Source organism: Amycolatopsis sp. cmx-11-51, assembly GCF_047608665.1.
GTDB lineage: Bacteria > Actinomycetota > Actinomycetes > Mycobacteriales > Pseudonocardiaceae > Amycolatopsis.
This window is the reverse complement of record NZ_JADNQO010000006.1, coordinates 173,015-229,232: the sequence shown is the minus strand read 5'-3', so window position 1 is coordinate 229,232 and position 56,218 is coordinate 173,015. Positions and strand designations below refer to the sequence as shown.

52 protein-coding genes, 1 tRNA gene and 3 pseudogenes (2 of these 56 cut by a window edge) are annotated in these 56,218 nt (G+C 69.1%); 29 read left to right on the top strand and 27 right to left on the bottom strand.

Translation table 11 applies throughout. The features are described from left to right. Positions 1-1,522, top strand: partial view of an MMPL family transporter gene (locus ACM6LU_RS22810; RefSeq protein WP_414939763.1) — the 3' portion only. The gene continues 659 nt to the left of window position 1, outside the view; 1,522 of the gene's 2,181 nt are visible here — the last part of the coding sequence; the start codon falls outside the window, past its left edge; the stop codon is at positions 1,520-1,522. Beyond that, complete coding sequence (locus ACM6LU_RS22805; protein WP_414939762.1) at positions 1,515-2,237, top strand: class I SAM-dependent methyltransferase; 723 nt, start codon at positions 1,515-1,517, stop codon at positions 2,235-2,237. The genes ACM6LU_RS22810 and ACM6LU_RS22805 overlap by 8 nt, the downstream gene beginning before the upstream one ends. Here the strand turns inward: ACM6LU_RS22805 and ACM6LU_RS22800 are convergent. Together ACM6LU_RS22800 and ACM6LU_RS22795 are read right to left on the bottom strand one after the other, a co-directional pair. Next, the gene (locus ACM6LU_RS22800; protein ID WP_414939761.1) at positions 2,234-3,607 is read right to left on the bottom strand and encodes a UTP--glucose-1-phosphate uridylyltransferase; all 1,374 of its coding nucleotides are present in this window, start codon (positions 3,605-3,607) and stop codon (positions 2,234-2,236) included. The genes ACM6LU_RS22805 and ACM6LU_RS22800 overlap by 4 nt on opposite strands. A 31-nt stretch (positions 3,608-3,638) precedes the next feature. Continuing rightward, entirely contained in the window at positions 3,639-4,211 is a 573-nt protein-coding gene (locus tag ACM6LU_RS22795) for a 5-formyltetrahydrofolate cyclo-ligase (RefSeq protein WP_414939903.1), read from the bottom strand. A gap of 218 nt (positions 4,212-4,429) precedes the next feature. Here ACM6LU_RS22795 and glp point away from each other — a divergent pair, with 218 nt between their 5' ends. The 5 genes from glp (at position 4,430) to ACM6LU_RS22770 (ending at position 7,980) form a co-directional block, all read left to right on the top strand. Further along, positions 4,430-5,701: a gephyrin-like molybdotransferase Glp gene (gene glp, locus ACM6LU_RS22790; protein ID WP_005155621.1), complete on the top strand. Its 1,272-nt coding sequence runs from the start codon at positions 4,430-4,432 to the stop codon at positions 5,699-5,701. Continuing rightward, the gene (locus ACM6LU_RS22785; RefSeq protein WP_414939760.1) at positions 5,701-6,372 is read left to right on the top strand and encodes a GNAT family N-acetyltransferase; all 672 of its coding nucleotides are present in this window, start codon (positions 5,701-5,703) and stop codon (positions 6,370-6,372) included. The genes glp and ACM6LU_RS22785 overlap by 1 nt, the downstream gene beginning before the upstream one ends. 161 nt (positions 6,373-6,533) lie before the next feature. After that, positions 6,534-7,334: a gephyrin-like molybdotransferase receptor GlpR gene (gene glpR, locus ACM6LU_RS22780; RefSeq protein WP_414939759.1), complete on the top strand. Its 801-nt coding sequence runs from the start codon at positions 6,534-6,536 to the stop codon at positions 7,332-7,334. A 71-nt stretch (positions 7,335-7,405) separates the two neighbouring features. Then, positions 7,406-7,478: transfer RNA gene (locus ACM6LU_RS22775), tRNA-Ala, on the top strand. 211 nt (positions 7,479-7,689) lie between these two features. Beyond that, complete coding sequence (locus ACM6LU_RS22770) at positions 7,690-7,980, top strand: hypothetical protein (RefSeq protein ID WP_414939758.1); 291 nt, start codon at positions 7,690-7,692, stop codon at positions 7,978-7,980. Between the two features lie 183 nt (positions 7,981-8,163). Here the strand turns inward: ACM6LU_RS22770 and ACM6LU_RS22765 are convergent. From ACM6LU_RS22765 to ACM6LU_RS22735, 7 genes and pseudogenes are all read right to left on the bottom strand, one after another. After that, positions 8,164-9,258: pseudogene (locus ACM6LU_RS22765) on the bottom strand (recombinase family protein); the annotation flags it as partial. 911 nt (positions 9,259-10,169) lie between these two features. Next, the gene (locus tag ACM6LU_RS22760) at positions 10,170-10,910 is read right to left on the bottom strand and encodes a recombinase family protein (protein WP_414939757.1); all 741 of its coding nucleotides are present in this window, start codon (positions 10,908-10,910) and stop codon (positions 10,170-10,172) included. A gap of 315 nt (positions 10,911-11,225) precedes the next feature. Further along, a complete protein-coding gene (locus ACM6LU_RS22755; RefSeq protein WP_414939756.1) occupies positions 11,226-11,825 on the bottom strand; it encodes a hypothetical protein in 600 nt (199 codons plus the stop codon). Then, positions 11,780-12,145, bottom strand: a complete 366-nt coding sequence (locus ACM6LU_RS22750; RefSeq protein ID WP_414939755.1) for a hypothetical protein — start codon at positions 12,143-12,145, stop codon at positions 11,780-11,782. The genes ACM6LU_RS22755 and ACM6LU_RS22750 overlap by 46 nt, the downstream gene beginning before the upstream one ends. Continuing rightward, positions 12,142-13,614 carry a DNA cytosine methyltransferase gene (locus tag ACM6LU_RS22745; protein WP_414939754.1) on the bottom strand — a complete coding sequence of 491 codons (1,473 nt, stop codon included), beginning with the start codon at positions 13,612-13,614 and terminating at the stop codon, positions 12,142-12,144. Before ACM6LU_RS22745 ends, ACM6LU_RS22750 begins: the two co-directional genes overlap by 4 nt. Then, a pseudogene (locus tag ACM6LU_RS22740) lies at positions 13,611-14,808 on the bottom strand (TRM11 family SAM-dependent methyltransferase). The gene ACM6LU_RS22745 and the pseudogene ACM6LU_RS22740 overlap by 4 nt, the downstream one beginning before the upstream one ends. Continuing rightward, a complete protein-coding gene (locus ACM6LU_RS22735) occupies positions 14,805-15,881 on the bottom strand; it encodes a hypothetical protein (RefSeq protein ID WP_414939753.1) in 1,077 nt (358 codons plus the stop codon). The pseudogene ACM6LU_RS22740 and the gene ACM6LU_RS22735 overlap by 4 nt, the downstream one beginning before the upstream one ends. 550 nt (positions 15,882-16,431) lie before the next feature. Here ACM6LU_RS22735 and ACM6LU_RS22730 point away from each other — a divergent pair. The 8 genes from ACM6LU_RS22730 to ACM6LU_RS22695 all read left to right on the top strand — a co-directional run bounded on the left by ACM6LU_RS22730 (position 16,432) and on the right by ACM6LU_RS22695 (position 28,299). Further along, on the top strand, positions 16,432-17,487 hold the full coding sequence (locus tag ACM6LU_RS22730) for a hypothetical protein (protein WP_414939752.1): 1,056 nt from the start codon (positions 16,432-16,434) through the stop codon (positions 17,485-17,487). A gap of 155 nt (positions 17,488-17,642) precedes the next feature. Beyond that, the gene (locus ACM6LU_RS22725; protein ID WP_378375863.1) at positions 17,643-18,005 is read left to right on the top strand and encodes a pilin; all 363 of its coding nucleotides are present in this window, start codon (positions 17,643-17,645) and stop codon (positions 18,003-18,005) included. 3 nt (positions 18,006-18,008) lie between these two features. After that, on the top strand, positions 18,009-20,264 hold the full coding sequence (locus ACM6LU_RS22720; protein ID WP_414939751.1) for a hypothetical protein: 2,256 nt from the start codon (positions 18,009-18,011) through the stop codon (positions 20,262-20,264). Further along, on the top strand, positions 20,261-21,532 hold the full coding sequence (locus ACM6LU_RS22715; RefSeq protein WP_414939750.1) for a PrgI family protein: 1,272 nt from the start codon (positions 20,261-20,263) through the stop codon (positions 21,530-21,532). The genes ACM6LU_RS22720 and ACM6LU_RS22715 overlap by 4 nt, the downstream gene beginning before the upstream one ends. Then, positions 21,532-23,484: a VirB4 family type IV secretion system protein gene (locus ACM6LU_RS22710; protein WP_414939749.1), complete on the top strand. Its 1,953-nt coding sequence runs from the start codon at positions 21,532-21,534 to the stop codon at positions 23,482-23,484. Before ACM6LU_RS22715 ends, ACM6LU_RS22710 begins: the two co-directional genes overlap by 1 nt. A gap of 56 nt (positions 23,485-23,540) precedes the next feature. Further along, positions 23,541-26,180 carry a helicase HerA domain-containing protein gene (locus ACM6LU_RS22705; RefSeq protein WP_414939748.1) on the top strand — a complete coding sequence of 880 codons (2,640 nt, stop codon included), beginning with the start codon at positions 23,541-23,543 and terminating at the stop codon, positions 26,178-26,180. 69 nt (positions 26,181-26,249) lie between these two features. Continuing rightward, positions 26,250-27,320 carry a replication-relaxation family protein gene (locus tag ACM6LU_RS22700; RefSeq protein ID WP_414939747.1) on the top strand — a complete coding sequence of 357 codons (1,071 nt, stop codon included), beginning with the start codon at positions 26,250-26,252 and terminating at the stop codon, positions 27,318-27,320. A 7-nt stretch (positions 27,321-27,327) separates the two neighbouring features. Next, a complete protein-coding gene (locus ACM6LU_RS22695; RefSeq protein ID WP_414939746.1) occupies positions 27,328-28,299 on the top strand; it encodes an NlpC/P60 family protein in 972 nt (323 codons plus the stop codon). On the opposite strand, the gene ACM6LU_RS22690 is transcribed toward ACM6LU_RS22695, so the two are convergent. The 3 genes from ACM6LU_RS22690 to ACM6LU_RS22680 all read right to left on the bottom strand — a co-directional run bounded on the left by ACM6LU_RS22690 (position 28,268) and on the right by ACM6LU_RS22680 (position 30,971). Then, entirely contained in the window at positions 28,268-28,705 is a 438-nt protein-coding gene (locus ACM6LU_RS22690; protein WP_414939745.1) for a hypothetical protein, read from the bottom strand. The genes ACM6LU_RS22695 and ACM6LU_RS22690 overlap by 32 nt on opposite strands. 57 nt (positions 28,706-28,762) lie before the next feature. After that, positions 28,763-29,854 (bottom strand): hypothetical protein, encoded by a 1,092-nt coding sequence (locus tag ACM6LU_RS22685; RefSeq protein ID WP_414939744.1) that lies wholly within the window; start codon positions 29,852-29,854, stop codon positions 28,763-28,765. A 232-nt stretch (positions 29,855-30,086) separates the two neighbouring features. Beyond that, complete coding sequence (locus tag ACM6LU_RS22680) at positions 30,087-30,971, bottom strand: hypothetical protein (protein WP_414939743.1); 885 nt, start codon at positions 30,969-30,971, stop codon at positions 30,087-30,089. 319 nt (positions 30,972-31,290) lie between these two features. On the opposite strand from ACM6LU_RS22680, the gene ACM6LU_RS22675 reads away from it, so the two are divergent. Further along, positions 31,291-32,208: a MarR family transcriptional regulator gene (locus tag ACM6LU_RS22675; RefSeq protein WP_414939742.1), complete on the top strand. Its 918-nt coding sequence runs from the start codon at positions 31,291-31,293 to the stop codon at positions 32,206-32,208. A gap of 78 nt (positions 32,209-32,286) precedes the next feature. On the opposite strand, the gene ACM6LU_RS22670 is transcribed toward ACM6LU_RS22675, so the two are convergent. The 15 genes and pseudogenes from ACM6LU_RS22670 to ACM6LU_RS22600 all read right to left on the bottom strand — a co-directional run bounded on the left by ACM6LU_RS22670 (position 32,287) and on the right by ACM6LU_RS22600 (position 41,096). Next, positions 32,287-32,751 carry a hypothetical protein gene (locus ACM6LU_RS22670; RefSeq protein ID WP_414939741.1) on the bottom strand — a complete coding sequence of 155 codons (465 nt, stop codon included), beginning with the start codon at positions 32,749-32,751 and terminating at the stop codon, positions 32,287-32,289. After that, entirely contained in the window at positions 32,729-32,941 is a 213-nt protein-coding gene (locus tag ACM6LU_RS22665) for a hypothetical protein (protein WP_414939740.1), read from the bottom strand. The genes ACM6LU_RS22670 and ACM6LU_RS22665 overlap by 23 nt, the downstream gene beginning before the upstream one ends. Positions 32,942-32,965: 24 nt before the next feature. Then, entirely contained in the window at positions 32,966-33,823 is an 858-nt protein-coding gene (locus ACM6LU_RS22660) for a hypothetical protein (protein ID WP_414939739.1), read from the bottom strand. A 38-nt stretch (positions 33,824-33,861) separates the two neighbouring features. Continuing rightward, a complete protein-coding gene (locus ACM6LU_RS22655; RefSeq protein WP_414939738.1) occupies positions 33,862-34,200 on the bottom strand; it encodes a hypothetical protein in 339 nt (112 codons plus the stop codon). Beyond that, complete coding sequence (locus ACM6LU_RS22650; protein WP_414939737.1) at positions 34,197-34,514, bottom strand: hypothetical protein; 318 nt, start codon at positions 34,512-34,514, stop codon at positions 34,197-34,199. The genes ACM6LU_RS22655 and ACM6LU_RS22650 overlap by 4 nt, the downstream gene beginning before the upstream one ends. A gap of 48 nt (positions 34,515-34,562) precedes the next feature. After that, positions 34,563-34,901: a hypothetical protein gene (locus ACM6LU_RS22645; protein WP_378375887.1), complete on the bottom strand. Its 339-nt coding sequence runs from the start codon at positions 34,899-34,901 to the stop codon at positions 34,563-34,565. Between the two features lie 3 nt (positions 34,902-34,904). After that, a complete protein-coding gene (locus tag ACM6LU_RS22640) occupies positions 34,905-35,249 on the bottom strand; it encodes a hypothetical protein (protein ID WP_414939736.1) in 345 nt (114 codons plus the stop codon). A 28-nt stretch (positions 35,250-35,277) separates the two neighbouring features. After that, complete coding sequence (locus tag ACM6LU_RS22635; RefSeq protein WP_414939735.1) at positions 35,278-35,856, bottom strand: hypothetical protein; 579 nt, start codon at positions 35,854-35,856, stop codon at positions 35,278-35,280. Between the two features lie 36 nt (positions 35,857-35,892). Further along, positions 35,893-36,711, bottom strand: a complete 819-nt coding sequence (locus ACM6LU_RS22630; protein WP_414939734.1) for a hypothetical protein — start codon at positions 36,709-36,711, stop codon at positions 35,893-35,895. Next, positions 36,711-37,265, bottom strand: a complete 555-nt coding sequence (locus ACM6LU_RS22625; protein WP_414939733.1) for a hypothetical protein — start codon at positions 37,263-37,265, stop codon at positions 36,711-36,713. The genes ACM6LU_RS22630 and ACM6LU_RS22625 overlap by 1 nt, the downstream gene beginning before the upstream one ends. Next, complete coding sequence (locus ACM6LU_RS22620; RefSeq protein WP_378375896.1) at positions 37,265-37,519, bottom strand: hypothetical protein; 255 nt, start codon at positions 37,517-37,519, stop codon at positions 37,265-37,267. Before ACM6LU_RS22620 ends, ACM6LU_RS22625 begins: the two co-directional genes overlap by 1 nt. 73 nt (positions 37,520-37,592) lie before the next feature. Continuing rightward, positions 37,593-37,820 (bottom strand): hypothetical protein, encoded by a 228-nt coding sequence (locus ACM6LU_RS22615; RefSeq protein ID WP_414939731.1) that lies wholly within the window; start codon positions 37,818-37,820, stop codon positions 37,593-37,595. Positions 37,821-37,872: 52 nt separating this feature from the next. Beyond that, positions 37,873-39,631, bottom strand: a pseudogene (locus tag ACM6LU_RS22610) (hypothetical protein). A gap of 43 nt (positions 39,632-39,674) precedes the next feature. Next, positions 39,675-40,874, bottom strand: a complete 1,200-nt coding sequence (locus tag ACM6LU_RS22605; RefSeq protein ID WP_414939730.1) for an AAA family ATPase — start codon at positions 40,872-40,874, stop codon at positions 39,675-39,677. 42 nt (positions 40,875-40,916) lie between these two features. Further along, positions 40,917-41,096, bottom strand: a complete 180-nt coding sequence (locus ACM6LU_RS22600) for a hypothetical protein (RefSeq protein ID WP_378375902.1) — start codon at positions 41,094-41,096, stop codon at positions 40,917-40,919. 9 nt (positions 41,097-41,105) lie between these two features. On the opposite strand from ACM6LU_RS22600, the gene ACM6LU_RS22595 reads away from it, so the two are divergent. From ACM6LU_RS22595 to ACM6LU_RS22535, 13 genes are all read left to right on the top strand, one after another. Then, complete coding sequence (locus ACM6LU_RS22595; RefSeq protein ID WP_414939902.1) at positions 41,106-41,591, top strand: formylglycine-generating enzyme family protein; 486 nt, start codon at positions 41,106-41,108, stop codon at positions 41,589-41,591. After that, positions 41,588-42,076 (top strand): DUF6884 domain-containing protein, encoded by a 489-nt coding sequence (locus ACM6LU_RS22590; protein ID WP_414939728.1) that lies wholly within the window; start codon positions 41,588-41,590, stop codon positions 42,074-42,076. The genes ACM6LU_RS22595 and ACM6LU_RS22590 overlap by 4 nt, the downstream gene beginning before the upstream one ends. Then, a complete protein-coding gene (locus ACM6LU_RS22585; RefSeq protein WP_414939727.1) occupies positions 42,073-43,107 on the top strand; it encodes a glycosyltransferase in 1,035 nt (344 codons plus the stop codon). The genes ACM6LU_RS22590 and ACM6LU_RS22585 overlap by 4 nt, the downstream gene beginning before the upstream one ends. Before the next feature lie 76 nt (positions 43,108-43,183). Continuing rightward, a complete protein-coding gene (locus ACM6LU_RS22580; protein ID WP_414939726.1) occupies positions 43,184-43,498 on the top strand; it encodes a hypothetical protein in 315 nt (104 codons plus the stop codon). After that, the gene (locus ACM6LU_RS22575; RefSeq protein ID WP_414939725.1) at positions 43,495-44,106 is read left to right on the top strand and encodes a radical SAM protein; all 612 of its coding nucleotides are present in this window, start codon (positions 43,495-43,497) and stop codon (positions 44,104-44,106) included. Before ACM6LU_RS22580 ends, ACM6LU_RS22575 begins: the two co-directional genes overlap by 4 nt. Before the next feature lie 42 nt (positions 44,107-44,148). Further along, a complete protein-coding gene (locus ACM6LU_RS22570; protein ID WP_414939724.1) occupies positions 44,149-44,463 on the top strand; it encodes a hypothetical protein in 315 nt (104 codons plus the stop codon). Positions 44,464-44,530: 67 nt separating this feature from the next. After that, a complete protein-coding gene (locus ACM6LU_RS22565; RefSeq protein WP_414939723.1) occupies positions 44,531-45,025 on the top strand; it encodes a helix-turn-helix domain-containing protein in 495 nt (164 codons plus the stop codon). Positions 45,026-45,127: 102 nt separating this feature from the next. Next, on the top strand, positions 45,128-45,646 hold the full coding sequence (locus tag ACM6LU_RS22560; RefSeq protein ID WP_414939722.1) for a phosphoribosyltransferase: 519 nt from the start codon (positions 45,128-45,130) through the stop codon (positions 45,644-45,646). Further along, positions 45,639-46,760 carry a glycosyltransferase family 4 protein gene (locus ACM6LU_RS22555; RefSeq protein WP_414939721.1) on the top strand — a complete coding sequence of 374 codons (1,122 nt, stop codon included), beginning with the start codon at positions 45,639-45,641 and terminating at the stop codon, positions 46,758-46,760. Before ACM6LU_RS22560 ends, ACM6LU_RS22555 begins: the two co-directional genes overlap by 8 nt. Then, on the top strand, positions 46,760-47,617 hold the full coding sequence (locus ACM6LU_RS22550; RefSeq protein WP_414939720.1) for a 5'-3' exonuclease: 858 nt from the start codon (positions 46,760-46,762) through the stop codon (positions 47,615-47,617). Before ACM6LU_RS22555 ends, ACM6LU_RS22550 begins: the two co-directional genes overlap by 1 nt. Positions 47,618-47,658: 41 nt before the next feature. Next, a complete protein-coding gene (locus tag ACM6LU_RS22545; RefSeq protein WP_414939719.1) occupies positions 47,659-48,246 on the top strand; it encodes a PIG-L deacetylase family protein in 588 nt (195 codons plus the stop codon). Positions 48,247-48,898: 652 nt separating this feature from the next. Continuing rightward, positions 48,899-53,482: an FkbM family methyltransferase gene (locus ACM6LU_RS22540; protein ID WP_414939718.1), complete on the top strand. Its 4,584-nt coding sequence runs from the start codon at positions 48,899-48,901 to the stop codon at positions 53,480-53,482. A gap of 116 nt (positions 53,483-53,598) precedes the next feature. Then, a protein-coding gene (locus ACM6LU_RS22535) for an amino acid adenylation domain-containing protein (protein WP_414939717.1) crosses the window boundary here: on the top strand, positions 53,599-56,218 show its 5' portion. The gene runs 1,502 nt beyond the window's last position; the window shows 2,620 of its 4,122 coding nt (coding positions 1-2,620); the start codon lies at positions 53,599-53,601; its stop codon lies beyond the right edge, outside the window.

The following is a 56,218-nucleotide window of genomic DNA, read 5'->3' as shown; positions in this document are numbered from 1 at the left end:
GTTCGGGTTCCTCTCCGTCGTCGACGACTTCACCCCGATCAACAGCGCGACGACGGTGATCACCCTGCTCATCGGGATGGCCGTCGGCGTCGACTATTCGCTGTTCTTCCTCCGGCGGCAACGAGAAGAACGCGCGCGAGGCCATTCCGTCGACGACGCCATCCGGATCTCGGCGAAGACGTCCGGGCAGGTCGTGGTCGTCTCCGGCGTCACGGTCGTCCTGTGCGTGAGCGGGCTGGTGCTCACCGGACTAGACAACTTCACCGGGCTCGCGATCAGCACGGCGTTCGTGGTCGGCTTGGCCGTGCTCGGCTCGGTCACCGTGCTGCCCGCGCTGCTCTCACTGCTGGGAGACAAGGTCGACCGCGGCAGGATTCCCTGGTTGGGCAAACGGCGCACCGCCGCGGAGAACTCGCGGTTCTGGTCCGCGACGGCCCGCGCGGTCACCCGGCGGCCCGCGCTGTGGGGCGGGCTCGCGACCGCGTCGCTGATCCTGCTCACGCTGCCCGCGCTCGGCATGCGCCTGCAGGATCCGACGCCGGCGGAGAGCCTGCCGCGGTCGATGGCGACGATCGACGCCGCCGTCCGCACCCAGCAAGTCTTCCCCGGGGTCGTCTATCCCGCGACGGTGGTACTGACGGCCGAGAACGGCGGCCCGGTGGACAGCCCGGCCCTGCGGTCCGCGATCACGGATCTCGAACGCCGGATCGGCGAGACCGGTGGGGTGCTCAACAAACCGATCGCCGTCGCCGACGTCGGCGAAGCGGTGGTCGTCCGGGTTCCGTTGTCCGGGTCGGGGCGCGACCCGGAAGCCGACGCCGCGCTGGCGAAACTGCGCACCGAGGTGCTTCCCGCGACGATCGGCGAGGTCGACGGCGTCGAGTTCGCGGTTTCGGGCCGCACGGCGAACGCCCGCGACTTCGCCGACCGGGTGATCGAGGGGATGCCACTGGTCTTCGGTTTCGTGCTGCTGGCCGCGTTCTTGTTGCTGCTGCTGGCCTTCCGGTCCTTGGCGGTGTCACTCGTGTCGATCGTGCTCAACCTGCTGTCGATCGGCGCGGCCTACGGCGTGCTCACCTGGATCTTCCAGGACGGCCATTTCGCCTCCCCGCTGGGATTCACGCCCTACGGCGGTGTGGTCGGCTGGCTGCCGATGTTCATGTTCGTCCTGCTGTTCGGGCTGAGCATGGACTACCACATCTTCATCCTCAGCCGGATCCGCGAACACCGGGGCGACGGCGTCGTGGCCGCGATCGTCCGCGGCACCGGCACGAGCGCGGGGGTGGTCAGCAGCGCGGCGGTGATCATGGTCGGCGTGTTCAGCGTCTTCATCACGCTGAGCGCGATCGAGTACAAGATGATGGGTGTCGGGATGGCGGTCGCCGTGCTGATCGACGTCACGCTGGTCCGCGGGGTGTTGCTGCCCGCTTTCCTGGCGCTGCTGGGAGAACGGGCCTGGCGGCCCCACCGTAAATCCGTGGCCCCCGAGCGTGTCCCGGAACTATCGTCGCCGAATGCCTGACGCGCTCTTCGCCCACGCCCGGCTCGCACCGATTTACGACGCCTTCGACGGCGCTCGCGACGACCTGGACCACTACCTCGCCATCATCGGCGAACTCGGGGCGAAGAGAGTGCTCGACGTCGGCTGCGGCACCGGCTGCCTGGCCGTTCTCCTCGCCGGACGCGGGATCGAGGTCGTGGGGGTCGATCCCGCCGAGGCGTCGCTGGAGGTCGCGAAGGCCAAGGACCCGGAAGGGAAGATCACCTGGATCCATGGTGACGCGAAAGCGGTGGGTGAGGCGGGCGCCGATCTCGCGGTGATGACCGGGAACGTGGCCCAGGTCTTCCTGACCGACGGCGAATGGAGCCGGACTCTCGAAGGTGTCCACACCGCGCTGGCGCCGGGTGGGCATCTGGTCTTCGAGATCCGGCGCCCTGATCGCCGCGCCTGGGAGGACTGGGCGGCCGACACCGCGCACGACACCATCGACGTCCCAGGTGTCGGCGAGGTCGAGCAGTGGCGCGAGGTCACCGAGGTGGACCTCCCGTTCGTCTCGTTCCGGTACAGCTACCGGTTCGAAGACGGCGAGGTCGTCACCTCGGATTCGAAACTGTGGTTCCGCGAGCGCGAAGACCTGGAGTCTTTGCTGGCGGAACACGGCTTCCGCGTCCTGGACGTCCGGGACGCCCCCGACCGTCCAGGACGCGAGTACGTGTTCATCGCCCAGCGGGCCTAGAGGTTTTCGCCGTCCGGAACGGTTTTCGGACCGGTGATCTTCACGTCGCCCCGGACGACGACGTTCTTCCCGAAAGTGACGTCGCCGTCCACCTCGAGGCTCGTGCACTCCTTGAGCGAAGGGGCGTCGGGGATGCGCGCGTCGAAGTCCGGCAGGAGTTTGTAGAACTCCTTGCTCAGCGACACGACCGGCGGGGTGGTGGTGAACTCGGGGATCATCTCCCCGCCGTCGTCGAGCACGTACGCGTCGGAGCGGACGACGAGCAGGTCGTCGGTGGTCTTGACCGGGGCGAACCGGGTCCGCGGGATCTCGATGGCCCGCGCGCCCTCGAGTGAACCGATCGCCGCGCCCATCGCCGTTTCGAGCTGGATCACCGGCGTGCTGGCCGAATCGGCCGGGTCGACGGTCTTCCGGTTCACGATCAGCGGCAGTTCCGGCGCGGCCGGGTCGGCGTCCTGCAAGGCCTTCAGGCGTTCGAGGTCGAACCAGATGTTGTTGGTGTTGAAGAAGCGCCATTTCGCGACATCGCCGAACGAGTCGTCACCGTCGGGCACCTGCGCGGACTCGCGCAGGACGATCCGGCCGTCGCGTCGCGCGAGGTGCCCGCCCTTGCGGTCGGCCGCGGTGCCGAGCACGGTCTCCATCGCGAACGGGATGTCCTCGCCTCCGAGCCACGCGGCGATCCGGGCGTCCGGGAGCGCGCCGAGATTGTCGGCGTTGGACACGAAACACCAGCGGATGCCTTGCGCCAGCAGCAGATCGAGCATCCCGCTCACCGCGAGCGCGATGTAGATGTCGCCGTGCCCCGGCGGGCACCATTCGAGCTCCGGGTTCGCGGGCCACTCGGCGGGCTTCCCGTCGGCGGTGATCTTCGGTTCGCGCCCCTGCAGGAAGTCGGCCGGGATGACGTCGTCGGCGAGATCGGGATACTTCTTGAGCGACTCCAGCGACGACTCGCGGGTGCCCGCCGAATTCATCAGGATCAGCGGAAGGCGCGCGTTGTACTTCTTGCGGGTGGAGAGCACCTGCATCGCGATGACGTCGAGGAACGTCTTCCCCGGTTTGATTTCCAGCAGCGATTTCGGCCCGGTGAGCCCCATGCTCGTGCCGAGACCGCCGTTGAGCTTAAGAACGGCGGTGCGGTCCAGGACCCGGCGCGCTTCTTCGGCGTCCGGCTCGGGCAGCTCCACCAGCCTGCTGATGTCACCGAGAGGTTCGAGTTCGTTCCCCGGCAATTCACCGGCGCCGGGTTCGGACAGCTGCTCGAGCCGCCGTCGCAGGGCCGCCAGTTCCATGGCGTGCGCTCCCGCGGAACGCATTTTCGCCAGCGTCTCGGCGTAACGATCGGACAGGTGCGCGTCAGAGCTCATTGTGCCCTTTCTGAACCACTGCGTCGGGGCGTCAGTGTATTACCGGCCGCGGGGCCACGCCCTGGTCCGGGGTCAGCACACCGGTCATCCGGACGTCGTGCGGTTCCGCGGGCAGGGCGCGGACGAGTTCGGCGTCCCGGACGACGGCGATCAGCGCGGCGTCCGGCGCGGCGAAGGAGAGTGACCGGTCGTAATATCCGGCACCCCGACCGAGCCGGACGCCTTCGTCGTCGACGGCGAGCGCGGGGATCAGCACCAGGTCGGCGGTCCCCAGCGTGTCGGGACCGAGCCGACGGCCCGTCGGTTCGAGCAGCCCGCGCAGCCGTCCCGGCCCAAGCGTCGAGGGGCCTTCGTAACCGGCCCAGCCGAGCGGCCCCGGCTCGTCGGGCACGATCGGCAGCAGGACACGTTTGCCCTGGTCGAGAAGTTGATCAAGGAGCAGCGTCGAGCCCGGTTCGGTCCCGAACGGCACGTACGCGCAGACGACCGCACCCGGCAGCGGGGCGGCCGCGGCGGCCAGCGACACCGCCTCCCGAGCCCGATCCTCCGACACCTGTGAACGCCGTTCGGCGGTTATCCGGGAACGCCACTCCGCTTTGCTCAGGTGTTCATTGCCGGGCTTGCCCACGTGGTCAGGTTAGGCTTCACGCCTATGACAGGCGCAGCGACCACCCCGGCGGCACGGACGACGAGGAGCTTGCCCGATCGGGCGATTTCCCTGACTTCGGGCCGCATCACCCCTGGTAACGGTGGTGAACTTCAGTTCACCGACGGGCCTTCATCGCGTGCCTGGTCGAACGAACGGATCGAGATCCCCCAGTCATGACGGAGCCCATCGCCGAAGCGGCCGAGACCGAAGACGCGGGACAGTTCCGTTCCGTCGAGGATCAGATCGCGCTGACCCTGGACGCCGCGGTACGCCCGCGCCCGGTCCGGGTCGCCATCTCCGAGGCCCAAGGCCTCCTGTGCGCCGAAGAGGTCGTCGCCGAGCACGCGCTGCCCGGTTTCGACCAGGCCGCCGTCGACGGTTACGCGGTACGAAGCGTCGACGTCCGCACCGCCGGCCAGGAGCCGGTGCAGTTGCCGGTGGTCGGCGAGATCGCCGCCGGTTCACGCCAGCCGCGGCGGCTACAGCCGGGCCAGGCCGTGCGGGTCGACACCGGCGCGCCGCTGCCCACGCTCGCCGACGCCGTCGTCCCGACCGCCTACACCGACGGCCACCAGGCCAAGGTCACCGTGCACAAGTCGGTGCCGTCCGCCGGTTACGTGCGCCGGACCGGCGAGGACGTGCAGATCGGCGACGTCGCCGTCCGCAAGGGCGACACCATCGGCTCGGCGCAGGTCGGCCTGCTAGCCGCCGTCGGCCGGGCGAAGGTGCTGGTGTACCCGCGGCCGCGGGTTTCGATCGTGTCCGTCGGCGACGAACTGGTCGACATCGACCGCACCCCGTCGGTCGGGCAGGTCTACGACGTCAACTCCTACGCGCTGTCCGCGGCCGCGCGGGACGCGGGCGCCGAGGTGAGCCGCGTCGGCATCGTCCCCGGCGATCCGAAACGGCTGCGCGAAATCGTCGAAGGCCGTCTGCTGATGTCGGAGATCGTCGTCGTCGCGGGCGGTGCCGGCGGAAGCGCGGGCGACGAGGTGCACGCGGCGCTGTCCGACCTCGGTCATATCGACATGACCCGCGTCGCCATGCACCCCGGTTCGGTGCAGGGCTTCGGCAGGCTCGGCCCCGATTCGGTGCCGACGTTCCTGATCCCAGGCAACCCGATGAGCGCGCTCGTCGTGTTCGAGGTCCTGGTCCGCCCGCTCATCCGCGCCGCGCGCGGCACCCGCAACCCGCACCGCCGGATCGTCGGCGCGCGGCTGCTCTCCCCGATCACCTCGACCAAGGGGCGCAAAGGCTTCCTGCGCGGGCAACTGCTGCGCGACGAGGGCAACGGCGAGTACCTGGTGCAGCCGCTCGGCACCTCCGGCGCGCACCTGCTCGCGTCGCTGGCCGAGGCGAACTGCCTGATCAACATCGACGAAGACCTCACCGAGGTCGCCGCGGGCGAGCAGGTCAAGGTGACCTTCCTGGCCCAGCGGGCGTAATGGGCGCACCGATCTCCGGCGTCGCGTATCCGATCGAGAGCAGGCACCCTGGCTGGCCCGCGAAACTCGGGCCGCTCCGGGTGCCAGCCGGAATCCTCGCCGTGCGGCCGGTCAGGCTGCGGGACGCCGGCGAGTGGAGCCGCGTCCGGCTGCGGGACCGCGAACACCTCGAGATGTGGGAACCGACCGGTATCGGACCGTGGCCGGATCGCAACGCGTTCTGGTCGTGGCCGTCGCAATGGATGGCTTTGCGGGGCTTGGCCCGGCGCGGACAGTGTCTTCCGTTCACCATCACGGTGGATGGACGCTTCGCCGGACAGATCACTGTGGGTAATGTCATCCGGGCGTCGCTCCGGTCGGCCTGGATCGGTTACTGGGTGTCATCGGACATCGTCCGCGGCGGCGTCGCGACCGGCGCCGTCGCACTTGTCACCGACCATGTCTTCGATTTCGGCGGCCTGCACCGGCTCGAGGCGACCGTCCGCCCCGAAAACACCCCCAGCCTGCGGGTTCTCGGCAAGGTGGGCTACCGGCAAGAGGGTCTTTTCGAGCGCTACCTCGACGTCGCGGGCGGCTGGCGGGACCACTTCTGCTACGCCGTCACCAAGGAAGAGACCGGTGACGGACTGGTGTCCCGGCTCGTCGCGAAAGGCCTCGCCGAGCGCGTTTGAGCCCATCACCGGGTCGTTCCAGTGACCGCGTTACCACAAACTGTGAGATTCACCTAATTTGGTGATGCATTTTCCGTGATCGAAACCGGCGAGTCTGCGCGGCGTGTGTGACTGTTGTGGCTAGCGTGACTACAGCAGTGGATCGGGGGAGGTGACGGGAGATGCCCAGTTCGGTGATCATCGTCGCGCTCGCAGCGGCATGGCTCGTCGTTCTCGTGCCCATGGTCGCTCGCAAGCGCCAGCAGGTCGCGCGGACGACGGACTCGGCCCTGGCGGCGCGAGTCGTGCGGAGCGGGAGCACACGCCACGAGGGACCGGAGGAGTTCGCCATGGCGGAGAACACGGAACCATCGGTAGAAGACGACCTGGCCGAACTCGAGGCGGAACTCGACGCCGACCTCGAAGACGAGGAACGGGAAGCCGAACCGCTTCCCCAGCCCTCGCGCGGGCCGCAAACCGAAAAAGAACGCCAAGGCGCGGGCTACCGGCCAGGCCGAGGCGGATTCGACCCCGAGGCGGCCGACATCGCCGCACGCGCCAAGTACGCGTTCCGGCAGCGGATCGTCATCTCGCTCCTGGTACTCGTGGTCACCACGGCGGCCGTCGCCGGCTTCCTGACCCCGATGATCTGGTGGGCCAACGGTATCGTCGACGCCGTCCTCATCGGCTACCTCGCGTACCTGCGCCGCCAGGTCCGCATCGAGGACGACATCCGGCAGCGCCGCCTCGCCCGCTACAACAACACTCGCGGCCCACGCCAACCGCCGATCGCCGACGACGAACCGCACGACAACATCGAGGTCGTCGCCACCGAACGCCCGGAAGTCGTGGAACGCAAGCCGTCCCCGATGTCCCGCCTCCGGCGCCAAGCCGTCGTCGTCGACCTCGACGACGAGGACCCGGCCTTCCACGAGCTCGACGAGCCCGGGACCAGGCCATTCCGCCGGGCCTCCGGAGAGTGACCCCCCTCGTTTGGGGCTCCATGAGCCACTGATACGCTCATGGAGCCCCAAACGAGGGGCACGTTTCACCAGGGGCTGTAGCGCAGTTGGTAGCGCGTCTCGTTCGCATCGAGAAGGTCAGGGGTTCGATTCCCCTCAGCTCCACCCTAGGGGTATTACTAGAACACGGGGCCGAAACAACGCCACGTAGTAGGACCTGAAGACTGTTGGTAGCCACGGGGCCACCTCCCTTTTGGGAGGCGGCCCTTTTGGCATTTCGGGGCAGGGCGTCGGTTCGTGGCTCTGGCACGGTCACGTCAGTGGTCCGCCAGTCGCTCTGGACGGCGTGCAGGTGTGCGAAGGGCTCCCGGAGGCTGTGGTCGGCGATCTGGTCGTCATCGACGTAGATGCAGTAAAAGATCGCTTGGTTGAGCATGCGGCGTTGCTGTTCGTCGCATCGGCGGTAGAGCTCTTGAGGGTTCTCCAGCAAGGTGAGCGCGGCTTCGATGAGCCCGGCGCTGTCCGAGAGGTTCTCGGTCGTGGTTGTGAGGCGTTCGCCGAGGCGTCGTCGCTGGCGGGCGATCTCGCGGAGCTTGGTCTTGATCTTGTCCTGCCCGATGGTGGAGTCGGCCGCCAGTTCGATGAGGTTCTCTTCGCGGGTGTCTAGCGCCTTCATCTCCGTGGTGAGCTGCTTGTGGAGCAGTCGCTCGGAGGCTTCTTGCTCGTCGATGGCGCGGGCGACCTCGGCACGGACGGTAGCGATAAACTGGGTGCTGAAGCGGATCGTCGCGTAGTGGTTTTCCACGGCGTCTTCAACGAGGGCGACGTTGATGTGCGGAGCTTCGCAGGTGCCGTTCTGCTTGTTGCGGCAGAAGAAGTAGGTGTATGCGCTGCCACGGGAATTGACGGTGTGCTGGACGATCATCCGCTGGGTGATGCCCGCTCGCTTGCAGCGTGCGCAGAACAGCGAACCTTTGAGGTAGTGGGGGTGCTCGCGGCGGCGTTCTCCTGCTGTGGAGCGGGATTCGAGGAGATCCTGGACGCGGTCGAAGAGGTCCTCGTCGATGAGTGGCTCGTGGCGGCCTTGGACCTCCTCGTCGTCGACCTCCACGTACCCGAGGTAGTAGCGGTCCCGCAACATCATCGAGAGCTTGTTGATCGACACCTGCTTGGCGGGATGACGGCCGGTGGGCCGGGTGCGCAGTCCGCGATCGTAGAGCTCGTCGGACAGGTCTTCCAACGAGTAGTCGCCGGTGATGTAGAGCTCGAAAGCAAGCTGGACAAAGGGTGCACGCTCGGGGTCGACGGCGATGGTGCGGATCTCGCGGCCGTCGAACCGGTCGCGGACGTTGAGGTAGCCCAGCGGGGCGCGGCCGATCGTGCCGCCGTTCTTGGCTTTCTGCTTCATTTTGTACGCGATGTCGGCACCCGACTCCCGCGACTGGTACTCATTGAAGGTGGCCAGGATGCCGTGCATAAGCTGGCCGACAGGTGAGTCGTCGATCGATTCGGTGGCCGACACGAGGGTGACGCCGCGTTTGCGGAGATCAGCCATGACGATGGCGTCGTCGAGCCGGTTCCGCGCCATCCGGGAGAGCTTGTAGACGATGATGTAGTCGACGTCGCCAGCGTTCCGCACTCGCGTGAGCATCCGCTGGAACTCGACTCGCTTCGACATCTCGGTCGCCGTGCGACCAGGCTCGACGTATTCATCAATGATCGTCAAGCCGAGTTGCTCGGCCTTGCCCCGGCACTTGACGCGCTGGGCGGGTATCGAAATGCCTTCAGGATCGTAGTCGTTCTTGACCTGGCCAGCCGATGACACCCGAAGATAGATCACTGCCCGACTGCCCGGCTCCACCGCCTCGGTGACCGTCGATAGGACGACCGGAAGAGCGTCATCCCCTAGCAGTTCGTCGAAGAGATCTTCGTACGCGCTGGTCATCGCACACTCGTCTCGGTCGCCGAGTGCGCGGGCTCGATGAACACGTCAACGAGGTGCAGGCCGAGCTGTTCGATAAGGCGTTGGCACGCCGCGCGCTGCGCGTCTAGGGATGCAGTCGTGACCGGGATGTCTGACGCCACGCGCCGATAGGTGGCGACCCGAAGCTTCGGCTCCGCCGCGGTGGAGGCTGCCGGTAGCGCCGTGGGGAAAACACCCTTGCACGAGTTGTCGGAAGGTTCTGCGTTCGCGCCCGTCATCCCACGCTCTTCCCGTCTAGTTCGGAATGAGAGATCGCCACAAAATGGCTACCACCCGAAAGTTGGAATCTCCGTTTGTTCAATTCAAAATATTACCTCGATATGCCGCGATTCTTTACGCCGCTTCGGTATGGTCGATTCGTTGCCCTTCTGGCGCGACGATTGATTCTCGTGCGCTGAACGAGTCACTTGCGGGCACCTCTTCGTCTTGCGTTGCTGTTGTTGCGAGACTCACGATGACTTTTGCGAGCTTGCGAATGTCTGGCGGATCGTGGCGAATTCCTCGGATCGCAACACGCCGAGTATTGGCGGGGTGGCCTTTTCTCTGCCTTCTCTTTCTCTGCGGAGTCACAGGTCACCCCGAACCGGAACTGGCTGCCACATCGTCGGCCGGGCGCCCTCGTTGTCCGCTGGGCCGCTGAAGGCTCCGGGCGGAGCCACCTCCGGTCGGTTGCGACCGCGTTGGCGAGCCGCCGGTTCGTGGTGACGAGTGGTCAGCCTGGAGCCTGTGTGCCGGGGCTGGCCGGACCACCCGGAACGCCAGCTGTACTGGCTGAACGGGGTAGCCCTCCCGCCGAAGTTCGTCGTTGACTTCCCGCTGCAGTGCGGTGATGGCTTCGATCGTCAGCCCGTCTGGGTAGTGGTTCGCGGCCATCACGCGGCCCGCCGTTGGTCGGGCGGCAGCGCCTTCGCGGAGAGGTCGTTGGCCCCGGCCGAGGCTGGGACACCCCACGAGCGTCGGTCGGCGACGGCGAACTCCTCGGCGGTCACCAGCGGTGGGTGCACCCACACCTCCGACCAGACCCAGTCAGCTCGTGGAGTCGGTTTTCCGTGCTGGGTGCGCCCCCAGACCTGGCGGCCGAGGTACTTCGGGTTGCGCAGGATCGCCCGCACAATCGCCACCGTCCACACACCGGGCTCGCCCGTCTCGGGGTCCAACGGCGCGGGGTAGCGGGACGCGGCGAGTCGGCGACGGATCTCCGTGGTGGACAAGCGATCCTCGCCCCTCCACACGAAAATCATCCGCACCGTGGACGCTTCGACCGGTTCGATCAGCAGCCGGGTACGCCAGCGCGGTTGTCGGCCCACCGGGGTGACTCGGACCCGCCGGGCGCGATAGCCGTAAGGCACGTCCCCGGTGTTGAAACCGGCGCGCACCAACTCCTCGGACACGGTGCGAGCCGCAGCGAGATTCGTGCCGTGGTAGTCGCGCAAAACGTGTTGCCGCACCTGCCACGACGGCGTTGCCTCACCTTTGTCCGGGTCCGTCGCCGAACCGAACAGTCGGGCGCCCATCGCCGTGAGGCGTTGCCCGAAGGTCTGGTGGCCGGCGGTCGCGGCCCAACGCGGAATGCGGTCGCCGGACTCATCCTGCGCGGTGGTGTTCGAAGGCATGGCGGTTCTCCAATTCCGTGAAAGGGCTATGCGGCGGCTGAGTTCTGCGCGCGAGCGGCCGTCCGGCCTCCGGCCTGGCGCGGGCGCGGCGAGCCAGGGCGGGTGCGTCCGGTTCTCTGGCCGCGTGCTCGCGGCTCCTTGCCGCGCGCGGAAGTCGCCCGCGGTCGGGCTGGCGGCCGGGTTCTTCGACGCGCAAGGAGGTCAGAAGCCGGGTGTGCCAAGCCAGCGCGAAGCGCAGGCAGTTGGCGGCCGACACCGCCAGACCTGACCAGAGGAGTCCGTGCCCTGCCTCCGCGCGCGAGCGCGGCAGCCCTGTCATGCCGCACGCTCCTCGGTGACCGGGGTGCCAGACCGGCACGACCAAGGCGAACAGCCGTCGGGGTCGTCCTCCTCCACCGCCTTGGTAGAGACCAGCCGCAGGTGCCGCTTTCCCGGAGCGGGCGGGTCGAGGTCGACTTCGTCGAGCGGCCGACAGGACCGGTGTAGGAAGTACTGCCCGCGCAATTGCTGGCCTTGAGTCGTGGCGTGCGGGTAACCGTCGCGGATGGCCTTGTCGAACTCGACCGCCTCGGCCCAGCCGTCGGAGTCGTTGTCGCGCAGCCAGCGCCAGCCCGCGTTGCCGTGGAACGGACACCCGACGCAGGCGCTTTTCACCGTCTCGCCGAACCCGCGCTCGGCGAGATAGTCGGCGCACCGCGTGCGGTCCCAGCCGAGGTCGATCAGCGGGAACACGTTGCGCAGGTACTTGACGCCGGAGTCCTTGGCGCGGGTGAACTCGTCGGTGCTGATGCCGATGGCCTGCTCGACGTACACCCCGCGCGGCACACGGCGCGGATGCGGGTAGCCGAGCAGTTCGCGCGCCGCCTTCTTCAGCGGCGAAATTTTGTACTCGCTAGTGCATTGCCTGCGCGCCAAGCCACGGCTGCCGTCTGGATTGAGAACGTGCAGTGGCATCGACACGAACCGGTGGGCCGGATCGAGGCGTCGTCGCGGATGTTGCCCGCCGACACCGTGCGCACCGGAATGCCGAACGTCTCCGCGTGCGCACGCAGCCGGGCGAGGTTCGCGTACACCGCGCGTGGTTCCCAGCCGGTGTCGGCGAACAGCGCGACATCGAAGCGCGGAATCACGCCCTCGCAGGCCAGCAAAAGTACGGCGCTGCTCTGGACCCCGGCGCCCAGCGAGAGGCATCGCAAGACCGGACCGGCGTCGTGAGCAGAGGCTGAATTGGTCATGCCGCCTTCGCCTCCTCTGCGTATCCGGAGGGCTCGGTCGAACCTGCGCCGAGGAGTGCGGCGAGGTCGGCGAGCAGCAAGCCGACGGCATACGTGGCCTGCTGCGGGACGACACCGTTGCCCAACGCACGAAGCTGCGCGGTGCGCGGCAGCGGGAGACCCGTCACCCAGCCCGGCTCGAGACCTTGGAGCCATTCGACGAAGGCAGGGGCCAGCACGGGACGCCCGTGGACGCCCGGTTGCGTGGGGAATGGTGCGGGTCGCCCGAGCACCTGTTCCCAGCGCCGCACGGCCGACGCGTAGTCGCCCCAGTCCACCTCGGGTTGCACCGGTGCCGACGAGGCGAGATCCGGGTCGGCGACGGCTACGAGATGCCGCCGCCCGCGTCCGGGACGAGCAGGCGCATCACCGCCGACGGCAACATCAGGTCGCCCTTCGACCCGCGCTGCGCCGGGCAGCCCTTCGTCCCGTCGGTCGCCCGAGGCGTCGGCAGGAACGCCTCGGGGTCGACCAACGGAAGCACCTGCTGCGACAACGGCGGTCGAAACCCCACCCCCGCCCGGCGCCCCGCCGTGCCCGTGTCGGATGCCCTCGGCGTCGGCAGCAGCCGCGCCTGGTCGGGTAGCGACGGACCACCACCCTGCGTCCGGTGAGTGCAGTTCTTCGCGTCCGAGGCGGTCGGTGTCGGCAGCAGCCGCAACTGGTCCAACAGCGACGGGCCGCCCTGTCTGCTGGACGCTGAGATGCCGTTGGAGGAACCGTCGTGCGCGGTCGGGGTCGGCAGCATCTCCGCCTCCGTACTCGGCGGCACCGGCTCGGGGCCAGGCGCACAGGAACACCCGCTCGCGGCGGTGTGCCGCGCCGACGTCGGCGGCGCGGACACTACGCCAGAGCGCGTCATATCCTGCTTCGGCCAGGTCGCCGAGTACACGGTGGAGACCTCCGCCTTTCCAGCGAAGCGCGGCGACGTTCTCCACGACGAGCAGCGCGGGTCGTAGTAGGCGAACGCCCGCCACGATGTCGGTCCACAGGCCACTGCGTGCTCCGTTCTCGATGCCCGCGCGCCGCCTGGCGGCGGAGATGTCTTGGCAGGGGAACCCGGCGGTGAGCACATCGACTGGCTCCACCGTGGTCCAGTCGATGGCGCGCACGTCGCCGAGGTTGGGCACGCCCGGCAGCCGGGTGGCGAGGATCTGAGCGATGTGCGGGTCGGGGTCGGCGCACCAGGCGATGCGTCCGCCGCCGAGCGCGGCAAGTACGCCGAGGTCCAGTCCGAGGTAGCCCGTGCACACCGACCCGACGACCGGTCCGGTGCTCGCGGCGATCGACATGCCCTGCGCCGCTTCGTCCGGCACGGTCGGCGAAGTGGCCGCCCGCACCGCCCCCGCCGCCGTCGTGGTGACGGCGACGAGGACGGGGGCGGAGTCGCGCCCCGACCGGGCTCGGGTGCGGCGAGGCCGGGTGGTCATGCCGCCCAGCTATCCGGCACACCCGACTCGCCGCTCGGGTTCTGGGCGTGCCGCGTTCGGCCGGTGAGGAAACGTCGGGAATCCTGACGGTCCGTCGAGATTCCCGAACCCGCCGGGCGGCGCAGGGCCGTGCGGAAAATCAGCACATCCTCATGGCTGATGAGGTGCAGCGGCAGCCCGGCTTCGCGCTGTTTGCGGATGAAGTCGCGCTGGAAGAAGGATCCGCGCGCGACGAGGTCGTGCTCCGCGGCGCGCGCCAGCAGCGCGACGCAGCGTTCGACGGGGATCAGGCCGGCGTGCAGTCCGCAGGCCAGGACTTGTGAGGGCAGGTCGATCAGTTCGGAGTGTTCGCGCCAGGGGCGGATGGTGATGGCGATGTGCCCGCCCGGACGCAGGTAGGTGGCGAGTCCGGCGAGGATGCGGGTGAACCCGGCCAGCAGCCGGTGGTGCCCGATGTTGGCGAGGTTCCCGCGGTCGAGGGTGTTGCCGTAGAGGTGGTGGTACTTCTGGATGCCTTTGCCTGGGCCGTTCACGACCTGCCCGTGCGTGGATGGTCCGTACGGCGGCGACGTGACCACGAGCGCGGCCTGCCCGACGTACTCCGGCGGGAGCAGCGACGCAATCTGGCGGGGCGTCACCGTGGAACACCCGCCCCTCGTGCTGCACCCCGGCGTCGTGGGCGAGCGCGAGGTTGGCGCGGGCGACGTCGACCCAGTGCGGCTCGTACTCGATACCGACGGCGCGGCGCCCGGCGTGCAGCGCTTCGACGAGCGTGGTGCCGATCCCGCACATCGGGTCGAGCACCAGATCGCCCGGCTCGGTGTAGTGGGCGATCGCGTGCGCCGCGACGGCCGGGAGCATCTTCGCCGGGTGCGCGGTCGACTCGGGCGTGTAGCGGCCCTTGCGCTGGGCCGCCGGGGAGGTCTGCGCGGTCGTCCACACCGACACCGCAACGTCACCCGCCGAGTCGTCGACGACCCGCTCCGGCGGCGTACCTGTGGTGCCGTCGAGGTCGTCGATGAGCGCGCGCGGGACGCGCTGGGTCGGCCCGTCCACCGGGTTCTCGACACGGGCCGGGGCCGGGTTGGTGCCGGTGTCGGACAGGGCGGGCGGGAAGCGGTCGTCGGCCACGGTCGTGCCTTCCTGGCGGTGGTGTCCGGGCTGGGCGGGGTTCGGCACCTGGGCGTAGGTCATCGGATAACTCCGCTCTCGAGCGCCGCGTCGGCCGGGCTCTGGCGAGGCGGCTCGTAGTCATGCGGCTGAGCGAAGACGAGGACGTCGGAGTGGATGCGCCGATGCGGCGCGGGCAGCCCACGTACAGCCGCGCGGTGTCGAGCGCGCGCCTCGTTCCCGGCCGCCGGACCGTCGGGCTCGATGAGGGATTCGGCGGCGAACCGGCCGCCGCGCACCGGCGCGTGCAGGGCCACGATGTGCTGCAGATAGAGCAGGTCGGCATTCTGCGCCGATGCCACGACAGCGCCGGTCGGGTCGATCAGCTCCCCGGCGGGCCAGTCACAGTGAGTGAGAACGACGAGGATCCCGCCGACCCGCAGCAGTCGCGCCGCGACCAACGCCACGAGGTCGCTGGACTGGTCGCCGCCGTGCTCGGGGCGCAGGCTCGTGATGATCAGGTCGTTGTCGGCCGGCGCGTCCTCGGCACCGTCGAACACCCCGTCGCCGACGCCCGACGCCACCGATGGGAAGACGGTCACGGCCGAGCGATCGGAGTCGCCGACAAGGTCGGCCCAGAACGGGCGCGCACCCGGACCGGTGGCGGTCGGGTCCGCCGCGACGCGCACCACGCGGCCGGTCCGGTCAAGCGCCTCGACGGCGGCGAGCGCGTCGGCCAGCGCGTGGTCCGGCTCGGTCGCCGGGGCATGGTCGATCACCCCGTCCGCGCCGACCGGTGCGAGCGGCGCACGGCCGCCGGAGGTCGGCCAGGGCAGCAGGACGACCCGCCCGCCGGACTCGCTGAACGAGCCGACGATCTTGCTGACGATCGGTTCCGGCCAGGCCGTGCCGAGCTCGATCGGCGCCGGACCGGCCGTCCAGACCGTCGCCGGGGTGGGCGTCGCCGTGGACCCGCGCGACCGGGAGCGGGTGCTCGCCGAACCGGGCTTGGCGGGACTGACCCTGGTGGTGGTCGACGCGGTCGGATAGGGGCGGCGATCCCCGCCTCGGCGGGTACCGGAGCGGGTGCTCGCCGGGCGAGTCGTGTCACCGCGCCGCTTCGGTCCGCGGCTCGTGGAGTGGTCGGACTGGGTCATGGAATCCTCGCAGAACCTCTGGGGTGCGCGCCGCGATACGTGGCGCCCTGTGACACCCCCCAACTCCGAAAAACGACCCACTTTTCCAGGGCTGTTACCTAATGTTTATCGCCGAATGTTCGCCGCTATTCGGGGTCAAAGAATGTGTATGAGGCTCGCGCGCGCGTGCCCGCTTAGAGCTTGTGTCGAGCTGCCCGTCGAGCGGGCTCCATAGTTTTTCCGGCGACCTCAAGACGTGAGAGCAGCCGGTGCCGCGTTGCGGCCCGATCTTCGCTCTGTGGGGTATTACCGGATCGCCACCAAAACGCCACCAAAACACTGTTGTCGCAGTTCAAAGCCTATTACCGGCGATCATCAAATGATCTTGTCCGGCCGTCAGAGCGGGCGCGCGCGGGAGCCCTAGATGATCTTGGTGGCGGCTGAGAGTGGCTAGTCAAGATCATCGGTGGCGCTTTGGAGGCCATTTGGTGGCGGTTTCGTGGCGTTTTGGTGGACCTCATTTGGCTTCCTTGCCTGGTCACTGTTTCCCGGACCACGCAAAGGAGCCGACATGGCCCCGAATCGCATATTCCGCCGCACGCCTTTCGAGCGTGACTCGCTGCCGCTGGATTCCGCGCGGACAGCGTTCGAGTGGTTGGTCGCCGGGCCGAGCCCGGTCTCCATCGAAGGCTGGCTCTTCCCCGGCCTGCCCCGCCGGCGGGTACCCCTGAACGAGCTGCGGGACCTTCTTCTCGACGCCACCCTTCCGATGTCCACCGTGGACCCGATCTGGGTCCACCTGGTCACCCGCTCTCGCGACGAGGGCGGCACCTGGACGGTGGCGTGCGTCGGCGTCGCGCTGCCCGCGCTGTTCGCCATCGCCGCCGAGTTGTCCGCGCCCTACGCCGACGACCACCGCGACATTCACGCCGCGATCCTGACCGGATTCCTGTCCGAGCTGGCGAGCATCGACCTTGCCAAGCCGTGGGTCATGTGGCGGCTGCGCTGCGCCGGGTTGCGCGCGGGACACCTGTTCATCCGCGAAGCGCTCGACCGCCCGATGCCCACCGATGAGGACTTCCACTCCAGCGAGCCGACCCCGCCGTGGGGGCACCCGGACTTTGTCCTCGCCCGCGCCGTCGCCGACGGGGCGATCACCGGCGACGAGGCCGAACTGATCGGTTCCACCCGCCTCGAGGACTACACGCTCACCGCCGCCGCGGCCGACCGTGGCGTCAAGGTCACCGCCCTGCACTGGGTCCGCAGCCAGGCCGAGGCGCGCCTGCTCGCCTGGCTCACCGACCAGGCCCCGCACGACGACCCCTCCGACCGCCGCGAGCGCGATGTGGAGATCCGTGCGGTGAACGCGACGGCCATCACCGCCGCCGCGAGTGATGCCAGCCGTGCCGCACTCCGGCCGACCCGAAAGTCACGCACGGTGACCAGGATCGGCGGAAAGTTGTTGGTCACGGTTCGGTCACGCGCCTGGAAAAAGGCCCCCAAATCCGGAGTCGAGGGCTGCGGGAGGACCCCAGCCGCTCCCGCGCACACCACCTCGCTCGACCGCTCGACCGGAACACCCCGGCGGCTGTCGAGCACGACTCCGGAGGTGCCGCGATGCGCCTGACCCATTCGCCCGTCCGCCGCCGGCCAGACCGTCGCAGCAGCGACCGTCGGCCTCGCCGCGGACCCGTCACCCTTCCTCGCGGGGCGGCTCGCCGAGCCCGGCGCACTAGCCCTTGCACCTCTCAGTCGTCTGCCAACGCGCCCGCCACACCTCGGATGTCTTCCGCGTCGGCGGGCCGCCGGACCACCCTGCGGCGGAACCTCGCACTGCTCACCGGCGTGACCGTCGTGGCGCTGTTCGTGCCCGCCTCGGCCGCACATGCGGACACCGTAGTGGTCGCCCTGGCCGGATCCGTTGATCAGGTTCTGACCAACATCCGCAACTGGGTGATGGGCGTGCTCGCCGGTTTGGCGACCGTCTTCCTGTCCATCGGCGGAGTCCGCCGGGTGATGGGCGGCGGCGATCCCGGCGAGCAGGAAAAGGCCAAGGAGTGCTTCAAAGCCGCCGCGATCGGCTACGGCCTGGCCGCGCTCGCACCCCTGGTCGTCACCGTGCTCCAGGGCATCGTGGGGGCCTGAGCCATGTCCACGACCAGGCCCGCCCGTCGTCGGACATCGGCCGCTCCGACCGTCCACAGCCTGCGCTCCGACGAGCCCGCACAGGCTCGCGCGGAGGCCACCGGCACCAACCGGGAACTGCTCGCGCCCCCGGCCGCGAGCACGCGGCGAGCCGGTGGCCGGCGCACCCGGCCCGGCCGATGGGTTCGGCGGCTGCGCATGACGCGAAGCCGAGCGCTGGTGATGCTGGCGCTGAGCCTGGTCGTCCTGCTGGGCGGCACCCTCGCCGTCAGCGCCGCCGCAACGCCCGGTGGTCCGGCCGCGGTACAGCCAGCGCAGCCCCCGCCGCTGCCGCTGCCGACCGGAGACCCGTGCACACCGGACTCGCCGCTTCCGGTCTGCCACCTTCCCGCGCCCACAACCACGCCGCCGCTCACCGGCATCCCGCTGCCGATCCCGACCGGGCCGAGCACGCCGGTCACGTGCTTCCCCGGTTCGCTCCAGTACGAGTGCCTGCAGCCGTCTCCCACGACACCGGCGCCTCCCCCGTGCACGGGGGAGGGCTGCATCCCGCAACCACCGACCTCGGCACCGCCCACCAACCCCGGCACCGGCCAGCCCGGCAACGGTGACAACGGCGAGGCCGACTGCGGGATCACCGACATCGGCGGCTGCATCACCAACGCGATCAACGCGTTCTTCCGGGGCATCGTCACCGCCGCGTTGAACCCGCTCTTGGACTTGCTGTCCAAGACGTTGCTGACCACCCCGACGCCCGACTCGCTGCCGCGGATCGGGGAGCTGTGGGACAACTCCTGGCAGATCCTGCTCGCCTGCTACGGGATGTTGATCCTCATCGCCGGGATCCTGGTGATGGGCTACCAGACCCTGCAGACCCGGCACTCGATCAAGGAGATCGCGCCCCGGATCGTCGTCGGGTTCCTCGCCGGAGCCCTGTCGCTGTGGGTGGCGACCAAGGGCATCGAGATCGCCAACGGGCTCGCCCAGGCGGTCATGGGCGGCGGCCTGGACGCCAGCTCGGCCAGCGAGACGTTGCGCAACCTCACCCTCAGCTCGCTCAACGGCGGCATCTTCATCATCTTCATCGGCATCTTCCTCGCCGGGATGCTGGTCGTCCTGCTGGTCACTTACGTCGTGCGCGTCGCGCTGACGGTGATCCTGATCGCCGGGGCGCCGATCGCACTGATGTTCCACGCGCTCCCACAAACCGAGGGCATCGCGAAATGGTGGTGGAAAGCGTTCGGTGGCTGCCTGGCCATCCAGGTCGTGCAGTCGCTGACGTTGATCACCGCGATGAAGGTGTTCCTCGCGCCCGGCGGGTTCACCCTGTTCGGCCCGACCGTCAGCGGGTTGGTCAACCTGCTCGTCGCGCTCGCGCTGATGTACATCCTGTTCAAGATCCCGTTCTGGGTGCTGTCCTCGGTCAAAGGCAGCGGTGGTCGTTCGATCCTCGGCTCGATCGTGCGCGGCTTCATCGCCTACAAGACCTTCGGCCTGCTTGGCGGCCGAGGCGGCGGTGGCCGCAAGCCCCGACCGTCCGGCGGCGGTGGTCGCGGAGGCAACGGGGGCGGCGGCGGTCGCGGAACGACGGACCCCTACGCCCACACACGCGCCAACGCTGACGGCCAGTACGTGCTCCCGCTGACCGGGGTACGCCGCAGCCGCCCGGCCGCCAAACCCAAGTCCGCTCCCGCGCCGAAACCGAAGCCCGGTCAAGGCCGCCAGCTGGCTCTGCCACTCGGCGACGACTGGCCGGAGAACAAGCCGGTCCTCGGACGCGACGGCCAGTACCGGCTGCCGCTGGACGCCGAGCGGGTCAAGCCGACGCCGCCTCCGGCATCACCCAACCAGCCAGGCGGTCGACGCCGGGGCGGGCAGCAGATGGAGCTGCAGTTCGACCCCTACCGGGGCAATCGGCCGACTCGCTCCGGGCAGTACCCGCTGCCACTGGACGGCGTGCGCCGCACACCCCGTCCATCGAGCCCGCCGCCCCCGGCCGCACCCCCAGCTCGAGCACGCGGCACTCAGATGGAGCTGCCCTTCGATCCATACAAGGGCAATCGGGCCACCCGCTCCGGGCAGTACCCGCTCCCTCTCGACGGCGTGCGCCGCACACCGCGCCCGTCGACCCCGCCACCGGCGACGCCACCGCCGCGACCGGCCTCGCCCGCCGGGCAACAACTCCGCCTCCCGCTGGACCTGCCGAAACCACCGCGGCGCCCCTCGCCGCCACCACCCACGCCCGGAGGTAAGTCGTGACTTCGCCTGTTCGCATTCCCGCCGACGTCGACATGGCCGACAAAGTGATCGGCCCGTTGACCGCCCGCCAACTGGCGATCCTCGCGGTGACCGGCCTCGTGCTCTACGCCGGGTGGACCACCACCCGCGCGGTTGTGCCGCTCCCGGTGTTCCTCGCGCTGGCCATCCCGATCGGGGTGAGCGCGGCCGTCATCGCGCTCGGCCAGCGCGACGGGATCTCGATGGACCGGCTGTTGGTCGCCGCGATCCGGCAACGCATGGGACCGCGCCACCGCGTCGCCGCCCCCGAAGGCGTTCGCCCCGCGCCGGAATGGCTGACCGCCCAGACCGCCGCCACGAGTGCGAGCCGGACCGCGGGCACAGGCAAGAGCCGGTCGGCCAAGGCCAAGAGCAAGGCGCCGGTGCCCGAGCAGATCTCGCCGTCGGCGTTGCGGCTGCCCGCCGAGGCGGTCACCGACACCGGCGTGGTCGACCTGGGCACCGACGGCCTGGCCGTCGTCGCGGTCGCGTCCACGGTGAACTTCGCGCTGCGGACACCGGCCGAGCAGGAGTCCCTGGTCGCGTCCTTCGGCCGCTATCTGCACAGCCTGACCGCGCCCGTGCAGGTGCTGGTGCGCACCGAACGACTCGACCTGTCCGGCCAGATCGCCGAGCTGCGGACCCGCGCGGGCGGGTTGCCGCACCCGGCGCTGGAGGCCGCCGCCGTCGAGCACGCCGACTACCTCGTGCAGCTCGGCGAGCAGACCGACCTGCTGCGCCGTCAGGTGTTGCTGATCCTGCGCGAGCCGATGGGCGCCGCCGGGCCGACCGATGGGCTCGGCGGCCCTGGCCCGCTGGCGGTGCTGTCCTCGCTGACCCGCGGCAAACGCCGCGCGAATGCCGAGAACACACAGGCGAGCGCGGGGGCACGGCGGGCGGCGGAGTCCCGGCTGGTGCGCCGCCTCAGTGAAGCGATGGAGCTGCTCGCGCCCGCCGGGATCGTGGTCACCCCGCTGGACGCCGGGCAGGCCACCGCCGTGCTCGCCTCGGCGTGCAACCCCGACACCCTGCTGCCGCCCTCGGCGGCCCTGGCCGGTGCCGACGAGGTCATTACCACCGCCGGCGGCACCGACCTGGACGACGGCGACCTCGCCGACGACCGCAGGTTCTGGCAGGGCGATGACCGTGCCGCGGTCGACCAGGACGAGTACGGCCCGGACGACGGCGAGGTCGACGACTGGGACTACGGGGACGAAGACGACGACTACCCGGAGAGGGGGCGGTTGTGATGACCACCCGAACGCGGCGCGCCCAGCGCCGTACCAACACTCGGCCCGCCGCGCACCACCGGGCAGCCGCGTTCACGCCGGACGCCCTATCTGTCGGCGCGCGGCATCTCGAGGTCGGCAACGAGTGGGTGTCCAGCTTCGCCGTGACGGGCTTCCCGCGTGAGGTCCACCCCGGTTGGCTCGCGCCTCTGTTGACCTACCCCGGCCGCCTCGACGTCGCGCTGCATGTCGAGCCGATCGACCCGGCCACCGCCGCCGCCAGGTTGAAGAAGCAGCTCGCCAAACTCGAGAGCGGCCGGCGGCACACCGCCGAGCACGGCCGCCTCTACGACCCACAGGTCGAAGCCGCCACCGAGGACGCCTACGACCTGTCCTCCCGCGTGGCGCGCGGCGAAGGCAAGCTGTTCCGCGTCGGGCTGTACCTCACGATCCACGCCCCGTCCGAACGGGCACTGGCCGACGAGGTAGCGGCGCTGCGCTCGCTGGCGGCGAGCCTGCTACTGGATGCCAAGCACACCACCTACCGGTCACTGCAGGGCTGGGTGTCGACCCTGCCGATGGGCCTCGACCTGATCGGGATGCGCCGCACCTTCGACACGAGTGCGCTCTCGGCAGCGTTCCCGTTCACCAGCCCGGATCTGCCCGCGGCCGACCCGACCTCGGTCGCCGCGCCGTCCGGGGTGCTCTACGGCTACAACGTCGGATCGCAAGGGCTGGTGCACTGGGATCGTTTCGGCGAGGGGATGCACAACCACAACTCCGTCATCCTCGGTCGCAGCGGCGCGGGCAAGTCCTACCTGGTCAAGCTCGAACTCTTGCGCAGCCTGTACCGGGGAATCGAGATCGCGGTCGTCGACCCGGAGGACGAGTACGCACGCCTGGCCGCCGCCGTCGGCGGCACCTACGTCCATCTCGGTGCCCGCGACGTCCGGCTCAACCCGTTCGACCTGCCCATCCACACCCGCGCCGACGGCCGCCGGACCGCACCCAAAGACGCCCTCGTGCGACGGTCGCTGTTCCTGCACACCGTCATCGCGGTGCTCGTCGGCAGTGAGCTGGAGGCCGCCGAGCGGGCCGCGCTGGACCGGGGCATCGCCGCGACGTACCAGTCGGTGGGGATCACCGCCGACGCCCGTACGTGGACTCGTCCCTCACCGACCTTGCGGACCTTGCGCGACCAGCTGGCCACCGCGGGCCAGGCCGGCGACCCGGCCGCCGTCGAGCTCGCCGCTCGGTTGCACCCGTTCGTCGAGGGCGCGTTCAAGCAGCTGTTCGACGGCCCGACGACCACCAACCCCGAAGGTCACTTGGTGGTGTTCAGCCTGCGGGACCTGCCCGACGAGCTGAAAGCCATCGGCACGCTGCTCACCCTGGACGCGGTGTGGCGGCGGGTGTCCAACCCAGCGATTCGCCGCCCACGCCTGGTGGTCGTGGACGAGGCGTGGCTGCTGATGAAAGAGAAGTCGGGCGCGGAGTTCCTGTTCCGCATGGCCAAAGCCTCCCGGAAACACTGGGCGGGTTTGACAGTCGCGACCCAGGACACCGCCGACGTTCTCGGTAACGATCTCGGCAAAGCCGTGGTGGCCAACGCGGCGACCCAGGTCTTGCTGCGGCAAGCGTCGCAGGCCATCGACGAGATCACCCAGACCTTCGATTTGTCGGCCGGGGAACGGCAATTCCTGCTGTCGGCAGACCGAGGCCAGGGTTTGCTGTCGGCGGGCACCCAGCGCGTCGCGTTCCAAAGTATTGCTTCACACACAGAGCACTACCTCGTCACGAGCAACCCGGCCGAACTCGCCGGGTACGCCGCGGACGTCGACCCCGGCGAGGCCGACACCGAGGAGCAGTCCTTCGTGGACTTGGGCTTTGCCAGCGAGCAGGCGTATGCGGCTGAGGGCGATGAGTTCGGTTCGTTCGGTGCTGATGACGACATCGAACTCGACGCCGCCTGACGCTGGCCGTCCCTTTTCCGATTGAGCATTTCCTACATTTCTTGGAAGGACCCGTAATGCTTTCCTGGATACCGGCTGCCCTCAACCGCCCCGAGCTGTCCCATGCACTGGCTGCTCACGGAATCGTGCGGACGGGCCTGACGAATGGGTGGCTCGGGGACTACCTACGCGACCCCGGCGGCGCGCTGCTGGGTCACCTGCGGGACTGGGCGATCACCTGGGGGCCGTTTGTCGGCCCGGTGCTCGCGGTCGGCATCGCGGGCTTCGTGATCGGCCGGCGCCGGTGGGCGCGGCGCTGCCACGCGAGGCTTGTCGCCGACGCCCGCCAGGTCACCGTGCTCGCCCCGCCCACAGTCGATCCCGCGGGCGGCGCAGCCTTGTGGTCCAACCTCGTCGGGCTGCTGCGCCCGGCCTGGCGCCGGTGGTTCACCGGGCAGCCCCATGTGGCCTGCGAGTACACGTTCTCCGAGGCGGGGGTCGGCATCCGACTGTGGGTGCCTGGTGTGATCCCGCCCGGCCTGGTCGAGCGCGCCATCGAGGCCGCCTGGCCCGGCTCACACACGCGGGTCGGCACCGCCGATCCACCCCTGCCCACACCCGGCGACCAGCAGCGACGGCTGGTCGTCGGCGGCGAACTCCGTCTTGCCCGCTCGGAGGCGCTGCCGATCCGCACCGACTTCGACGCCGACCCGCTCCGCGCCCTGATCGGCGCCCCAGTCGGGCTCGGCCGCGACGAGTACGCCTGTGTGCAGATCCTCGCGCGCCCGGTCACCGGCCGCCGGGTCGCCCAAGCCCGGCGCTCCGCGCGGCGGGTGCACACCGGCGGCTCCACCCGTGTGGTCGGCCGCCTGCTCGACCTGGTCACTCCTGGCGTGAAATCCAGGTCCACGCGGAACAACGCGAAGTCCGGGGCGCTGCACAGCGATCCGCAGACCTCGCTCGAGTACGCGGCGCAGAACCGCGCCATCGTCGGCAAACAGCGCGGCTCGCAGTACGAGACGGTCATCCGCTACGCCGTCGCCACCCTCCTGCCCGCCGACGCCGCCGAGAGCGAGGTCCGCCAGGCACGGGACGTCGCCCGCGGCCGGGCACACGCGCTGGCCGCGAGCTTCGCCTCCTACACCGAGCACAACCACTACACCCGCCACCGCGTCCGCCACCCCGGCCCCGTCCTGGCCGACCGGCGCCTCGGCAAGGGCGACCTGCTGTCCGTGGCCGAACTGGCGGCGCTGGCGCACTTGCCGACCGACGAGGCGATCCCCGGCGTGCAGCGTGCCGGCGCCCGCGCCATCTCGCCGCCACCGGGCATCGCCACGCCCGGCCCCGAGGCCAAGCCGATCGGAGTCACCGACACCGGACACGAACGCCCCGTGGCGCTGCGGGTCCCGGACGCGCGGCACCACCTGCACGTCATCGGCGCGACCGGCTCCGGCAAGTCCACCTTGCTGGGCAACATGATCCTGGCCGACGCCGAAGCCGGACGCGGGATCGTGCTGATCGACCCCAAGGGCGACCTCGTCACCGACATACTGTCCCGCCTGCCTCGCTCGGTAGCGGACCGTGTCGTGATCTTCGACGCCGACTCGAAGTCCCGGCCACCGTGCCTGAACCCCTTGGACGGCGGCGAAACCGACCTGACCGTCGACAACCTCGTCTCGGTGTTCCGGCGGGTCTACTCCGCGTTCTGGGGTCCGCGTACCGACGACGTGATGCGCGCCGCCTGCCTGACCCTGCGCACCCAGGAAGGCGTCGCAACCCTCGCCGATCTGCCCAAGCTGCTGGCCGATCCCGCCTTCCGATCACGGGTCACCGCCGGGGTCACCGACCCGGTGCTGCGCGGGTTCTGGTCCTGGTACGAGGAACTCACCGACTCCTCCCGCAGTCAGGTGATCAGCCCGCTGATGAACAAGCTGCGGGCGTTCCTGCTGAGGCCGTTCGTACGCGACGCCATCGCGGGCGGACATTCCACAGTGGACATGGCGGAGGTGCTCGACGGCGGGATCTGCCTGGTGCGCATCCCCAAAGGCTCGCTCGGCGAGGAAACCACCCGGCTGGTCGGGTCGCTGGTGGTCGCACGGACCTGGCAGGCCACCACTGCCCGCGCCCGCACGCCGCAACGCCAGCGCCGGGACGCGTCGATGGTGATCGACGAGTGCCACAACTTCTTGAACTTGCCCTACCCGATCGAGGACATGCTGGCCGAGGCACGGGGCTTCCGCGTCGCGATGACCTTGGCGCATCAGCATCTTGGCCAGCTTCCCCGTGAGTTGCGGGAAGGCATGTCCACCAACGCCCGCAGCAAGATCTTCTTCAACGCCTCCCCGGAGGACTCCCGCGAACTGTCCCGCCACACCGCACCCCGACTGTCCGAGCACGACCTGGCGCACCTGGGCGTCTACCACGCCGCCGCACGGCTCGTGCTCAACGGTGAAGAGGCGCAGCCGTTCACCATGCGCACCCAGCAGCTTCCTCGCGCGATTCCCGGCCGCGCACGGGAGATCCGCGGCATCGCGCGCCGTGCCTTGCGCAGCCGAGTTCCTGGTGCCACCGCGCCCGCGTCCGGTTCACATGCACCGACCCGGCCTCCGCAGCGGCCCGCCGGGACCTCGGGGCAGACGCGGCCGACCAGCGGCGATCGCCGAGGCCAGTCCGGCGTCCGGGCACGCAGCGCCGACCCGCGCCGCCAGCAGTCCTGACCCGACTCGGCCGCACCCACAACAACGGGCGGAAGTCCTTTCCGCTCAACACTTCCGGAGGTTCGCGTCATGATCACCAATCCCACCAGGCAGCGCACTCTTCGGGGCCACAAGGCGACCCGGCCCACTCCGCGCGCGGCGAACAACGCTGATCACCAGGCGGTGCTGGCGTGGCGGCTGACCCCGCGCGATCGGTGGATCATCCGGATGCTGCACGAGCACCGCGTGCTCACCGCCCACCAGATCACCGCGTTGGCCTTCCCGTCGTTTCGGTCCGGCCGGATGCGGTTGCGGGAACTGTTTCAGTGGGGCGTGGTGGACCGGTTCCAGCCGTTCATCACCGTCGGCACCGCGCCGATGCACTACGTCCTCGCGCCCGCCGGGGCCGCGGTGCTGGCCGCCGAGGACGGCCTGGATGTCAAGGAACTCGGCTATCGCCACGACCGCGCCTTCGGCGTGGCCCACTCGCTGCGGCTCGCGCACACCGTCGGGGTCGCCGAGTGGTTCACCGCCCTGGTCGACCGCGCCCGCCACAGCGACGCCGACGAGCACAGCACGCTCGGAGCGTGGTGGTCGGAGGCCCGCTGCGCGCGGCACTTCGGGGACCTGATCAAGCCCGACGCCTACGGCCGGTGGGCCAGTGCCAGTGGGGAGATCGAGTTCTTCCTCGAGTACGACTTCGGCACCGAAGTGCTGGCCAAAGTCGCCGGGAAACTGGCCGGCTACGCCGCGCTCGCCGAGGCCACGGGGATCACCACTCCGCTGCTGGTGTGGTTGCCGACCTCGCGGCGCGAGGCCACCGCTCGCCGGCTGCTGGCGCGGGCCTGGCGCGAGCTCGACGACCCGCGCTCGGTCCCGGTCGCGACCGCCGCGGCCGAGCTGCTCAACCCCGAGGCCGCGCACCCGAGTCCCGCCGACGAGGTCTGGCTGCCCCTGGACACCGCCAGCGCCAACGCGGTGAGCGCCCGGCGCGAGTTGCACCGGCTGCTCGACGCCTGGCCTCACGTCACGCCGCCCAGCACCGACGCGGGCAATGAGTCCGTCCTCGGGCAGGACTCGACGTTGGCGCTGATGGCCCCGGCCCCCGTGCCGATGCCGCCGGCCGCCATCTCGCGCGGACCGAGCACAGGCAGGCGGTGAACCCCGGATGATTCTGAAAGTCGGCGCCATCGTGATTGGCGCGATCCTGTTCATCCCGATGTTGATCGGCGGTGGAGTGCAGGGCGCGATCTCAGCCATCTTCGGCAGCGGCGGTAGCCAGCCCAGCGCGACCGCACTGGCCGACATCCCCGCCGACTACCTCGCGCTGTACCGGGCGGCGGCCGGCGAGTGTCGAGGGCTGGACTGGTCGATCCTCGCCGCCATCGGCAAGATCGAGAGTAACCACGGCCGCTCCACCCTGCCTGGCGTGAGCAGCGGCGAAAACGCTTATGGGGCCGCAGGGCCCATGCAGTTTCTGTCCGGCAGCTTCGCCGGAGTGCTTGCCCGGCATCAGATCCCGCCCGGCGGTGCCAGTCCGCCTTCGCGGTACAACCCGCACGACGCCATCTACGCCGCCGCGTTCTACCTGTGCGACAACGGAGTCAGCCGAGGTGACCTGCACGCGGCGATCTTCGCCTACAACCACGCCGACTGGTACGTCAAACAGGTACTCGACCAAGCCAAGCAATACGCCGACGCCGCCGCGACGGTCGGCACGGGCGACTGCAACGCCATCCAAGCCACCAACGCGGTCGCGGTGGCCGCGATCAACTACGCCTGCGGGCAGAGAGGACTTCCGTATGTCTGGGGTGGCAACGGACCCGATGGCGGGCACGCGGGTTTCGACTGTTCGGGTTTGACCAAGGCGGCTTACGCCGCCGCCGGAGTGACCCTGCCACGCACCGCCCAGACCCAGTTCAACGCCGGTCCTCACGTTCCGGCCGGACAGCCGCTGTTGCCGGGTGACCTCGTTTTCTACGGCACACCCAACAACATCCACCACGTAGGTCTCTACATAGGTGGAGGTTCCATGGTGGACGCTCCGGACTTCGGCCAGGTTGTGAAGGTGCAACCCTACCGGTACAAGGGAGATGACTACGCAGGTGCTACACGTCCCGCTGGTTCTGTTGCGGCGTAACGGAGTCCACGTCGCCAACGCCAGAGCCGATCATAGCAGAGAACAGTCGGCCGTCGCTGCCGACGAGCAGGATGCGCTGGGTGAACAACGGAGGCGCGGTGGCGTCGAGTGCAACAATGTTGTGATAGCTGGCCAGTTCGAAGAGCGCGTAGGTCACCTCGCGGATGGTGGTGCGATCCGGGTCGGCCTCGACCGACAGACCCTCGACCCGGATCTCCAGCACCCGCTGCTGCGGCAGCACCGTGATCACAGTGCGCACATGTGCCGGGATACCGCCGTCGTCACGCAACTCGGCGATGTCGTCGGCCAGCCTGACGGCCGCAGCCTCCATGGTGTAGCCGAGTCCGACTCCGGCCCGCGCGCCCCACAGTACAAGACAATCCACTGTGGACTCAAACGGCTCCATGGGAGATTCCTTTGGTCTCATAGGCATGATCGGAAGGCGACTTCCTGCGATTGGGTTTCATCGTCGAAGGACGTTGACGCGCTCGCCGCCGAGCAGCGGCTTGTCTTCGGGACCGGCAAGGTGTGGGTCGATCCAGATCGGGCGGTGGTCGTTTCGACTGGGGTAGTACTGGTTGCGCCAGTGCCCGCGCACGATCCACCGGTGCCGGTACTCGCGCGTGCCCTTCCCGAAGTCGTCGTCGGGCCGGTCGGAGGGCTCGGTGCGGGCGCGCCGCAGGTCGATGTAGCGGACGGTGGGATCGAGAACCGGGTCGAGGCGTTCGATCCGACGTCGGGCGGCGCGCGGCGCGGTCATCTGTTCCGAGCGCACCAAGGTCTGGCCCATCAGCAGCCAGGTTGCGAGGATGGTGCGCTGCAGGGCGATCCTGGCTTCGGTGTCGTCAGAGGACTCGTCTTCGGATACCCCGCCCGGCCAGCCTTCCATCTCGGTGAACTCCATCGGTGTGAGCGCGCACCACTCGTACCCGTGTGGCGGGACGAACGATGGCGGCACCGGGGCACGTTCGAGATTCGGCAGGAACGTGGCGAGAACATGGTCGGCGACTTGGTCGGCGGTCTCCTCGCTTTCCGAAGGTTTGTTCTCTGGCGTCGGCTCGGGCAAGTCGCGTGTGGCGGCCATTCTCGCTCGCTTCAGCACTTCATCACGGGGTGCCTGTGCGAGTGTGCGTCCGATACGGACGATGCCTTGCTGCGAGGGAGAAGTGGTCGCCCAGGTGTGCACCCACAAGCCGCCGCGCCCCGGTCCCCACGAGACAATCGAAACCGCGTTGTGGCGTGCGGCGGCCGTCCCTTCCACAGGTGGGTGCTCGTAGACCATGACTCCGATTTGCGCGGGCAGGTCTTCGGGGTGCAGCCGGTAGTCGGTCAGTGTGTCGGCGGCATGACGGGCGAGGTCGGTCATGTCGGCGGAGACGTAAAACAACTCCGCCGCCGGAAGCTGGACCGCCAGCGTCCCGGCGATGGTGGCTCCTACATCGTCGACACGATCGAACACCCGCGACTCAGTGGCACCGTCAGGGCTCGGTCCCAGAAAGAAGCGGAACCAGTTGCCCGCCCCGTCGGTTCCGGGATCACGTGCCCAATCGGTCATGCGCGCGCGGATCTCGGGTACGTCTCGCGCTGTCGCGGCAATCATGAAGCCTTCCCCTTAACGGTGAACTTGATCGGCTTGTCGGGAATGCCAAGAAGGGGGCTTGTACGAACACGGCGAAGCCACGTCTCGACGGTTGTTCCGACTAGCCGGATCCGTTGCGCGGCAGCAAGTCACCCGCCACAACGGATCCGGCCCGTGGAATACATGTGTCAGACGGAGAACTGGCGGGCTACTTCCCTTGTCGGGCGCGGATCTCCGTTCGCAGATCGCCCAATGTGCGCCCATCGGAGGCCCGCTGAAACGCATTCCAGCCGTTCTGATGGTTGCCACCCAGCGCGGTAGTGGCACCAGTGGGATTGGCGAAAACCCGACCGTCGGCGAGGATGAGGGTGCCGTCGACCCGGATGCGGGCGGTGTGCCGGACACCGAGGTTGCGGCGGTTCCAGACCAGTTCCTCGCCCGCCGTGACCAGTCCGGCGTCCAGTAGCTCGGCGATGCCTCCGCGCGCCCACTTAATGAGCGGCGGCGAAGTCGACGGCGGTGGGGTCTCCGACCAGATCGCCGCCTCGGTGGCGTCGCCGTGCAGGCCCATCACGGCGGCTGCCGTCGGCGCGACAAGACTCGGCCAGCCGTCGTCGATCCCGCGCCACTGGCCGACGAGTTGCCAACGTCCCCGGTGCGCCAACAGCATCTCGACATCGGTGGCGTGGTCGCGGGGCAGCGGGTACGTCGGATCGGCCGGGTGAGTCAGGCGCACCACGAGGTCGCCGTCGTACAGGCTGTCGGCCGGGGGCTGTTCGGCCACCCAGGTGCCCGCGAACAACGCCACCTCGCCCGCGCGGTCGGGGTCGGCGTCGCCGACGATGTCGACCGCCGTCACGAGCATCGCCCACACGTCGTCGGGGCATCGCATCGGCGGCGGGTTGAACGCCGGGGCGAGGATCATCGTGTCCGGCGGCAATCCTTCCCACGCCCGCATAGCCGCCTCGTCGTGCGGCTGTGACGGCCCGGCGGTCGCGGTGGTGTCATCGGGTGGGGGTACCGGTCGCGGCGCGTCCACTGCCGTGTCGGGGGCCAGTTCGGGTGGTTCGTGAATGTCGTGGTCGGTCGTCATTGTCTATGCGCCCCTTCGGTTTCCGGGTGTGGTTGGCCGGGTGGCCGACGTGTATGGACGCTTCGTGATCGCGTGATTGTCAACGGGCATGTGTGCCTTGGGCGCGAAGTGGACCCGTGTGGCGCAACGATTCCCCAGTCCGCGCCACAATCCACACGAGACAGACGTCTTGTTTGCCGAACCCGCTTGACTTCATGGGCCGAAGGAAGCGTCCATAGTCGTGTAGCCCGAACACACCGGCAGCGCACCGGGGGCCACACCCGCTCCGGCCGGGGCATGACCACCCACCACCGATCACGAACGCGAATCGAGGGATGTCATGTCCAGCAAGACCCGCACCCGCAAAACCCGCACCACCGCCAGCACGACCGCACCCGCCCCGACGTTGCGGTCGGTTCCCGAGCAGACCGTCGCCGCGAAGGTCCGCACAGACACCGAAGACAAGCTGTGGGAGGCGTTGCACGCCGCCCCGAACAGCACCGCCGCCGACCTGTCCGTGGCAGCGAAGATCGGGAAGTCGACCGCACAGAAGATCCTCGTCAAGTGGGCGAACGACGGCAGCGTCACGCGCACCGCCGGAATCGCCGAGGGTGGTCGGCGCGCCGCCGACCTGTGGGCGATCACCGAAGTCGACACAGCCCAGACCGACCCGGCTCCGGTGGACACCGCTGCGGCGGCAGAGGATGCCGACACGAAGGACGCCACGGACACCGAACCGGAGGTCCCGGCCGTCGTTTCGGTCGTCCCGGACGCGTCCGCCACCGACGACGCCACCGACGACGCCACGGACGGCGCGGGTGACCCCGTCGAGCCGACGGACACCACACCGACCGAGACCGCAGCCGAGGACGCGCAGGACCCGGTCGAGACCGAAGCGGCCGACCTCGTGAAGGCGGAGCCTGTCGTCGCCGAGGTGAGCGAGCCCGCCGCCGACGGCGCGGCGACCGACGTCGACAAGCCGACGGAGGATGGTGCGGACGCGACGAGCGAGAAGAAGGCACGGTTGGCACCCGGTGGGTTGCGCGGGATGGTCGAGGACTACCTGCGCGACCACCCCGGCGAGGAGTTCGGTCCCACCGCGATCGCGAACGCGTTGGGCGGGAAGTCGTCGGGCGCGGTGAGCAACGCGCTGGACAAGCTGGTCGAGGGCGGCGTGGCGGCGAAGACGCAGGACAAGCCGAGGCGGTTCGCGCTTGCCCCGTCCGAGCAGGAGGCTGCCCCCGCACCGACGAAATAGCACCCCGGACGACATGGCGAATGTGGTTGTGTCCCAACGGAATCCCCGTTGGGACACAACCACATTTGCGTCCGGCCGCTATCCGGTCGGCAGATCTCCGGGATACGGGGACGGCGCGTGTGCCTGGTCGGCGAGATGCGCCCACCAGGAACCGGTGTCCTGGACTGACACGGCAACCCCGAGCGCGGTCAGCACCCGCAGCACGTAGACCTCGATGAACGAGATCTGGTTGCGCACAACCTCGTGCGTTGCCGCGAAGTCGCCTGCGTCGAGGGCGTCGCTGAATGCTTGGTCGGCGGCGCGGTTGTCGCGGTCGGCCTCGCACAACGCCGTCAGGACGGCATCGGTGGCGACGGTGTGCCCGGCTTCAGCGGCCCAGGTGACGGCGGCCTCGGCGATCGCGGTCATCGCCCTGGTGTCGGCGACAGCTGCCCGGCCCGCGCTGTCGGCGGGGGCGTTAAGCACCGTGATCCACCGGTGCCCGCCGGGGCTGTCGGCCAGCAGCAGCGCGGTGTCGCTGTCACCGACGACCGCGATCAGCACGGGCGCGGCCGTAGCCGCGACCAGTGCGGCGGGCCCAGCCGGGTACGTCCGGGAAGTCTCCGTGCACGGCGGCGAGTTGCCAGTGGTCGTCATGGCGGCCGACGAGCTCCGCCTCGTGCGGGGCCAGCAGGTCCATGTCGAGCAGCGAGTCCGGGGTGCGGGCGAGGATGAGCGAGCCGGTGAAACCCATGATCGAAACCTTGTCGTTCGGTGGTCAGCGCGGTGGCCACGGGTGCGGTTGGTGGGTGCGGTGGGCGGTGACGGCCTGCGCGGCGACGTCGGCGGCGGACTCCAGCAGCTCGCGGGCGTGGCCAGGGTTGTTGCCCTCGGCGTAGCGGTCGGCGTCGAGTACGAACCGCAGCGCGGTCACCACGCGCTCGTGGGCGAACGGCGCGGCGGCAGGAAGCGCATGTAGGCCACGAGCCGGGCCGGGCCGCAGCAAGCTGTGCAGGATCTCGCGGACCGCCGGGGCGGCGAGGTCGGCCAGAGGCCACCGCCGGCCCAGCACGTACTCCGCGGCGCCAGCCACGGCGAGGGCGACCTCGCCGCGGCGCGCGAGGTAGGCCGGCGGAACGGGTGGCAAGGTGGCTCTGATCGGGATCGGCAGGCCCCGGAAGCCGGTCCAGGTGAAAGTCGCGGTCTTCGGCGTGGTGTCACCGAAGACGGGTAGATCGGCGTCCGGACCGGACGCGGCCCCGGCACCGCCGTCGGGGCGGCGCGGATCGGGCCGGAACCACGGACCGCCGTGGGCGGACACCCTCACCTGCCCATCGGCGAAGGCGTGGGCGTACCAGCCTCTGCTGGTGGTGGCCAGCCACGGCCAGCCCGCCTGCCCAGCCGGGCCGGGTACGACGACGAAACCGACCTCGACGGCCCGCTGGCGCGTCAGCAGCGCGGCAACGGCCCCCTCGTATGCGCCCAGGTCAGCGGCGGAGAGAACCTCGGCCGTGGCGGCGTCGCCCGCCGCGCCGAGCCGAGCCAGATCGACCGGGCCGCCGACATCGGACAGTGAGCCCAGCCAGCGGGCATTCGGCCCGGTGCCGACGTAGAAGTCGGTGTGCTCACGGGTCATGCTTCGGATACCTCCTCCGGGCGGCTAAGTGGCCGAGGTCAGCCGGGCTTCACCCAGGTGCACCGTGCGGGATCCCAGGTCGCCTCGGTGTAGAGCCGGTTGAGGTCGGGCAGCCCAGGGCCGATCATCCAGCCGAGTTCCTCGCAGTCGAGCTGACCGGGCCACCACCCGGTCCAGACGTCTCGCCCGCAATCGTGGTCGAGGTCGCACATCAGCCGCTGCAGCCCGGTCACCAGGCAACGCGCGACGTCGCACCCGCCGTCGTACTCGTCGTATTCGTGTGGCTCGCCGACGACGACAGCGCAGTCCGGGCAGTCCGGCTGGAAGTCCAGGAGACGGAACTGTTTGCCCTGAGCACTTTCGTTGTTGTCGTTCATCGCGTTCCTCGTGTTCGTCCGAGAAGTTCGTTCCACGCAGAGGATTCCCAGCCCGCGCTCGACACTTTCACATCGCGATAGGCGGGACTTTCCTTTGCCAGTGCGTAGTCGATGACGAGCGAGGCTCCGCAGGTCAACACTTCGGCGAACCGCAAGTGCATCGCCGCGCAATCCATGACTCGCCGGTATTCGTCCGGGTCCGCCTTAGAGAGTTGCTGTGCTTTTGCAAACTCACCTTCGGCGGCGGCGTAGTGTTCGGCGGCGGACATGGACTGCACCGCGATGGGTGTTTCTGTTGAGACGGCCTCCGGCATCGTGAAACTCCCGCTGTGCTCGTAGGGATGGGATTGGTTACGTCGGTCTTACTGCGACACTCGCTGTTGGACACGCAGCCACGCGCGCCCGGTCGTGATCCACACTCGACCGTGGGCGAACGTGAACACCCAGTCCGTGTCGCGGCTGTCCGGCCACAACCACGGCCAGCCGTTGCGCTGGTGGCAGCCGTGGCCGTGGTCTTCGTCGGCCCAGACGTCGAGCAGGTCGGTCACGGCGTCGGCGTAGGTGAGCGGGTCGGTCGCGTCCAGCAGCAGCCGTCCACATGCGACGCCGCGCACCGTGGCGGGGTCGGCGTCACCTTGGAGTGAGCCGAGCCAGACGGCGTGCGGCCCGCGCCCGTCGTAGAAGTCGGCGGTGGTGGTCACCGGTCACACCTTCGGCGTGCGGGTCGCGTCGCGGAGCCGCTGTTCGACCTCGAAGCTGTCGCGGGCGGTGAGAATGGTGGTCAGCACGATGACGGCGGCACCTTCGGAGACCGGGTTCACCGGTTGGCCGTCGAGGGTGAGGGGAACGCCGAGGGCGGTCACGATGTGCCAGTCGGACTGGCGGACGCGGTCGGCGCAGTAGTAGCTGCCGACGAGGGCTCCGTCGCGGGTGACGGTGCCGTACAAGGTTTGTTGCGCGTCGGCGGGGTCGGCGACGATCGCGGTCACCTCGCAGTCGTTCTCCGTGAAGCGACGGATGACGGTCTCGGGAACTACGTAGGGTGTCATGGTTGATCTCCTGTGCTGTGGGGCGTTTCTATATCCGGCTCGGAAGGTCGAAGTGGCATTCGTCGTCGCAGTCCTGACCGCCTTTGCTTGCTACGAAAGGGCATTCGTCGCGGTGGGCTTTGGTGAAGGTGACGCTGCCGTCGGAGTTCTCGAAGATGTGCAGCGTTCCGCCGTTGTCGGTTGCCCACGTGATGTCGTTCGGGTCGATGCGGCATTCGGCGTTGTAGCCGCTGCTGGTGGCCAGCAACGCGCTCACCGCGCGGTAGAGGTGGGGTGACAACGTCACGGTGGGCGGCGGTGCGGTGAGAATCTCGGCGGCGCTGTGGAGGAGCCGCTCGGCGAGCGGGCCGAGTACGGCGGCGGCGTCGACGTCCACGCTCGGGGGTGGGGTGTCGTGCCACCAGTTGTTGAGGTCGTCGGCGGCGAGGGTGGACCAGTCCGTCTGGTCGGTGAGCACCTCGGCGACGGCACCGCTGTGGTTGAGGTAGACGCCGCGCTCGAGGCGGGCGCGGACGGTGCGCCCGGCGATCTCGACGACGCGGGTGTAGTGGTAGCGGGTCGAGGTGGCTCCGGCGTCCTGGTCGCGTTCGATGGTTGAGGCGGTCATGGCGGTCTCCGTCGTGTCGGTGGGTTTGTCTGGGGTTCAGCGGGTGGCGAGTGCGGTGCGCAGTTCGGACAGCGGGCGGTCGTCGCGGGCACGTCGCCAGAGGTGCCAGCCGTTGACGGTGTAGCCCGCGAGGCTGGTGGCCAGCGCGGTGACGGTGGAGACGGCGAACTCGTGCGGTCCGCCGTCGTGGAGAACTCCGCCTTCCCGGACGGTGGCGGTGTGCCCGTTCCACACCAGCTGCTCGCCCACCTCGACCAGTCCGGCCTCGATCAGCTCGGCGAGGGCATCCGGTGCGCGAGGCGCCGGCGAGGCCGCGGACTCGCCGGCGAGTCGAGCGGAGAGGACGCCTGGGGGCAAGGCGGCGGCGATCGGCCCGGCCAGCGTCGCCCACTGGGCGGCGTTGAAGGCGGCGTCGGCGAGGTGGCGCATCTGCCACAGCACCGACGGGGCGGCTTCGTGTGGCCAGCGCGCCCCGATCGACCGTGTCCAGGTGCGGATCGTGCGCCATTCGCTCTCATCGGCGGCGAGGACGACGACGTCGGCCTGTGCCGGGTCGTCGCCGTTGTGCGGAGGGCTGGCGTAGGGAAGCTGCAGGCGCACCACGACATCCCCGGTGTGAAGATGCGCAGGTGGTCGCGTAGGCAGCCACACCCCCGCCAACAGGTCGGCTGTGTCGGTGCGGGCGGGGTCCGGGGCGGTGGCGTCGGTGGTCCGTACCGCCACCACGACCAGCCCCCACGCCCCGGCGGGCGGACGCAGTGGGACGGCGGGAAGCGGTGCCGGAACGAGTAGCACCGTCTCGGGCGGGAAGGCGTGGTTGGTCGGTGCGGTGGTGCCGAGGTTGTTGCTGGCCATCACGAAGTCCTCCTGGCGTGCGGGCGGGTTGTGGGGCCTGTTGAACTGCTCACGGCGGGTAAGCCGAGCGCGCAGCCCGGTTGGTGGAGCGACTCGTCGCGGGCCTCGTCGGCGATCAGGCTGTCGCCGTCGGGGTCGAGGTACTCGCCGAGGTCGCCCAGCGTGGCCACGCGGGTGACGGGGACCTCGTTCTCGCAGCCGGGGCAGCGGTCGAGGAGCAGCCACCCGTCGCCGGGGCTGGTGAAGTCCGGGATGAACCGCCACGCGCGCCCGGTCACCGGGTCGGTGACGGTGATCAGGTCGCCGGGAACCGGTCCGGTGCGGGTGCGGTACTGGCGGTGTGGGTCGTCGGTGACGCGTACGCCGTCCACACCGACCTGCAGCGCGGCGGCGACGGTGCGGGCGACACGGGCGCGGCGTGCCCACCGGTTCCACTGGTCGGAGTCGTCGTGGCGGTGGTGGAATCCGTCGGGGTCGGCGGCGCGGTGGGCGTGTGCGGCGTGCACGGCACGCTCGGCCAGTGCGGCGGCGATTCCGGGCGCGGTGGTGGTCATCACGACCACCCCAGGGCGTTGGCGGCGAGTGCGGGCAGGTACCCGACCTGTCCGCCCGCGCCGAGCCACACCACGGGCGGGTCGGTGCGCGTGGGACCTTCGTACTCGGCGTCGTCCGGGGTGCACGCGACCCGCGCGAGAAGGTTCTCCAGCGGGTAGCCGGGCTGCGTGGCGAGGCGTACCGGGGTGGCCGGGTCGTACTGGTGAAGGGCGGCGATCAGTTCGCCTACGGTCGCGATGTCGGTGTCGGTCATCGAAAGTCATCTCCGGGTCAGGTTGGGCGGCGGATGCCGCGCCGATGGGTTGTGGACGGCGGGCGGGGGTCGGCTACAGCTCGACGAGGTCATCGGCGGGCGTGATGCCGCGAACGCCGAGCGTCTCGGCCAGCCTGTTCAGACCGGTGACCGCCGGTCCGGTGTAGTCGCCCCCACAGCCGACCTCCTCTCCCGCTTCCTCGTCGAGGCACTGGACGGCGGCGAGGAACACCTCCCGGAGTTGGTCCAAGGTGAGCTGCAGCATCCGGTCGGCGATCCAGTTGGCGGCGTTGGTGATCATGTGGGGCCTCCTCTGTGGACGGACAGCGGGTTATCTGTTCCGGGTGCGGGTGTCAGTGGGTGGCGCGCAGGGCGGCGGTGGCGGCGCGGCCAATGGCCTGCGCGGTGGTGGTGGGGTCGGTCATCACGTGCACGGTCGCCCCGGTCATCGGCTTGCGCCACATGACGTCCGGCGTGATCCACAACACCGCACAACCGGTGGCGCGCAACCGGTCGAGGAGCTGCTGCCCGTTCTGGCGGGGTACGGGGCGGAAGTCGCCGTCGGACACGATGACCAGCAGCCGCGCGGCACCGGGGCTCGACAGTCCGAGCGCGCCGTCGAGGGCGTCGATCGCCGTGTCGATGGCTTCCCAGTTGTCGCGGGTCGCGAATTCGGTCACGGCGGCGGGGGCCTTGCCGGGGCGGGTGATCGGGCGGACGTGGTGCCCGAAGATCACGGTGGCGGTGTCGGCGGGCACCGGACTCTGAGTGGCGGCGTTGGCCAGAATCCACGCGGTCGAGGCGACCGGTTTCGCGAAGCTGCCCATGGACCCGGACACGTCGCACGCGATGCCCAGCCGTAGCGGCGGGGTCGGGACCGGGGTGCGGGTGGTGCGGGTGAACGGTTCGGCGGTCGGCATCGCCCCGGCGGCGAGTTGTGCCTCGCGTGCCAGCGCTCCGCGCATCCGAAGGCGTCCGGGTGGGATTGCCGAGGTCGTTTTCGTTGCCACTCGGTCGCGGACTCCGGCGGTGGTCAGCGCGCGCCCGAGTACCCGCGCGGCGGTGCGTTCGCCCGTGGTCGGCGGACGGGTGCCAGTCGTCTCGGTGGTTCCATCACGGGGACCACCGACCATGGAGAACACGGTGCGGGCGGCGTCGTCGGCCTTCTTCGCGGCGGCGTCGGCGGCGGCCTTCTTGCGGGCGGCGATCTCTGCGGGGTCCTCGGGCAGCTTCGCCCGCGCTACCGCGCGCGTCACCTTGCGCAGTGCCTTGCCGATCGCGTCTGTCAGCGGGGACGGTGACGGGGTACCGGACGGGTCCGGTGTGGCGGACGGGTCGGCGAGGTGCGGCGGTGTGGCGTCGGGGTCCGGTCCGATGATCTCGCACCACTGGCGGCCGAGTTCGATCATGGCGGCGGTGTCGTCGTCGGCGGTGCGGAACGCTTTACGCCACACCGCGCGCAGCTTCGCGAGTGTCCGCGCCGAGAACGGTTTCGATGGCGCGCGCGACGGGGGCGGTTTCGGCGCGGGTGAGGATACCGCCGTCGGTGCGTCCCAGGAACAGGGCGGCGGTGTGGGCGGCGTCGCGCGGAGTCATTTTCGGGGCGAAGGCGGGGTCGTTGAGTTTCATGCCGCCCGTGACGATGGTTTTCACGCACGCGCGCAACCAGTGGCGGTCGTCGGGGCGGCGGTTGATCTGTGCCCGTTCGATCCGGGGCTCTTCCAGCAATAGGGCGGCCTCGACCGCGCCGGGGTCGGCGTCGGCGGGCACGGCGGCGAGCCATGCCGTGTGTTTGCTGTGCGCGCATTCGTGGGTCAGCGCGCCCCAGGTGGGGGCGTAGCGTTTCCGGTCGCTCATCCGGTGCGGTTTCGCGGTGGCGGGGTCGACCGGGTGCAGGTGCGTACCGTCGACTTCGATCATGGCGGTGGCGGGCAGGAAACACGCCGGGGCACCGTGTCCGGCACCGGGCGCGATGGTGACCAGGAGGTCGTCCCGTCCGGCGATCGCGGGGACTTCGGCGGTCAGCGCGGCGGAGAGCGCGTCCCATCCGGGGGCGGCGGGGAACACGGCCGAGGCGGTGGCGGCGGGGTCGGCGATCATGTGCGCGGTCATCGCGGTGTGTCCTTTCCGGACGGTTCGGGCGGGTGGCGGTTGGTCAGATGCGGGCACCGAGTGCCAGTGGGGCAACGGTTTTGCCGAAGGCGGTCTTGACTACGGTGGCCACGGTGTCGCGGTCCTCTTCCGGGGCGGTGCCGATCAGGTTCCCGGCGGCGGCGTCATCGCCCAACACGTCGGCGATCTTCTGGAATGCCAGTAGTTCGCGCAGTTGTGGTGCCCACCGGATCTCGCCGTTGGCCTGTCGGGTGGACAGGTTGCGCGCCACGGACACGGCGCGGGTGTCGATCTTGAGTTGGGTGGCGAGGTCGTAGTCGGTGGACACCTGGATCTGCACGGAAAACCGCGACGCCAACGCATCGGACAGCACCGCGCCGTGCACGCCGGGGTTGTGTCCGGCCACGACGTAGAAACCGGGGGCGGCGTCGATGACTTCGCCACTATTGGCCTTGATCATGATTTGGCGGCGTCCGTCCATCGCGGGGTAGACCACGGCGAGCACGGTCGGCGGTATGAGCGTGGCGTCGTCGATGAACAGGGTCCGACCTTCGCGCATCGCGCGGACCAGCGGACCGTGCACGAACACGAACTTGCCGTCCGGGGTCTGGGTGTACTCGCCCACGATGTCGGCGACCGTGGTGTCGCCGTCACCCTGAACCGTGACCAGGTCACCGAAAGCAGCCTCGACCACCGAGGTCTTCCCGGTTCCGGGTGGTCCGTACATCAGGGCGGCGACCCCGGCGTCACGCAACTTCCGTAGCGCGGTCACGTCCGGCAGTCCGGACAGCTTGCGCGGGTGGTAGAGCTGCCCGTTCGGGCGCGTCACCGGACCGGTCACGGCCGGAGTCGCCGGGGCGGCGGGCGTGGTCGTCGCGGGTGGCGGTGTCGTCGGGCGGGGTGCGCGGGGGCGGCGGGGTGCACCGGACGGGACCGCCACGGGCGCGGCGGCGGCGTCGGCGGTGGTCGGGGTCGACCGGTAGCGGACCGGTTTGGTCGAGGTTTGTTCGGCGTAACCCCCGGCGGTCAGCGCGGCGAGTGCGTTGCCGATCGCGCCCGACGACTTCCCGCCGAGTGTGGCGGCGATGTTGCGCGGGGTCAGTTCGGTGCCCGCCTGATCGGTCAGGACTTGCGCCACCTGTCGGCGAAGTTCGCCGTTGGGCAACCGCCCGCCCGCCGGGGCGGTGGTCGTCGTGCCGGATGCCGCCGGGGTGGCGGTTGTCGGCGTGGCTGGCGTGGTCATCGCGGGGTGGTCCTTTCGATCTAGTGCGGGCGGCGGGAACGGTCAGACCGTGGCGGCGGTGGCGTCGGCGTCGATGACGTCGGGCGCGTTCTGGTGGGCTTCGGCGGCGGCGTCGGCCGATTCCTGGGTGTGGCCGTATTCGACCCACCCGCAGTAACAAAACGCGGTCACCGTGTTGTCGGTTTCGGTGGTGGTGTCGGCGTAACACATAATCGGCCCCATTCGTCGGACATAGCTCGCGCCGGGTGTGGCACCCCCATCGCCTACGGGCACCTGCCGAACGAGCACCCCGGAGTCGGGCCGCGGTTCCCCGTCGCCGAGATCAGCCACGCCGAGGCGGCCGACACTGCCAGCCAGTTGGGCGGGCGGTTGCCGCGCTCGGCGGAGTGGGAGTGGATGGCCGCCGGACCGGACCGCCGACGCTGGCCATGGGGCTACACGCCGTGGCAACCCGCGTTCGCGAACCTCCGCGACTCCGGGCACGGCACAGTCACCCCGGTCGACACGCACCCCGACGGTGCCACGCCCGAAGGCGTGCTCGACGTTGCGGGCAACGTGTGGGAATGGACCGCCAGCACCGCGATGAGCGACGGAGTCGTCATCCGTGGCGGTTCGTACGCCGCGCCGCCGCTGTACGCCCAGTGCACCTTCCTCAACGCCGCCCCCGCTGAACTGCGCTCACGCGGAGTCGGCCTGCGGGTGGTGCGAGAACCATGACACTCCGGCCACCCACCACACGCATCCTCACACCCGACCAGGGTTTGATCATCCTCAACTGCTCGCGGGAGAAGCTCGTCACCAGCGCCCCCGTTGCGGCACTTGACCTCTACCAAGGCGCGTGCGTCCCACACGCGCGTGAACACTTCGCCGCAGACCCGGCACGCCGAGCCCGCATCCGCATCCTCTCGGCCGCACACGGCCTGCTGCGCCCCGAAAACCCGATCACCACCTACGACCACCGGCTCACGAACCGGACCGAAGCCGTCCGCCTGCACGAGCAGACGGTTGCCGAGCAACTGGACGCCGAACTCGCCGAGACACCGTCGATGCGGCACATGCTGATCCTGGTCGAGCCGCTATACCTGCTCGCCTTGCAGCGCCTGTTCGACCACCTCGACCAGTTCGATCAAATCGCGATCATCCCGGCCCCCTGGGGATGGCAGGACGGGTTGACCTACCTGCGCCGCTGGGGGTGGGCGTGACCTCATTGCACGAGGAGCTGTTGCGCCGCAACAACTTTCACACCAGCAGTACCCGCAGCTGGGAAGCCATCTCCGGGATCGGCTGGCACGAGCCCACGCCATCGGCCCTTTCACTCGCCGCCGTGCGGTCTCTCTCTGTCGTCGTCCCGGCCCGCAACGTCGCCTACTGCCTGCCGGCCGTGCTCGACGCCCTGGAAGGCCAGCACCACCAGTACCGGTTCGAGGTCATCGTCATCGACGACGCCAGCACCGACACCACGGCCGCCATCGCCGCCCAACACCCGATCGTCACCACGGTCCTGCGACTCCCGGAACAAATGGGCGGGGCCACCGCGCGCAACCTCGGCACCGCGCTCGCGCGCGGGCAGACAGTGCTCTACCTCGACGCGGACATGGTCCTGCCCCCACACGTGATCACCGACGTCACCGCCCGCGCCACCGACACCACGGTGCTCGTCGGGTTCCGCCACAACCTCCCCTACGACCTGCACCAGGGCGGGCGCGGTGTCCTAGCCGACCACCCACACCTCGCCGCGGATCACCGGGTCGTGTGGCGACCTCCGGTTGGCCGCCCATTGCTCTACACCGGCATCACGTTGACCGAGCGCCTCGACGGCCGTCCGCTCGACCACACCCACGACTTCGTCGACCTCGGCTACGGCCAGCGCTATGTCGACTGGGACCTGCCCCGCATGGTCGTCACCTGCCTCGTCGCCGTTCCACGCGCCGCCGTCCTCAACGTCGGAGGGTTCGATCCCGAGTTCGGCCGGATCGGCTGGGGCATGGAAGACACCTACCTCGGCGCGTGCCTGATCGCGAGCGGACTGCTGGTGATTCCGCTTCGGCAGGTCGTCGGGTTCCACCTCGACCCACCGGACGCGGAGCAGCAGTGGCAACGCAAGCTCGCCACCTGGCCCGACACCCTCGCCCGCTACTGGGACCTGATGCGGCGGCCCGCCCCGACCGGCCGCACCCACTCGTTCACCGCCGAGATGTCGGAGTTGCTGCGCACCTGCGAGGTACTGCGATGACCCCACCAGCCCTGGCCCCGGCCGCCAGCATCGAACGCCGCCACGACGGCACCGACCAGAAAGAAGACGCTGCCCGATGATCGACCCGATCTCCCTCGCGGTGGGCGCCGGCCTGTTCGCCGCAGGACTGCTGTCCGGCAAGCTGACCCGCCGCCGAACACCCGCAGACACCACTCCGAAGGCATTCTGCGGCTGCTCGCACGGACTGGAACAGCACGACCCCGACACCAAGGAATGCCACGGCCAGATCCTGCACAAGGACGCGCGCACCAAGGGCGGCACCTGGATCGGAAACCAGTGGGTGCCCTGCACATGCCGCCAGTACGTCGGCCCGAAGCCGTTCGAGGAGCTGTTCGCCCCACAGTTGCTGCCCCCGCAGGACACGCTATGACCAGGCGACGCACCGCCACGACGCGCACCTTCACGACGCGCCCACACGGCAGCGAGCGCGTCGTCCACGACCCGCTGACCGGGCTGACCCACCGCGCCGGTATCGAACTCGTCTCCGGCCGTGTCCGGCTGTCCGACGCCGACGTCGCATCCTGGCCCGAGGTCCACCCGGCGGCCGTGCACGCCAACGAGCCGATCAGCGTGTGCTGGTCGCCCCTGGTGCGCTGCAACCTCGCCTGCCCCCACTGCCTGGACGACAAGGCCGTATCCGAACTTGCCCGACCCGACCGCCACCGCATCGCACACCTGCTCGCCGAGTCCGCGATCCTGGGGGTGGACATCTCCGGCGGCGAACCACTGCTGCTGCGCGAACTGCCCGAGCTGATCGACATCCTCGTCGCCGGCGGCAGTGCGGTCAGCGTCACGACCAATGGCACACACCTGGCCCGCCGCGCCGAAGCCCTAGCGTCCCGCGTGGACGCCATACGGGTCAGCCTGGACGGCCCGGACGCCGAACGCCACGACCACTGGCGCGGCACCGGCAGCTTCGAACGCGCCATCGCCGGAATCCGCGCGGCGGTCGCCCACGGCATCCCCACCCAGAACTAGACCGTGCTCCTACGCTCCACCGCGCGAGCCAGCGTCCGGCCGATGACCGAGCTGGCCGCCGCGCTCGGCGCGCACGGGGTGACCTTCCTTCAAATGCTCCCCATCGGGGAAGGCGCCGCGCTGGCCGACGCCGAGCAGCTGACCGACGACGAAGCCACCGACCTCCTCGCCGAGCTGAGCACCACCGCGGCCGTGCCCGTACGCCTGCGCACCCGCGAGGCAGCCGGGGGCTTCACCGTGATCCGAGCCGACGGCCAGGTGTGGCGCAACCAACCGGGTTCGCACGCCATTTCCTCCCTCCGCCCACTGCTTGGCGTCAACGACCTCGCACTGACCGCGCGGGACGGCTCGGCGTGAACGGCTCCTCGAACCGTCTCGACACAGCACGGCTGCGGGCACGCACCGCACAACAGGAGGACTGGCGATGAACACGCCGACCAGCGAACAACTCGATCAGTTCGCGCGGGTGCTGGGAGACCTGCTGCGGACCGCGCGGAAAGAACGCGGCTGGACCCGCAAGCAGATGCGTGCGGAGATGGGTGCCGAAGAGGAGGACGAGGTGTCCCTGCAAACCCTCGCCACCTACGAGCTCGGCACACGCCGCCTCTCTGTCGAGCGGCTGGTCGAACTGTGCGCTGTGCTGGAACAGCGACCAGACGAGCTGTTGCTCCGCGCGACCACTCTCGCGTTCGGTGATCACGACGGTCGCCTCAAGGTCGACCTGTCGGCTCTCGCGCACACGACCGACCCCCGGCTGCAGCCCCTCCAGCGATGGGCGAGGGTTCGAGCCCGCCAATGCCCGGTCGGGCGCGCTCCCATCGAAGAACTCGACGCCCACGCACTGACCGCGCTGGCCGGAATCGCCGGGTCACCCATGTACGACCTCGTGCAAGCCCTGCGTGAACTCCGAGGCGCATAGGACCCGCGACCACCTCACTGACGCGACATCCCTTGCCCCTCAACGAATGGACCACGAATTACCACGACACGCCGGGTCTTCGAGCACCACCAGATCTGGCGCTTGACCCCCGACGCGCTCCGCGAGGCCACCACGCTGCTGGCCGGCGCGATCCTGAGCGATCACCAATCGGTCCAGCACGTCATCGGCATTGCCAACGGCGGTGTCGCCCCCGCCCGCATGATCGCCTCCACGCTCGGCGTAAAAGCCCGTACGGTCCACGCCCGCCACAACACCGGCGACGCGACCTACCAGCAGGCCACGGGCAAGGTGACCCTCGACCTCGACCCGCTGATCCGCGCCCTCAACGGGCAACGGATGAAGGGCCGAGTGCTGGTGGTGGACGACATCTGCGGCAGCGGCGCCACCCTGCGCCGCCTCCAACACGACCTCGCGCCCTTGCTCAGCCCGAGCGCGCAGCTGCTGACCGCGGTCTTGTGCCTCAACACCGGGGCGACCACGTTGCCGGACTACTCGGTCTGGACCGTCTCGGACTGGGTCGTCTTTCCCTGGGAGAAGCCGCCCGCCGACCAGGACACCACCCCGCTGCCACGCCCAGAGGAGGTCCTCTGCCATGCCTAGCCCGCCTCCGCTGACCATCGCGTTCGTCCTGGCCTCCTACACGCCGAACGCGCCGGCCGGGATCGAACGCGCCACCGCCGCCCTCGCCCACGGCTTGCGCCAGCTCGGCCACCGCAGCCTCATCCTGACCGCCGCCCCGACCGACACCTCGGACGACAACGTGGTGAGGGTGTGTTCGGTGGGCGTCAACTTCCCCTGCGACGACGATGAACTGCGCGACGCGACCAGCACCCACGGGCAGGACGCCCTGCTCGCCGCGGAACTGTGCGAGTTGTACCGCAAGCACCGGGTCGACGTCGCCGTCTACACCGACGGGTTGTGGGGCCTCGGCAGAGCCGCGCCGGTCAGCAGGGCACGCTCGGTACTGGCCATGCACGTCGTCGGCCACGATCAAGACCTCGAGCCTGCCCTGGATCGCGCCGACCTGGTGATCGCGCCGTCCCAGACGGTGCTCGACCAGGCGCACGATCGCGGCTACGACACCGACCGCTGGCAGGTCGTGCCCAACGCCCTGCTCGACGACCACACACCGCCATCCGACTCACGCCGGGAAGCGCTGCGACGGCACGGCCCGATCCGTGTGCTGGCCCGGCTCGGGCCGGAGAAGAACGTGCGGGCCTTGCTGGATGCTGGGCGGCTGGTCGATCGGACGATCGAGGTAGTCGTCGGCGAGGCCGGATTCGAGGCCGCCGCCGGCGGCCAGGCGGCCGAATTGGACAAGTGCCGTTACTCGGCGGCTCACCTCAAGCGCGGCACCATCCACGGCGACGGCCTCGACTGGCGTCAGGTGCCGTCTTGGCTCGCGCAGGCCGCAGTGGTGATCGCGCCCTCGCTGCGCGAGACCTTCGGGCTGGTCGCGCTCGAGGCGATGAGCGTCGGCACCCCGGTGGTTGCCTTCGACGTAGGCAACCTGCCCGCCCTGGTCGGCACCGGCGACGGTGCGGGTGGGGTGATTGTCCCCCGATCGTGGGGTGAGCACGGTTTGTGGCGCGCCGCCGAGCACCTGCTCGAAGATTCGGTACGCTACGCCGAACTATCCAGGGCTGCGTACTACCGCTCGCGGGACTATCTGCCCACCACAGTCGCCGAGACATTCGTAAAGGCGGTGCGGTGATGCCTGCTGGCGTCCCTTTGCTCCTGGTTGACGGTCACAACCTCCTCTGGCGCGCGGCGTTCGGGTTCCCCGCCGCGATCCTCTCCCGCGACAAGCCCCGCGATCTGACCGCGGAGTTCGGGTTCTTCGCGCTTCTGCGCGTCCCCATCCGCGACGAGCTGCCCGAGCCACCCGAAGTGCTTGTCGTGTTCGACGGCGAGCACGGCGCCGCCGAGCGCAAGGGCAGCGACGCCGACTACAAGGCCAACCGCGTCATCGACGAGGCCGCCCTCAAACCGCTGCGCGCGATTCCGCACGTCCAGCGGGCGCTGACCGCCTACGGCATCGGGTGGATCGAGATCGACACCGCCGAAGCCGACGACGTGATCGCCACCCTCGTCACCACCACCCGCCGCCAGGTCCCCGAGCGGCATGTGCGGATCATGTCCGGCGATCGCGACTTCTACCAGCTCGTCGACGACCACGTGCGCGCGCTCAACACCGTGATGAAACGCGGCCGACGGCACATTGGACCCGCCGAGGTCGTCGAGCGCTACGGCGTCACTCCGGACCAATGGCCCGACTTCTGTGCCCTCAAAGGCGACCCCGCCGACAACATCCCTGGCGTGAAGGGAATCGGCGAAGGGACGGCGGCCAAGCTGCTGGCAGGCGGGCTCCATCTCGACCAGCTCCTCGCCTCCGGACGACTGACCGGCGCGAAGAAGACCAAGGTCACTGACACCTGGGAACAGGTACTCGCCTGGCGCGACCTCATCCGGATGCGCACCGACCTTGACCTTCCGCACCACCCGACCGGCCACCCCACGCGCGAGCTGCCCAAGCCAGCCGACGTCATCGAGAAACTCGGACTTTGGTGACCGCCCCGCCGTTCACTGCTCCATCGTCTCTGCTGACCGTGATGTCGCACCCCGACGATGCCGAACTTTGGGCCGGCGGAACTATCGCGCGGTGCTCCGCCTCCGGGGCCGCCGTCACCATCGCCATCCCGCACCATCCTGAACCAGTGCGGGATGCCGAAGCGGCGGCGGGAGCGGCGATCCTGGGGGCGAAGCTGTACCAGTACGACCAGCCCACCGTGACGGCGTTGCGCGAACTGCTGCTCGTCGTCCGACCCGAGATCGTCATCACCCACCCGCTGCGCGACGTTCACCCCGAGCACCGGAATCTCGCTGAAACGCTTGTTGCGGCCTTGCCCGAGGTCGTCATCGCTACCGGCCACCCACGCCGCGTCTATACCGCCGACACCTACAACAGCCTCACCGTCGACGGTCCCGTACCAGCGCACACCGTCGTTGACATCACCAACACCTTCGAGATCAAGAAGCGCGCCCTCGCGGTCCACACCTCCCAGCCGATCAACGACCACTTCGGCCCCATGGCCGAAACCCTTGCCAGGCTGTGGGGCTCCCGAATTGGCGTGCGCTACGCGGAGAACTTCGTCCCGGTGCCTATCCTCGGCCGCCTACCAGCAGCGTCGACCTTGTGATCAGGCGCCCGCCGAGAAGCTGATCGTATCGTCGCCCCGCTTGTGACGAACGACTGACCGGCTACGCGGGCCACCGTGTAGCCCTGCGACCTGCTAATACGTGAGATGTCGATACGATGCAACGGTGTCTGATGGGGTTTGCTGATGAACGACTCGGTAAGTCCGCTGGCCGCGCACCGTCTGGCTGTTGGCTTCACACAGGAAAGCCTGCCTGAGCAACTGAGTATCGACCGCAGCAGCATCGGCCGATGGGAACGGGTGATGCCTAAGCACCTGTAGACGCAGGTGCGCCTGACCCGTTGACGGACAGTTACGACTTGGCTGTGGGTCGGCCCATTCGCCCGACCCTGTAGCGATGACGGTCGCCAGGACTGGACAGCAGGACGTTGTAACTGGTCAACGATTGTCTCCTAGTGATCATCTTGTGGCCCGCTTGGCGCCGAAGGCATACGTTCGAATCCGCATCCGCACCGCGTCCCCCTTGTCGTTTTGGTTCAGCGGGTAACACCCACGCCTTGTGAGGCGACTGGCACTGTGAACCTGCCCCGACGACCCGGAGGCGCGCAGCGAAATGGATACATCCGGGTTACGAGCTTGGCAGCTTGGCTGGTTGCGCGCCGAAGGGGGCGTTGGGTCCGATGGTCAGGAGCGGGTGCGTATCGCCGCGCCGGTGTGCTCCGGTGCGGACTGGTCCGTGCTTGTCCGGGACGGCGATCCCGAAATGCTGCTGCGCACGATTTTTGCGCTACTGCTGGCGGTCAACAGCGGGTGTGAAGTGGTCTCCCTCGCGGTGCGTCGAAATGATGCCGAGGGGAGAATCTGCTCACTGGCCGTGGATTCCAATTCCTCAATTCAAGATCTAATGGATTCCTGGCGCGGCAAGAATCGTGAGACCGAGGACGCCAAGATGTCGCTACAGCTACTCCGCCATATGATCGACGAAGCGGATATGCCGGAATTCCGTGTTGTCGGCCCTGGCCTTGAGGCGGATGCTTCGTCTGCGGACGACGGGCATCCGTTGCGATGCCTGGCCCACGCCGGTCATGACGGTGCTGAATGGGTGCTCGATGCACGGCGGGGGCCCGCCGACGAGGCTATTTTGCTTTCCCTGCACGACCAGGCGGTCAGGCTGCTCCATGCACTGGCCGCAGACCCCGCAACACCTGTGGTCCACTTGGCGCGGGGCCTCCGGCCCATTCTTTTCGACGTCGGTGTCGTCGGTGCCGCGAACTCCTCCGAGCTCTCGACAGCGCTGCGGGCGTGGGGCGAGGTGATCGGCCTTCCGGTCAATGCTCGACCGGCCGAGCCCGGTCCCGTGCACAATCTTGGCGACGGCGACCTGCAGCTCAGTCCATGGGGAGCGAGACTGGTGGTGGTCGGTCCGGACGTGCCGGAACTGCCGCCAGTGGTCGAGCAATTCCTGCCGGAGACCGTGAGCGGTGCAGTCACCGGGTGGCTTCCTCACAGTGGCCCGATCGCCGAGATCAACGCGAACGAGACGAGGGAACTTTACGACGAAATCGTACGGCGCCGCCGTTACCTGCGGCACGGCGTGACGATCGCCAAGGGAGACGTCGTGATCGATGTCGGCGCCAACATAGGAATGTTCACCCTGTTCGCCGCAGCCCAGGCGCCCAACGTTCACGTGCACGCGTTCGAACCGGTGCCGGCGATTGCGGATGTTCTGGCACGAAATGTAGAACTGCACAGGGCAAAAGCGACCGTGTGCCGTGCGGCCTTGGGCGCCGTGAGCGGTCGCCGGACAATCACGTTCTATCCGCGGTCCTCGCTCCAGTCCGGTTTCCATACCGACCGTGATACCGACAACGGTGTAGTCCGCGCATATGCCCGCCACCAGATGTTCAGGCGTCCAGAAATCGACCCCGCACTGCGGACAGAAGTGGAACAGGTACTCGCGCCCGCGGTGGACTCGCGGACCGACGACGCCGAGCAGTTCGATGTGCCGACGCTGCGACTGTCGGACTGGATCGCCGCGCAGGGACTGTCCCGCATCAACCTGCTGAAGATCGATGCCGAGCGCTCGGAGGAAGAGGTCCTGACCGGCATCGAGGACGCGCACTGGCCTTTGGTTGAGCAGGTGGTCGCGGAAGTGCATGACCAGAACGGTCGGCTGGAACGGATCATCCGGCTGCTGCGTTTGTACGACTTCATCGTGCGGACCGAGCAGGACCCCTGGTTCGCCGGCTCAGAACTCCACATGGTCTATGCCCGGCGGCCAGACCGACCCCTATTCGAGGCCTCGTTGCCGCACCTGATTGCCGAGACGAGTCACTGGGCCGCCAGCTCCTCCGTTCCAGTGTTCGTGACCGTGCCCGCTTGGACCGAAGACGACGATGTCCGTGCGGCACGCCAGGCGACCGAAGCCGCAGGGCTCCGTTGGATCTCACCGCCCGATCCCGGGACAGCACCGATCGACTGGGCCGGAACCGTGCTACGTGCGCTGACGGTGGACAGCCGCCCAGTCGCCAAAGCAGTACTTGTGGACGCCGATAACACGCTCTGGGGCGGCGTTTGCGGCGAGATCGGCGCCGAGGGCATTACGTTCGGTTCCCCGTACCAAGAGGTCCAGGAGTTCCTGCAGCGCCAAGCGCGCGCGGGGCGTGCACTCTGCCTGTGCACGCGGAACAACCGCGAAGACGTCCGGGCGGTCTTCGAAGCACATCCCGGTATGCCGCTGCGCCTGGATGATTTCGCGAGCGTGCATGCGAATTGGGGACCCAAGTCGGCATCCGTGTCGGCCGTCGCCGCAGAATTGGGTTTCGCTGTCGAGTCCCTGGTGTACATCGACGATAGCCCGGCCGAACGCACCGAGGTCGCGTTGCAGCACCCCGGCCTTGTCGTGGTCGACCTGCCCGATGACCCAAGCGGCTACCTATTGGCGTTGGAGAGCACCTGGCAGCTCGACTTGGGTACTGCGATCACCCCCGAGGACCGCGTCCGTGGGCGCCTGCATGCCGAGGAGGTCGGGCGTCGATCAGCCACCGCGCACGCCAAGACGACCGAGGAATACTTGCGCGCAGTGCAGCTTGAGATTGACGTGACGGCGTCGCGGGAGGACGAGGCCGACCGGATCTGTCAACTGGCCGCACGCACCACGCAGTTCAATCTGATGCTGCGTCAACACACCCCTGGCAGCGTGCGCGAGCTGTTCGCCCGACAGGTGACGGCCCTGTCAGTGCGCGTGCGGGACCGCTTCGGCGACTACGGTCTGGTCGGTTTCATGTCTGCGGACGTTGAGCAGGAAACGCTGGTGGTTCGCGATTTCCTGCTCAGTTGCCGGGTACTAGGACGCGCCGTGGAATGGCAGATGCTGCGGGAATTGGGGCGGTGCGCAGTCGGGGCAGGCATGTCACGAATCAGGCTGGGCGGTGTAGCGGGATCACGAAACCGGCCTGCTCTCGATTTCGTCGCCCAGGCTCGGGCGATGCTGGCAAGCTCGGGTTCATCCCTTGATGCGCAGGCGGTGTCCGTGCTGCACCGGCAGGACGCCGTTCACGCGGTGTCTCCGACCGGTCCGGCACCCGTATCGCGGCTGCGGTGGCCCGCCTCGGCACAGGCCGTCGGGCGAGCAGCCGCCGCAGCCACTCGGCTGCGGCGGCGGGACACGCCGCTGACATCCGTCTATGTCGCTCCGAACACCACAACGGAGTTGCAGATCGCCGCCGTGTGGGAGGACGTGCTCGGAGTCAGGCCGATCGGTGTGCACGACGACTTGTTCAGCCTAGGCGGCGACTCTATGACCGCAGCACTGCTGTGCAGCCAACTACACCGCCACGGGCTGTACCTGACTGTCGATGACCTGCTGCGCGGTCCCACGATCTACAGCGCCGCTCGGCGGATCAAGCCGAAGCACAGCACTCCGGACACCGGCACGGACGCCCCCGGCACAAGGGCGGCGTCCTTCGGGCAGCAGCGAGTCTGGGCCGCAGATATGCTCGAGGGTGGCGCCGGGCAGATCATACCTCTGGCCTACCACATACGCGGTCCGCTGGACGCCAACCGTCTCCGGTCGGCATGCACCGCAGTAGTCGCCCGGCATCCAGCCCTGCGCACCGGCCTGTCCGTCACGGACGGTGTGCTGTACCAGCATGTGTGGCCGGCCGACGGGTTCCGACTCCCTGTTATCGACCTGATCGAGAAAGCTGCACAGCACGAGGTGGACCGGCACGCCCACGAGTTCTGGGTCGCGCGGTTCGACTTGGCACGCGGTCCGATGATGCGTGCCGCCCTCATCAGCCGAGGAGACGAAGACCACCTTCTGCTGCTGGCACTACACCACAGCGCAGCAGACGGCTGGTCGGCCGACTTAGTCCAGCGCGATCTCGGCGTGGCCTACGCTGACTCCGGCGCGCTCACCAGTTCACCGCCGACGCCGACGTTCCTCCACTACGCCAGCGCGGTTGAGGAGCGATGGCAGCGCGGAGAGTTCGCCGAGGCCGCCGCCGAGGTGTTGAGCGTCCTCGGCCACGGCGGGACGCCGCTCGGGGGCATACGGTGCAGGGAAAGGGCGGACCCGCGGTACCTGCGGTTCCCGCTAGGTGTCGATCTACTCCAGCGCGTCCGCGCTGCCGCACAACGCCACACCACCACACCGGCCACTATCTACTTTGCCGCGCACCAACTCCTGGTGGGGCTCCAGTCCGGCGCCGAGGTCGTGACCGGGTATCCGGTCGCCAATCGCAGCGATCCCGCATTCGCCGACACGGTCGGATACTTTGCCAATATCGTGCCCGTCGTATCACGGACTGACTGGTCCCGCACGCTCGGCGGCCACGTGGATGCCACTGCGGCCGCCACCACACAAGCGCTGCGACACGCGGAGGTGCCCTATGGCCTGCTGGCCAAAGGGCAAGGAGCTCTATTCGACACCATGTTCACACTGCAACCTCCCGCCGCGTATCCACTGCGGCTGACAGGCTGCGCGGTGAGCCCGGCGGAGCCCGTGTGGTGGCCACTGCCATGCCCGTTGATGCTCGACGTGCACGAGGACGCCGATGGCGGCAACGCCCTGCTGCGGTTCGACGTCGGCCTCCGCAGTACTGCGGAGGCGACATGGTTGGCCGAAGCTTATCCACTAGTCCTCGCCGCACTGTGGGCAAGACCCGGTCTGCCGCTGCGGCATCTACGCGCGCTGTTGCGACCGGCTGAAGCCGCAGTGCATGAGCTGGTTCATCGCCGCCTGCGTCTGCTTCGGGGAGATGGGGGCCAGCCATGAGCGGCGCCAGCGAGGTGCACTGGGCCGTTGGGCTGTCATCGGAGGGACAGTTCCGACCGGCGGTGTCCCCGCAGCACCATCGGATGCTCGCACTGGGTGGCCCCGTGGCTAATCCCATGCTGACGCTTCGCGTGTCCCCTGACATCGACAAGGAGCGTCTTCGGGTGGCCGCCGAACAGATCGTGCGTGACCATCCTGCGTTGCGGCAACACCTTGAGATGGATCCGGCGAGCTCACGCGTGTGGACGGCGAAACAGCCGGTATGCGGCCCTGCCGCAGATACTCCAGTCGTCTCGCTGTCCCGCGAACACGGCGGAGACGTCGTGCTGACCCTGCGGCCTGGGATCGGCTCCACAGACATGACCGGCCTACTCCGCGCCGCCGAGGCGCTGGCGCGCGCCTACCGGTGCCCTGACCAATGTTCACCGGAAGAAACCCAGCCGGAGATGGTCGACCAGTACTACGCCGCGCTGCCCAAAGAACTGGATGCGGGAGCCGAACAAGCTTTCTGGCGGCCCGGCGGGCGTCCATTGACCGCGCCGGAGCTAGCACTTGTGCTACGGCTGCGGACCACGCTCCCAGGCACCCGTCTTCGAATTCCAGTGGATCTGACTCCTGAGACGACGGACGCGATCGCGACGGCGGCAGAGATCGCAGGTGGCTCAGTCGAGGCCGCGCTGCTCACCGTGTGGCGGCTGCTGCTGGTCCGAATCGCGCCCACTGAAACGGGATCGCTGGCGGTATTCGTACCTGGGCAGACAACCATCCTGCCGGACGTGATCGGACTGCTCGGACGCTGTGTACCGCTGCCGGTGCGCCCTGCCGCAACATCGCTCAGAGCGGCCATTGGTGCCTGTGCCCACGAACTGGACGCGGCCGTACGGCAGGCGGACTTCTTCATCCACCCCCGGCCCGGCGACGCGGCCACTGTCGGCTTCCGCCATGCCGACGCACCGGCTGCGCTGACCTTCGGCTCCGGATTATCCGGCCAGATCACAGCGGCCGACGCGCCGACCGAGCGCACGGTCCTCGACCTGTGTTCCTGCCGAGCCGGAAATCGGCTCGGTCTCCACCTCGACTTGGACGCCGCAGCCATGGACACCGACATCAGCGGTCGGCTCGCCACCTGGCTGGCCCGGATGCTGGCGCACCTGCCGGAAGCGTTGGATGCTCCCTCGGAGCAACTGGCGACCCGCGCACTGGCAGCGGAGGCCGTTGCCGGCAGAACCTCCGGACACTCGGTGACGATTACAGGAACACTGCTCGACGCGTTCGACGCGCAGGCAGAACGCACACCTGACGCGATCGCGGCCACCGACGACCGGACCACCCTCACTTACCGGACCCTGAACGAAGCCACCCTCAGCCTGGAGCGGACGCTGACGGTGTGTGGAGTCACCGCCGGAGACCGGGTTGCAGTTTGCACCAGCCGCCGAGTCCCGCTGTTGACCGCCCTATTGGCGATTCTGCGTTGCGGCGCCGCCTTCGTTCCGCTTGACCCGGCCTTGCCTGCTCACCGCATCGAGGATCTCCTGTATGACGCCGGTCCGCGCCTGATCATCGCCGACGAAGCAGGGGCACGCGTCCTGCCGGCAGACAACCATGTATCCGTGCTGCACCTGAACGGGCTGCAGCCTCCGCGGGAGCCGAACGTCGGAGCGCAGCGGCACCGGCCACGACCCGGATCCATCGCCTACCTGATCTACACCTCGGGATCGACCGGACGCCCCAAGGGGGTGCTGATCACACATGCCGCACTGCTGAACTACCTGAGCTGGGCAGCTAGCCATTACGACGTCGTCGCAGGATCCGGCACGCTCGTCCATTCCTCCATCGCCGTCGACATGACCATCACCAGCCTGTTCCTGCCACTTTTAGCAGGGCGGACGGTGATATTGCTGCCTTCTGACGAACCAGCGGACCTGGCCGCTGCAGTGAGCCGGGCAGAGAGCCTGAGCCCGCTGAAGATCACGCCCGGTGGACTGCGGGTGCTCATCATGCTGGTGAACGGGCGACAGTTGGCCCGCGCCGTCCGACACCTCGTGCTCGGCGGTGAGCCGCTGACTCCCGCAGCACTGTCCGAAGTAGACGTTGCAGGACTGGCGGTAACCAACGAGTACGGGCCTACCGAAGCCACCGTGGGTTGCTGCGCCTATACCTTCCGCACCGGTATGCCGCTGCCGGACCCTGTCCCCATCGGCCGCCCGATCTGGAACACCACCCTAGAGGCGCGCCTGCCCACGGGCCTGCGCGCACTGCCGGGCACCGCGGGCGAACTGGTTATCAGCGGCATCGGTGTGACAGCCGGATATCACGAGCGTCCCGAGGAGACCGCTGCCCAGTTCATGCCTGGTGACGGCGCCTATCGCACGGGCGATCTCGCTGCACTTGGCCATGGAGGTCGGTGGACAATGCTGGGGCGGACAGACGAACAACTTAAGATCCACGGATATCGCGTCGAGCCCGGCGAGATCGAAGCGGTCCTTACCGACGACCCGCATATCGCAGCCGCCGCAGTGGTCCGCACCGACTCCGTACTGCGCGCGTTCGTAGTTCCCTCGACTCGGGTAGAGGACAGCGAACTGCTAGTCGACCGTGCCCGGATTCTGGCAGAACAACGGCTGCCTTTCTACGCCCGTCCCGACCGCGTTCACGTCCTCCCAGCACTCCCGACCGGGAGCAACGGCAAGATCAACCGGCGGGCCCTATCAGAGCTGTCACTGCCGGGTGGGGACG

What these genes read in the sequence shown, in the direction of transcription:
- ACM6LU_RS22805 (WP_414939762.1), top strand. Translation starts at nt 1,515, where the DNA reads ATGCCTGACGCGCTCTTCGCCCACGCCCGGCTCGCACCGATTTACGAC.
- ACM6LU_RS22800 (WP_414939761.1), bottom strand. Translation starts at nt 3,607, where the DNA reads ATGAGCTCTGACGCGCACCTGTCCGATCGTTACGCCGAGACGCTGGCG.
- glp (WP_005155621.1), top strand. Translation starts at nt 4,430, where the DNA reads ATGACGGAGCCCATCGCCGAAGCGGCCGAGACCGAAGACGCGGGACAG.
- ACM6LU_RS22785 (WP_414939760.1), top strand. Translation starts at nt 5,701, where the DNA reads ATGGGCGCACCGATCTCCGGCGTCGCGTATCCGATCGAGAGCAGGCAC.
- glpR (WP_414939759.1), top strand. Translation starts at nt 6,534, where the DNA reads ATGCCCAGTTCGGTGATCATCGTCGCGCTCGCAGCGGCATGGCTCGTC.
- ACM6LU_RS22760 (WP_414939757.1), bottom strand. Translation starts at nt 10,910, where the DNA reads ATGCCTTCGAACACCACCGCGCAGGATGAGTCCGGCGACCGCATTCCG.
- ACM6LU_RS22750 (WP_414939755.1), bottom strand. Translation starts at nt 12,145, where the DNA reads ATGACCAATTCAGCCTCTGCTCACGACGCCGGTCCGGTCTTGCGATGC.
- ACM6LU_RS22745 (WP_414939754.1), bottom strand. Translation starts at nt 13,614, where the DNA reads ATGACCACCCGGCCTCGCCGCACCCGAGCCCGGTCGGGGCGCGACTCC.
- ACM6LU_RS22735 (WP_414939753.1), bottom strand. Translation starts at nt 15,881, where the DNA reads ATGACCCAGTCCGACCACTCCACGAGCCGCGGACCGAAGCGGCGCGGT.
- ACM6LU_RS22730 (WP_414939752.1), top strand. Translation starts at nt 16,432, where the DNA reads ATGGCCCCGAATCGCATATTCCGCCGCACGCCTTTCGAGCGTGACTCG.
- ACM6LU_RS22725 (WP_378375863.1), top strand. Translation starts at nt 17,643, where the DNA reads ATGTCTTCCGCGTCGGCGGGCCGCCGGACCACCCTGCGGCGGAACCTC.
- ACM6LU_RS22720 (WP_414939751.1), top strand. Translation starts at nt 18,009, where the DNA reads ATGTCCACGACCAGGCCCGCCCGTCGTCGGACATCGGCCGCTCCGACC.
- ACM6LU_RS22710 (WP_414939749.1), top strand. Translation starts at nt 21,532, where the DNA reads ATGACCACCCGAACGCGGCGCGCCCAGCGCCGTACCAACACTCGGCCC.
- ACM6LU_RS22705 (WP_414939748.1), top strand. Translation starts at nt 23,541, where the DNA reads ATGCTTTCCTGGATACCGGCTGCCCTCAACCGCCCCGAGCTGTCCCAT.
- ACM6LU_RS22700 (WP_414939747.1), top strand. Translation starts at nt 26,250, where the DNA reads ATGATCACCAATCCCACCAGGCAGCGCACTCTTCGGGGCCACAAGGCG.
- ACM6LU_RS22695 (WP_414939746.1), top strand. Translation starts at nt 27,328, where the DNA reads ATGATTCTGAAAGTCGGCGCCATCGTGATTGGCGCGATCCTGTTCATC.
- ACM6LU_RS22690 (WP_414939745.1), bottom strand. Translation starts at nt 28,705, where the DNA reads ATGGAGCCGTTTGAGTCCACAGTGGATTGTCTTGTACTGTGGGGCGCG.
- ACM6LU_RS22685 (WP_414939744.1), bottom strand. Translation starts at nt 29,854, where the DNA reads ATGACCGATTGGGCACGTGATCCCGGAACCGACGGGGCGGGCAACTGG.
- ACM6LU_RS22680 (WP_414939743.1), bottom strand. Translation starts at nt 30,971, where the DNA reads ATGACGACCGACCACGACATTCACGAACCACCCGAACTGGCCCCCGAC.
- ACM6LU_RS22675 (WP_414939742.1), top strand. Translation starts at nt 31,291, where the DNA reads ATGTCCAGCAAGACCCGCACCCGCAAAACCCGCACCACCGCCAGCACG.
- ACM6LU_RS22665 (WP_414939740.1), bottom strand. Translation starts at nt 32,941, where the DNA reads ATGGGTTTCACCGGCTCGCTCATCCTCGCCCGCACCCCGGACTCGCTG.
- ACM6LU_RS22660 (WP_414939739.1), bottom strand. Translation starts at nt 33,823, where the DNA reads ATGACCCGTGAGCACACCGACTTCTACGTCGGCACCGGGCCGAATGCC.
- ACM6LU_RS22655 (WP_414939738.1), bottom strand. Translation starts at nt 34,200, where the DNA reads ATGAACGACAACAACGAAAGTGCTCAGGGCAAACAGTTCCGTCTCCTG.
- ACM6LU_RS22650 (WP_414939737.1), bottom strand. Translation starts at nt 34,514, where the DNA reads ATGCCGGAGGCCGTCTCAACAGAAACACCCATCGCGGTGCAGTCCATG.
- ACM6LU_RS22640 (WP_414939736.1), bottom strand. Translation starts at nt 35,249, where the DNA reads ATGACACCCTACGTAGTTCCCGAGACCGTCATCCGTCGCTTCACGGAG.
- ACM6LU_RS22635 (WP_414939735.1), bottom strand. Translation starts at nt 35,856, where the DNA reads ATGACCGCCTCAACCATCGAACGCGACCAGGACGCCGGAGCCACCTCG.
- ACM6LU_RS22630 (WP_414939734.1), bottom strand. Translation starts at nt 36,711, where the DNA reads ATGGCCAGCAACAACCTCGGCACCACCGCACCGACCAACCACGCCTTC.
- ACM6LU_RS22625 (WP_414939733.1), bottom strand. Translation starts at nt 37,265, where the DNA reads ATGACCACCACCGCGCCCGGAATCGCCGCCGCACTGGCCGAGCGTGCC.
- ACM6LU_RS22620 (WP_378375896.1), bottom strand. Translation starts at nt 37,519, where the DNA reads ATGACCGACACCGACATCGCGACCGTAGGCGAACTGATCGCCGCCCTT.
- ACM6LU_RS22615 (WP_414939731.1), bottom strand. Translation starts at nt 37,820, where the DNA reads ATGATCACCAACGCCGCCAACTGGATCGCCGACCGGATGCTGCAGCTC.
- ACM6LU_RS22605 (WP_414939730.1), bottom strand. Translation starts at nt 40,874, where the DNA reads ATGACCACGCCAGCCACGCCGACAACCGCCACCCCGGCGGCATCCGGC.
- ACM6LU_RS22600 (WP_378375902.1), bottom strand. Translation starts at nt 41,096, where the DNA reads ATGGGGCCGATTATGTGTTACGCCGACACCACCACCGAAACCGACAAC.
- ACM6LU_RS22590 (WP_414939728.1), top strand. Translation starts at nt 41,588, where the DNA reads ATGACACTCCGGCCACCCACCACACGCATCCTCACACCCGACCAGGGT.
- ACM6LU_RS22580 (WP_414939726.1), top strand. Translation starts at nt 43,184, where the DNA reads ATGATCGACCCGATCTCCCTCGCGGTGGGCGCCGGCCTGTTCGCCGCA.
- ACM6LU_RS22575 (WP_414939725.1), top strand. Translation starts at nt 43,495, where the DNA reads ATGACCAGGCGACGCACCGCCACGACGCGCACCTTCACGACGCGCCCA.
- ACM6LU_RS22570 (WP_414939724.1), top strand. Translation starts at nt 44,149, where the DNA reads ATGACCGAGCTGGCCGCCGCGCTCGGCGCGCACGGGGTGACCTTCCTT.
- ACM6LU_RS22565 (WP_414939723.1), top strand. Translation starts at nt 44,531, where the DNA reads ATGAACACGCCGACCAGCGAACAACTCGATCAGTTCGCGCGGGTGCTG.
- ACM6LU_RS22555 (WP_414939721.1), top strand. Translation starts at nt 45,639, where the DNA reads ATGCCTAGCCCGCCTCCGCTGACCATCGCGTTCGTCCTGGCCTCCTAC.
- ACM6LU_RS22550 (WP_414939720.1), top strand. Translation starts at nt 46,760, where the DNA reads ATGCCTGCTGGCGTCCCTTTGCTCCTGGTTGACGGTCACAACCTCCTC.
- ACM6LU_RS22545 (WP_414939719.1), top strand. Translation starts at nt 47,659, where the DNA reads ATGTCGCACCCCGACGATGCCGAACTTTGGGCCGGCGGAACTATCGCG.